Origin of the sequence: Sphingomonas sp. So64.6b (assembly GCF_014171475.1) — a bacterium.
Taxonomy (GTDB): domain Bacteria; phylum Pseudomonadota; class Alphaproteobacteria; order Sphingomonadales; family Sphingomonadaceae; genus Sphingomonas; species Sphingomonas alpina_A.
The window spans coordinates 1-56,607 of sequence record NZ_CP048817.1; the positions used below are offsets into that span (position 1 = coordinate 1).

Genomic DNA, 56,607 nt, shown 5'->3' on the forward strand with positions numbered 1-56,607 from the left:
ATGTCGTCCCGCCAGCATAACCACGACGAACGCGCGCAGCTCGATCTGTTCCGGGCGCTCCCCGGCGATCTCGCGCCGCGCGATGCGCAGGACCTCATGGCGTATCCGTTCTTCTCGCTCGCCAAGTCGAAGCGCCTGGCGCCGATCGACTTCAAGTCGGGCTCGGTCAAGATTCGCGTCGAAGCCGTGCCCGAACATGGCATGGCGACCATCTGGGACGCGGACATCCTGATCTGGGCTGCCTCACAGATCGTCGAAGCGCGCGACGTCGGCCTGCGCCCGTCACGCCTCATGGCGACCACGCCCTATGAGATCCTGAACTTCATTGGACGCGGCGTCTCGCTGCGCGATTACGACCGGCTGAAGGCTGCGCTCGACCGACTTCAATCGACAACCATCGCAACCTCGATCCGCCAGCCGACCGAGCGGCGGATGCATCGGTTCTCCTGGATCAACGAGTGGAAGGAGCGCGCCGATCACCGCGGCCGGCCGCTCGGGCTCGAACTGATCGTGCCGGACTGGTTCTACGGCGCCGTCCTCGACGATGCTCTGGTCCTCACCATCGACCGCAACTATTTCGGCCTGACCGGCGGGCTGGAGCGCTGGCTCTACCGCCTCGTCCGCAAGCATGGTGGTCATCAGGAGCACGGCTGGAGCTTCGACTTTCCGCATCTCCACGCCAAGTCTGGCAGCCTCTCGCCGCTCAAACATTTCGCCTACGACCTGCGCGACATCGTCCGCCGACAGCCGCTGCCTGGCTACCGCCTGACCATCGAGCAATGCGTCGGCGGTCCCGAAATCCTGTCCTTCGTACCAACCGATCCCGACGCGCTCGGCATCCCGCGCCGCCGTCGCCGCGCGACAACTCGCCCTGGGGATAAGCTGTGAATCATCTCGTGCTATCAGGGACCGACACTATCGTGCCATCGGGGACCGGACTCTCGTGCTATCGGGGACCGAAATCGCCGATTCATCGTGCTGAATCAGCAACTTGCGAGCCCCGTAACTTATCTAACCAGAATTACTACGTAATTCTTCTAACGCAGACCGCGATTTTCGCCGCTGTGGACGAGTCCCCGATCGCCGGGAGACCGTCATGATCGTCGCGCTCCTCAACCAGAAGGGCGGCGTCGGGAAGACGACGCTCGCCCTGCATCTCGCCGGTGAATGTGGGCGCAATGGCAGGCGCGTGACCCTGATCGACGCCGATCCACAGGGCTCGGCGCTCGACTGGTCGCAGCAGCGCAGCCGGGAGGGGTTGGAGCGGCTGTTCGGTGTCGTCGGCCTGGCGCGCGACACACTCCACCGCGAAGCGCCGGAGCTGGCACGCGACGTCGATCACATCGTCATCGACGGACCGCCTCGCGTCGCGGGGCTGATGCGCTCAGCACTGCTCGCCGCCGACCTCGTGCTGATCCCGGTGCAGCCATCGCCGCTCGACGGCTGGGCGTCGGCCGAGATGCTCACGCTGCTCGGCGAAGCGCGGATCTACCGCCCGGACCTGAAGGCCCGGTTCGTGCTGAACCGCTGCGCTGCGCGCACCGTGCTGGCGCGCGAGACCGCCGAGACGCTCGCCGATCATGATCCGCCGCCGCTCTTGACCACCATCGGCCAGCGCATCGCTTTCGCCGAAGTCGTGCAGACCGGCCGGATCGCCGCCGAGCAGGACGATACATCGCCCGCGGCGCGGGAGATCGCCGCGCTCGCCGCCGAAGTCACGAGGATCGGGACATGAGCGAGCGGTCCCCGAAACGCACCTTCGCCGCTCGTCCGGCCGATCCGGAAAGCTGGATCAAGGCGCCAGTCCGTTCCTCGCCGCGCGCGGAAGCTACCGCCGACTTCACCGCCAGGCTGACGATCGACGTCACCGCCGACATGCGCGGCCGGATCAAGATCGCAGCCTTCCAGCGCGGACAGACCGTCGCCGACATGCTGCGCACCCTGTTCGAGCGCGAATTCCCAACCAGCGAAGGAGAGCCACGATGACCGGCGTCGCCGATGCATCGGTGCGCAGCGGTATGCCGCGTGCGCTCGCCGCTGATGTCCCGACCCATGTCGAACTGACGTGGATCGAGAAGAAGATCGAATCCTGGATCAGGTTTGGGCGCGAAGCCACCGAACAGATCCTCGACCGCCGCCGTCGGGTCGTGTCGTTCGCGCCGAACAGCGTCTTCGCCTTCGTTCGCTGGACCTCCAACGATTACGGCACCGCGCTGTCGCGCCTCGACATCGTGCGCGCCGTGCATGCCGATGAGCGCTGTCAGACGCTGCCGTTCGTGCAGCCCGGCGGCGACATCCTGCTGCGCGCCGATGGCTGGCCGAAGGTCGAGCATGTGCTCCAGCTCATCGACGCGATCGAGGCGCGCGGCATCAATCCGATCGCAGTTTCTCCCGACCACTGGCGTCATGTCCATAATCGGCTGACTGCCGGCGAAGCGCCGCGCGCCTACGACGCGCAGCAGCACCGCGCCTTCCTGCTGCGCCGGGAGATTGGCGCATGACGCGGCTTGCCTACGCCTTCGTCACGACGGCAGCCGTGTCGGTGCTCGGCATCGCGTCGTTCGTCTCGTTCGCACCAAAGCTGATCTGGAATGCGTCGGCCAGCACGCCGATCGGGCTCTATGCGATCGGAGCACCTGGCCGGCTCGATGTGACGGATCTGGTCGCAGTGCGCCCGCCCGAGCCGCTCGCGACCTTCCTCTCGGACGGCGGATATCTGCCGCGCGGCGTGCCGCTGCTGAAGCACGTCGCCGCACTTCCTGGGCAGCGCGTATGCCGAGCCGGGCTCGCCATCACTGTCGACGCCGTGCCGCTGGGCGACGCGCTGGACCGTGATCGCCGCGGTCGCCCGCTGCCGGTCTGGCAGGGCTGCCGCATGGTCGCGGACGGCGACCTGTTCCTCATGAACTGGGAAGTCCGCGACAGCCTCGACGGTCGCTACTTCGGCCCGCTCCCCGCCAGCTCGGTCATCGGCCGGGCCATCCCTGTTTACACCGACGAGGACGGCGATGGCCGCTTCGTCTGGCGCGCGCCGACGCGGTGACGGCACGCCCATGACCTTGTCCACCGCACAACCATGGAGAAAACCATGTCTCTAATCGGTCAATTCACGCCCGACGATTCCGGCTTCATCGGCCATTTGCAAACGCTCTTGTTGCAGCAGGACATCATCATCATTCCGGCCGAGGCCTCCGATGCCGAGAATGCGCCGGATTTCCGCGTTCATGTCTTCGACGGTATGAACAACGAACCCGGCGCTGAGATCGGTGCGGGTTGGAAGCGCACCGGCGAGAAGGCTGGCGACTACGTCTCGCTGCAGCTCGACGACCCGACATTCAGCCAGCCGGTCCGCGCCAATCTCTTTCAGTCGGGCGACGATAAGTCCACCTGGGGCCTGCATTGGAATCGGCCGCCGAAGCGCGGCGAGCGGGACTGAGCGATGCCCGTCATTCGCTCGCAGCCTGTCGTTGGAGGGAGGAACGCCCTCCGACGCACGGCCTTCCTTCTCCTTTCCGGCCTGCTGTTCGCTGTGCCGGTTTCAAGCCCAGTGATTGCCCAGCAGATGCCGGCCGATCGGCCGTCGCGCAATGATCAGTATAGCGCTTTCATTGCCGAAGCGGCGCAGCGTTTCGGCATCCCCGAGGCGTGGATTCGCGCCGTCATGCGCGTCGAAAGCCGTGGCGATGTGCGCGCTATCTCGTCTGCCGGCGCGATGGGTCTGATGCAAATCATGCCGGCCACCTGGGCCAGCCTTCGCGTCCGTTACGGCCTCGGCGCGAACCCCTACGATCCCCGCGACAACATTCTGGCGGGCGCGGCGTATCTTCGCGAGATGCACGACCGCTACGGTTCGCCGGGCTTCCTCGCGGCCTACAATGCCGGGCCCGGGCGCTACGAAGAGTCTCTCGCCGGGCGTCCATTGCCCGCCGAAACGCGCGCCTATGTCGCCATGCTCGCACCGCTCGTCGGCGGCGGCGAGATCACTGCCCCCGTCATGGTGGCTGCCGCCGATCCGCTCGCCTGGACCCGTGCGCCGCTCTTCGTCGTGCAGCCGGCGAGCAGCGCGACAGTCGGTCGGGCGCAGCGTGAAAGCGCGCCCGACGACGCAGCAGCGCCAGCCCCGGCGCGCGATCCAAACGCGATTGCGCCACGCACTGATGGGCTGTTCGTTGCTCGCAATGCATCCGGCACCCCCCGATGACGGCGTTCGCACCTCCTCGGGGAATGGCGTGCTCTGGCGGACAAATGGTGGTCCGGAGAGGAGAAGCAGGCAACACAACCGCACGATGGCGAGATAAAAGCGCGCGATGTGCGGCTTGGTGCGGTCGTGTGTTTTCAGAGGCTTATGGCGCATCCGCGCGAGGTGCGCCTGATTGGCGCGGCCTGCACTATCGCGATTTTCGCAGGGATTTCCTCGGCTTTGCGCGATGTGCGGGGTCGCGGCCATGAGCGGCGAGGACGATTTCCGCATCCGGCCAGGCCGCATCCGCTCGACCCGCGCGCAAGCTGCGCGGCCCTTCATCGCCCAGGCGCTGGCGGCCGCCCAGCGCGCCGGCGGCAGCGTCTCGCGCTCCGGCAAGATCAGCTCGGGCAACCGATCACGGTTCGGGCGCGGCCAGCGAGCGACGGTGCAGGCCAACCGGCTGCTCACCAGCCGATCGCGCAACACGGTCATAAAGACCCGCGTTGTCCGCCATACCGCTCGGGCCGCACCGCTCTCCGCCCATCTCAGTTATCTGCGACGCGATGGCGTCACCCGGGATGGGGAGAAGGCCAAGCTGTTCGGTCCGGAGACCGAGGACGCCGATCCCAAAGCCTTCGCCGAGCGCACCCAGGACGACCGCCATCATTTTCGGTTCATCGTCTCGCCCGAGGACGCGACCGAGATGTCCGACCTCAAGACCTTCGCCCGCGACCTCATGGGCCAGATGGAAAAGGACCTGGCTACCCGCCTCGACTGGGTCGGCGTCGATCACTGGAACACCGTCAACCCGCACGTCCACATCATCCTGCGCGGTCGCACCGATGACGGCCAGGACCTCGTCATCTCCCGCGACTATATCAAGGAAGGCATGCGCGCCCGCGCACAGGATCTCGTCACGCAGGAGCTGGGGCCGCGCACCGATCACGAGATCCGCCGCAATCTCGAACGGCAGATCGGAGCGGAGCGCTGGACCAATCTCGACCGGCAACTTTCCCGCGACAGTTTTCGCACCGGCGTCGTCGATCTCGCACCGCACCCCGACCGCCAGCCCGACGAATTCCATGCGATGAAAGTCGGCCGGCTGCGGAAGCTGGAGACGCTCGGCCTCGCCGATCAGGTCGGCCCCGGCCAGTGGGTCGTGGCCGAGAATGCCGAGGCGACGCTGCGCGAGCTGGGCGAGCGTGGCGATATCATCAAGCGCATTCATCGCGGCCTGACCGAGCGCGGAATCGAGCGCGGCGCCGCCAGCTACGTGCTCGCCGGGGAAAGCCTCGACGATCCCGTCATCGGCCGGCTGGTCGATCGCGGTCTCGACGATGAGCTGAAGGGCACGGCCTACGCCGTGGTCGATGGCACCGACGGGCGAACCCATCATATCAAGCTGCCCGACCTCGATGCTGCCGGCGACAGCGCGCCGGGCTCTATCGTCGAGCTGCGCAAGTTCGATGACGCGCAAGGCCGCCGCCGCGTCGCGCTCGCCATACGCTCCGATCTCGACATCGAACGGCAGGTCAGTGCCACCGGCGCCACCTGGCTCGACCGACAGGCGATCGCCCGCGATCCTGTCGCGCTCGGCGGCGGCGGCTTCGGCGCCGAGGTGCGCCAGGCGATAGACCGGCGGGCCGACCATCTCGTCGGCCAAGGCCTTGCCGAGCGGCAAACCCGCGGCGTCAGCTTCTCGCCGGGGCTGATCGACAAGCTGCGCCAGCGCGAGGTGGAAGCATTGGGCGAGAAGCTTGCGGCCGAGACCGGCCGCCAGTTCTCGAAGGCCGGAACGGGTGAGTATGTGGCGGGCGCCTATCGCCAGCGCTTCGCGCTCGCCTCCGGCCGCTTCGCCATGATCGACGACGGTCTCGGCTTCCAGCTCGTGCCCTGGTCGCCGTCCCTCGAACGGCATCTCGGTCAGCATGTCTCCGGCGTCTCTCGCGGCGCCGGTGGCATCGACTGGAGTTTCGGCCGCAACCGCGGCCTCGGCATGTAGCCGGAATCAAGAAAGGAGTGCCCGCCATGTCGGCGACCAAAATTCTCTGGGGCCAAATCCTCACCGTCGGCTTGATCGTGCTGATGACAACCTGGGGTGCGACGCAATGGACCGCCTACCGTCTCGGCTTCCAGCCGCAGCTTGGGCATCCCTGGTTCGAACTCGCTGGTTGGCCGATCTACTATCCGCCGTCCTTCTTTTGGTGGTGGTATGCCTTCGACGCTTATGCCCCGCCGATCTTCATCGAAGGCGCCTATATCGCAGCGTCCGGCGGCTTCATCTCCATTGCCGTCGCGATCGGCATGTCCGTCTGGCGGGCGCGTGAAGCCAAGAATGCCGAGACCTTCGGCTCCGCCCGGTGGGCCGATGCCGGCGAGGTCCGCGCCGCCGGCCTGCTGGGCGTGGATGGCGTCGTCCTCGGCAAGTTCGATCGCGACTATCTTCGCCATGACGGTCCCGAGCATGTGCTGTGCTTCGCGCCGACGCGATCGGGCAAGGGCGTCGGCCTTGTCGTGCCGTCGCTATTGACCTGGCCGGGCTCCGCCATCGTCCACGACATCAAGGGGGAGAACTGGACGCTCACCGCCGGCTATCGCGCCCGTCATGGTCGCGTGCTGCTGTTCGATCCGACCAATAAGAAATCGGCGGCCTACAATCCGCTGCTCGAGGTGCGCCGCGGCGAATGGGAGGTCCGCGACGTCCAGAATATCGCCGATATTCTGGTCGATCCGGAAGGCTCGCTGGAGAAGCGGAACCACTGGGAGAAAACCAGCCATGCGCTGCTGGTCGGCGCGATCCTGCACGTCCTCTACGCCGAGGCCGACAAGACCCTGGCGGGCGTCGCCGCCTTCCTCTCCGATCCAAAGCGGCCCATCGAGTCGACGCTCGCCGCCATGATGAAGACAGCCCATCTCGGCGAGGCAGGCCCGCATCCGGTGATCGCCAGCGCCGCGCGCGAGCTGCTGAACAAATCCGACAACGAGCGGTCGGGCGTGCTGTCGACCGCGATGTCGTTCCTCGGGCTCTATCGTGATCCCGTCGTTGCGGAGGTCACGCGCCGCTGCGATTGGCGCATCGCCGATATAGTCGGCGGCAAGCATCCGACCACGCTTTACCTCGTCGTGCCGCCCTCGGACATCAACCGGACCAAGCCGCTGATCCGCCTCATCCTCAATCAGGTCGGTCGACGGTTGACCGAGGATCTGCAGGCGAAGGGAAACCGGCATCGGCTGCTCCTGATGCTCGACGAGTTTCCGGCGCTCGGCCGCCTCGACTTCTTCGAGAGCGCGCTCGCCTTCATGGCCGGCTACGGCCTCAAAGCCTTCCTCATCGCACAGTCGCTGAACCAGATCGAGAAGGCCTACGGGCCGAACAACTCGATCCTCGACAACTGCCATGTGCGCGTCAGCTTCGCGACCAATGACGAACGGACCGCCAAGCGGGTCTCGGACGCGCTCGGCACCGCGACCGAGATGCGCGCCATGAAGAATTATGCTGGCCATCGCTTGTCGCCCTGGCTTGGCCACATGATGGTGTCTCGCTCCGAAACGGCCCGGCAACTGATGACGCCTGGCGAGATCATGCAGCTCCCGCCGGCCGACGAAATCGTCATGGTGGCGGGCACCCCGCCGATCCGCGCGAAGAAGGCCCGGTATTATGAGGATCGCCGGTTTCAGGAGCGCATTCTGCCGCCACCGACGTTGGTGAAATCGACAACCGCCCGACCGGATGATTGGAGCAAGCTGCCCCTTCCAGCGACGCCGGCCTTATCGCTGGCGACCGGCGGCGAGCCCGGGTCGGACGAGGATACGACCGATTCCGAGCGTCGGCATCAGCCGGAGCTGAGCCGCGCGAAGCTGGTCGAGCCGAATAAGCCGATCGAGAACGAGTTCGAGATCGATCCCCGCGACGATGCCGACGAGGACGCCGCACGCCTCTCGCGCATGAACCAGACCATGCGCCAGGTGGCGCGGCAGGCGTCGCTCGACCCCGGCGATGGCATCGATCTTTAGGAGGCAACCATGGTGAAGCCTCCCAAAAAGCAGCGGCTGTCGGTGTATCTCGAACCGGATGTTATGAAGGCTCTTGCCGCACACGCCGCGCGCCGCGATCAATCCCTCTCGCTGATCGCGGAAGCCGGTATCGCCTCTTTCCTGTCGCCTGACGCCGCCGAACGACAGGAGGCGGCCACGACCAAACGGCTCGACCAGCTCGACCGGCGCATGGCGCGGATGGAGCGCGACCTTGGCATAGCCGTCGAAACGCTGGCCGTGTTCGTTCGCTTCTGGCTGACGACCAACCCGCCGCTGCCCGAGCCCGCGCAGGCTGCGGCGCGAGCAAAAGCCGGCGAGCGGTATGAGGCATTCGTGACCGCGCTCGGCCGGCGACTCGCGCAGGGGCCGAAGCTCAGGCAGGAGATTTCCGAGGACGTTGTGCCTACCGAGGAGGCGGAGTGAATCTACCTTTCTCAAACCTGAATCGATCGCGAGCCAACCGTCAGCTGGCGGAACGTGACGCTGCTAATCGCAACGGCGAAGTTGGGTGGAAGTTTTCGGTCCGCTTCGGGAGTCGATAGGCTGAAAGCGGACCCTCATTCGAGCACGTGTGGTGACAGAGCTTGGCATGCGGCCTTGAAAGCCTGATCAAACATTGTGGTCTGAACGCAGTGTCCGGGTCGACTCTCACCGTTCCGCCACGGCGATGAGTGCCGTCGAGGGGATCGGTAGGGCCGGTCGATCACCGGTCATTCGCCTCACCTCGGCAATCACCGCCACCTTGTCCGAGTCGCTCAGGCTGGTCCAGTCAGGCGACATACCGAACAGCGTGTCGGGCTCCTCGAGAGCCGCGACATCGAGCGTATAGTCATGGATCACGCTCTCGATCTGCGGATCGCGAAAGCCCGCCGCGACCAGTTCGCGGGCGAAATCCTCAGGATCGCTCATCGCTCGCACCGCCTCGGGCATTGCCATTCCCGCGCGCTCGGGGAACAGTTTTTGCCGAATCTGGCCAAGGAGCAGGAAAGTCGCTGCACCCCGGTCTTGCCAAGTCGCGACTATGCCGTATCCGCCAGGCCGCGTAACCCGCCGCATCTCGGCCAAGCCCTTGCGCCAATCGGGAAACATGATCACGCCAAAGATCGAGAAGACGGCGTCGAAACTCTCATCGGGCAGGTCGAGCGCCTGTCCGTTCATCACCCGCGTCTCGACATTGTTCAGCCCTGCAGCGGCCACGCGCGCCACCATACCGGGTGAAAAGTCGGTTGCCAGTACCTTCGCCCCGCTCCGCGCTGCCGCCAGTGCAAGCGCGCCTGTCCCGGTTGCCACGTCGAGCACATGACTTTCGGGCGTTAGCGCGACGCGCGCGAGCGCCGCCTCGGCAAAGCGGGCGGTGAAAGGATGCGCGGTTTGCTCGTAGTGGCTGGCCGCTGTGTCCCAGTGGTCTGGGTTTTCGAACTCTCGCATTCTATCGACTCCACGAATCATGTAACTTTATGAGTATCATGATCGTATGGGCTTGCCCATCGCTGGAGGGATGTGAAGGATCGAAAGATGCAAAACGACAGCCGTCTTTCCCGGATGCTGCACGTGCTGCTCCATATGGCGCGGCATGAAGGGCATATGACGTCGAATGCGATCGGCGCGATGCTCAGGACCAATCCGGTCGTGGTGCGTCGCACGATGGCCGGGCTGCGCGACGCGGGCTATGTTCACTCAGACAAGGGTCATGGCGGTGGCTGGATTATCGCGTGTGATCTCGATCGCGTGTCGCTGCTCGACGTCCACCGAGCGGTCGGTGGCCCGAGAATATTCGCGATCGGCAACGAAAATTCCAACCCGGAATGCGCGGTCGAGCAGCTCGTCAACGAAGCGGTGGGAGATGCCTTGCGCGACGCCGAGGCACTGCTGGTCGAGCGGCTGGGCGCGGTCAGCCTCGGCGAACTCAGCCGGGGCTTTGACACACGCTGTGCTGCGGCTCTTAACGCGCCAGCTTCCCGGCATAGGTGAAGCGATACTAAGCGCCGGACATTGGTGGCTGCGGTGCGTCCGCTCTTGGCACGAAACCTTTCTCGACACTACCTAGTTCTCGATGACTCGCAGCACCTCGGGCGGCGCACACACCAGATCGATGGCCAAAATCTCGTTCGGTGACGTGCAAATAGTCAAGCGTTCCGCCGTTTCCTTGTATTACTACGCCACAGTACGACGACCACATGATGGTTGTTGTCAGATCATAATTTCTACCTCTTCTACTCGTCCCCGATCCAGGGCCGCATTTCGCGGACCCACAAGAGAACGGGGACGACGTGGCGGCCACTCATCAGAAATCGGAGGCGATCCTTCGCGGTGCGCGCATGCTGCGCACCGCGCTCGGCCCCGCAATCGCCCGGTTTCTGGAAGACCCAGCGATCGTCGAGGTGATGCTCAACCCCGATGGGCGGCTCTGGGTCGACCGACTTTCCGAAGGGCTTTCCGATACGGGTGAGCTGCTGTCGCCGTCGGACGGCGAGCGGATCATCCGCCTGGTAGCCCACCATGTCGGCGCCGAGGTTCATCCCGGCGCCCCGCGTGTCTCGGCCGAGCTGCCGGAGACGGGGGAGCGGTTCGAGGGGCTTCTGCCGCCCGTCGTTTCCGCGCCGGCCTTCGCGATCCGCAAGCCCGCCGTCGCCGTATTCACGCTAGAGGACTACGTCGCCGCCGGGATCATGGTCGCCGATCAGGCCGAGACCTTGCGCAAGGCCGTCACTGAGCGGCGTAACATCCTCGTCGCCGGCGGCACCTCGACCGGCAAGACCACCCTCACCAATGCGCTGCTGGCCGAAGTCGCGAAGACCTCGGATCGTGTCGTCCTGATCGAGGACACCCGCGAGCTGCAATGCGCCGCGCCCAATCTCGTCGCCATGCGCACCAAGGACGGCGTCGCCTCGCTCTCCGATCTCGTCCGCTCCTCGCTCCGACTGCGCCCCGATCGCATCCCGATCGGCGAGGTGCGCGGAGCGGAGGCGCTCGACCTGCTGAAGGCCTGGGGCACCGGCCATCCCGGCGGCGTCGGAACGATCCACGCCGGCACCGCGATCGGCGCCCTGCGTCGCATGGAACAGCTCATCCAGGAAGCCGTCGTCACCGTCCCGCGCGCACTGATCGCCGAGACCATTGATCTCGTCGCCGTGCTGTCCGGCCGAGGCGCGTCGCGCAGCCTCACCGAACTAGCCCGCATCGAGGGTCTCGGCCCCGACGGCGACTACCGCGTCACCCCCGCAAGCCAGCCCATCACAGGAGACCTGTCATGATCAAGCATGCCCTGCGCATCCGCCGACACATCGCCACCACGGTATCCGTTACCTTTCTCACGCTGGCGCTCGCCCCCGCTGCCTATGCCACCGGATCCTCAATGCCGTGGGAAGCGCCACTGCAGAAGATTCTCGAATCGATCGAGGGGCCGGTCGCCAAGATCATCGCCGTAATGATCATCATCATCACCGGCCTGACCCTCGCCTTCGGCGACACGTCGGGGGGCGCCCGCAAGCTGATCCAGATCGTCTTCGGCCTGTCGATCGCCTTCGCCGCGTCGAGCTTCTTCCTGTCGTTCTTCTCGTTCGGCGGCGGGGCGCTCGTCTGATGGCCGACGGCGCGGATCATGGCGGCGAGTTGCCGGGCTTTTCGGTGCCGGTCCACCGGGCGCTGACCGAGCACATCCTGCTCGGCGGCGCCCCGCGCTCGCTCGCCATCCTTAACGGAACGCTGGCGGCCGCGCTCGGCCTCGGCCTGCGTCTCTGGCTGGTCGGCCTCGGTCTCTGGGCCGTGGGGCATTTCGCGGCCGTCTGGGCGGCCAAGCGCGATCCGCAGTTCGTCGACGTCGTGCGCAAGCATTTGCGCATCCCCGGTCACCTGTCGGTCTGAGGAGCGACCCCGATGATGAACCTCGCCGAATATCGCAACCGCAACACCCGCCTTGCCGACTTCCTCCCCTGGGTCGCGCTGGTCGGCGAAGGCATCGTGCTGAACAAGGACGGCAGCCTGCAGCGCACCGCGCGCTTCCGCGGTCCCGATCTCGACAGCGCCGTTCCGGCCGAACTGGTCGCCGTCGCCGGCCGGCTCAACAATGCCTTCCGTCGCCTCGGCTCCGGCTGGGCGATCTTCGTCGAGGCGCAACGCCATGGCGCCGCGACCTATCCCGCCAGCATGTTCGCTGACAGCGCGTCCGCGCTGGTCGACACCGAACGCAAGGCCGACTTCGAGGAAGCCGGCGCACATTTCGAATCCAGCTACTTTCTGACCTTCCTCTATCTGCCGCCGGCCGAAGATGCGGCACGGGCCGAAACCTGGCTTTACGAGGGCCGCGATCATGCCGGCGTCGACGCGCATGAGATCCTGCGCGGCTTCGCCGACCGCACCGATCGCATCCTCCAGCTCATCGACGCCTTCATGCCGGAATGCGCCTGGCTCGATGACGGCGAGACGCTGACCTACCTGCACTCGACCGTCTCGACGAAGCGGCATCGCGTCCGTGTCCCAGAGACGCCGATGTATCTCGACGCGCTACTGGCTGATCAGCCCTTGACCGGCGGCCTGGAACCCAGGCTTGGCGATGCGCATCTGCGCATCCTCACCATCGTCGGCTTCCCGACTGCAACGACGCCCGGCATCCTCGACGAACTGAACCGGCTCGCCTTTCCCTATCGCTGGTCGACGCGCGCAGTGCTGCTCGACAAGACCGACGCCACCAAGTTGCTGACCAAGATCAGGCGGCAGTGGTTCGCCAAGCGCAAGTCGATCGCCGCCATCCTCAAGGAGGTAATGACCAACGAAGCCTCGGCGTTGGTCGACACCGATGCGGCCAACAAGGCCGCCGATGCTGACATGGCGTTGCAGGAGCTGGGCGCCGACTATGCCGGTCAGGCCTATGTGACGGCGACGATCACCGTCTGGGACGATGACCCCCGCATCGCCGCCGAAAAGCTGCGGATGGTCGAGAAGGTCATCCAAGGCCGCGACTTCACCGCGATGCCCGAGACCATCAACGCCGTGGATGCCTGGCTCGGCTCGCTGCCCGGTCATGTCTACGCCAACGTCCGGCAACCGCCGATCAACACATTGAATCTCGCCCATATGATCCCGCTGTCGGCGGTGTGGGCGGGCGAGGTGCGGGACGAGCATTTTGCGGCGCCCCCGCTGCTGTTCGGCAAGACCGAAGGCTCGACCCCGTTCCGGCTTTCCATCCATGTCGGCGACGTCGGCCATACGCTGATCGTCGGTCCGACCGGCGCTGGCAAGTCCGTGCTGCTGGCGTTGATGGCGCTCCAGTTCCGGCGTTATCCGCAAAGCCAGGTCTTTGCCTTCGACTTCGGCGGATCGATCCGTGCCGCGGCCCTCGCCATGCGCGGCGACTGGCACGACCTCGGCGGCGGGCTCACCGAAGGGTCGGATGACAGCGTGGCGCTTCAGCCGCTGGCACGCATCGACGATGTCGCGGAACGAGCATGGGCTTCCGACTGGCTGGTCGCGATCCTGGCTCGCGAGAGCGTGCCGGTCACACCCGAGGTCAAGGAGCACCTCTGGTCGGCGTTGTCTTCGCTGGCATCCGCCCCGATCAACGAGCGTACGTTGACGGGTCTGTCCGTGCTGCTTCAGTCCAACGATCTGAAACAGGCGCTGCGGCCCTATTGCGTCGGCGGCCCCTATGGCCGGCTGCTCGATGCCGAGGCCGAGCATCTGGGTGAAGCCAATGTTCAGGTCTTCGAGACCGAAGGGCTGATCGGCACCGGCGCCGCTGCCGCCGTGCTTGCCTATCTCTTTCACCGCATCGAGGATCGCCTCGACGGTCGCCCGACGCTGTTGATCGTCGACGAGGGTTGGCTCGCTCTCGACGACGAGGGTTTCGCCGGCCAGCTCCGCGAATGGTTGAAGACGCTGCGCAAGAAGAACGCCAGCGTCATCTTCGCAACGCAGTCGCTTTCCGACATTGACGGCTCGGCAATCGCGCCCGCCATCATCGAAAGCTGCCTGACCCGTATCCTGCTCCCGAACGAGCGCGCGATCGAGCCGCAGATCACCGCCATCTATCGCCGCTTCGGCCTCAACGATCGGCAAATCGAGATCCTCGCGCGGGCGATGCCCAAGCGTGACTATTACTGCCAGTCCCGCCGCGGCAACCGCCTGTTCGAGCTAGGCCTGTCCGACGTTGCGCTGGCACTCTGCGCCGCGTCCTCGAAGCAGCACCAGGCGCTGATCGCCGCGGTCCACGCGCGCAGCGGCACGGACGGGTTCCTTGCCGAATGGCTTGCCGAGAACCGTCTCGCCTGGGCCGCCGACCTCATCGCCGACCTTACCAACGTCACCCCCCAAGCCGATCAGGAGGCACACCCATGACCCGTTCCGTTCGTTCCCACTCGCGCGCGCTGCGCATGACAGCCGCGCTGCTCACCGCGTCCGTTTCCACGATCCCTTTTCTGTCGGCACCCGCGCACGCGCAGTTCGGAGGGATCGTCTACGATCCGACGAACTACGCCCAGAATCTGCTTACCGCCACGCGGGCGCTTCAGCAGATCAACAATCAAATCACCTCGCTCCAGAACGAAGCTACCGGTCTGATCAATCAGGCGCGTAATCTTACAAGCCTTCCATTCTCGTCTCTCCAGCAGCTTCAGCAGTCCGTCCAGCGCACTCAGCAGCTTCTCGGCGAGGCGCAGCGCATCGCCTACAATGTCCAGAATATCGACCAGGCGTTCCGCACGACCTACGGCAATGCGTCGATGTCGGCCTCGGATCAGCAGCTTGTCGCCGGCGCGCGCGACCGCTGGCAGAACACCATCGGCGGCCTGCAAGACGCCATGCGTGTCCAGGCCGGTGTTGTCGGCAACATCGACACGAACCGGACTCAGATGTCGGCGCTGGTCGGTCAGAGCCAGGGCGCGACAGGCGCGCTGCAAGCCACACAGGCCGGCAATCAGCTCCTCGCCCTGCAGGCGCAGCAGCTCGCCGATCTCACCGCCGTCGTCGCCGCCAATGGTCGGGCACAGAACCTTTCCGAAGCGGAACGCGCCGCCGCGGCCGAACAGGGCCGTGAACAGCGCCGCCGCTTCCTGACGCCGGGCACAGGCTATCAGCCCGGCAATGCCCGCATGTTCCCGAACGGCAATTGAGAGCATGGCAATGGACGGCAAGATGCTCGCCCGGCTTGGCGCCGTCGTGTTCGTGGCGGTCGCGATCACCGCGACCGCGATCGAGATGAACCGGAAAGAGGAAGCGCCCGAGGCGTGGCCTTCCGGCCGGATCACCCAGGCGCAGGCTGATCCGCTGCGCGATGAGTTGATCCGCTGCCAGTTCCTCGGCGAAGCCGGTCCGCGCGATCCGGCCTGCCTGCGCGCCTGGGCGGAGAACCGCAACCGCTTCCTCGCACCCGGCGCGCGACCTGCCGAGCGCCTACCGGACATGCCACCAGCGCCGCGGGACAATGCCACCGCCCAACCGAACCGCACCGATCAGCCGGCCGTCGAGCCCGCCACGCCGATCGCGCCACCGCAGATCGACGAAGCGAGATAACATCATGGGCGGCACCGGCGTCATCGACCATTTCCTCGAGGTCTTCACCCGTTACATCGATAGCGGCTTCGGCCTGCTCAGCGGCGAAGTCGCGTTCATCGCCACCACGCTGATCGTCATCGATGTGACGCTGGCGGCGCTGTTCTGGTCATGGGGCGCCGACGATGACATTCTGGCCCGCCTGGTCAAGAAGACGCTGTTCGTAGGCGTTTTCGCCTACATCATCGGCAACTGGAACAACCTCGCCCGCATCATCTTCGAAAGTTTCGCCGGCCTCGGCCTGAAGGCCAGCGGCACCAGCTTCACGACGGCTGATCTTCTGCGCCCAGGCAAGGTCGCGCAGACCGGATTAGACGCCGGCCGCCCACTGCTGGACTCGATCTCCGGGCTGATGGGCTATTGGTCGTTCTTCGAGAACTTCATCCAGATCGCCTGCATGTTCCTCGCCTGGGGGTTGGTGCTGCTCGCCTTCTTCATCCTCGCCATCCAGCTCTTCGTCACGCTCATCGAATTCAAACTGACGACACTCGCTGGCTTCGTGCTGATCCCCTTCGGCCTTTTCGGCAAATCGGCCTTCATGGCCGAGCGCGTGCTGGGCAACGTCATCTCCTCCGGCATCAAGGTGCTGGTTCTGGCCGTGATCATCGGCATCGGCTCGACGCTTTTCTCCGAATTCACGTCCGGCTTCGGCGGCGCAACGCCGACGATCGACGAAGCGATGGCGATCGTGCTCGCCGCCCTGTCGCTGCTCGGCCTCGGCATCTTCGGTCCCGGCATTGCCAGCGGCATCGTCTCTGGCGGCCCGCAGCTCAGCGCTGGCGCCGCGGTCGGCACCGGCCTCGCCGCAGGCGGCATGGTCGCGCTCGGCGCTGGCGCCGTCGGCGTCGCCGCCTCCGGTGGCGCGGCCCTGGCCGGAGGTGCTGCCGCCGCCGCTCGTGGCGGCGCGGCAATCGCTGGCGGCGCGTCCACCGCCTACAGCCTTGGCGCAGCCGGCCAATCCGGCGCCGCCGGCGTCGCATCCGGGCTCGGTGGTGTTGCCCGCGCTGGTGGGAGCGCGGCCGTCTCACCACTTCGGAGAGCCGCATCCCGCGCCGCCGAAAGCATGAAATCCAGCTTCAACGCTGGCGGCAAGGCCGCGTTCGAGGCGACCGGCGGCTCTTCCACCATGGGCTCGATCGGCGGTGACACCGCCGGTGACGGCCCCGCTTCCGCCGGTTCCCCGAACGCTGGCGACCCGCCCGCCTGGGCGCAGCGCATGCGCCGCTCGCAGAGCATGACCCATGCCGTGCAGGCCACGGCCCACGCCGTCCGCTCCGGCGACGCCCATGGCGGCGGCTCTTCCGTCAATCTTTCCGAAGGTGATCGCTGATGTTCAAACGACCCTCCACACATTACGGCAAAGCCGCCGAGCCCGAGACGCCGTACCAGCGCGCCGCCCAGGTCTGGGACGAGCGCATCGGGGCTTCACGCGTTCAGGCGAAGAACTGGCGGATGATGGCCTTCGGCTCGCTGATCCTGTCGGCCGGGTTTGCCACCGCGCTCGTCGTGCAGTCGGCACGGGGCACGATCGTGCCATGGGTCGTGCAGGTGGATCGGCTTGGCCAGGCTCAGGCGGTCGCGCCCGCCGTTGCCGACTACCGGCCGACCGATCCCCAGATCGCTTTCCACCTCGCGCGCTTCATCGAGCAGGTCCGCTCGATCCCGTCAGACGCGATTATCGTCCGCCAGAACTGGCTGCGCGCCTATGACTTCACGACCGATCGCGGGGCGATGGCGCTGAATGACTATGCACGTTCGAACGACCCCTTCACCAAGGTCGGCCGCCAGCAGGTCGCCATCGACGTCTCCAGCGTCATCCGCGCTTCGCCCGACAGCTTCCGCGTCGCCTGGGTCGAGCGCCGCTATGAGAACGGGCAGATCGCCGAAACCACGCGCTGGACCGCGATCCTGACGATCGTGGTGCAGATCCCGCGCAACGCCGACCGGCTCAGGGCGAATCCGCTCGGCATCTATGTCAACGCCATCAACTGGTCACGGGAGCTTGGGCAATGAAGCCGTCTTTCCGCAAAGTCGGCAATCCGGCTTCACACATCATCGTATTCCCGGCTCTGCGCAAATCCGCACTGCCGTTCGTGCTGCTGGCGACGACGGCGCTCGCCGGATGCGCCACTACCACACCGCCGCCGGAGATATCCTACGACAACGCAGCGCCCGCGGTTCAGACCGTCGATCCGCCCGCGCCCGTCACCGTTGTCGAACTGCCGCGCCCGCTGCCGCTACCCGGCCAGTTGCAGCGGGTCGAGCCATCCCGGCGCACGCCCGAACCCACTGATCCGACCGCGAGGGTGAACCAGGCCAATGCCGCCGCACGCATCCAGCCCGTGCGGGATGGCTTCATCAATTCGATGCAGGTCTATCCGTTCACGCAGGGCGCGCTCTATCAGGTCTATACCGCCGTGGGACAGATCACCGACATCGCACTGCAGCCCGGCGAACAGCTCGTCGGCTCAGGCCCCGTCGCCGCCGGCGACACCGTGCGCTGGATCATCGGCGATACCGAGAGCGGTTCGGGCGCGACGCGCCAGATCCATATTCTGGTCAAGCCGAGCCGCGCCGATCTGATGACCAACCTCATCATCAACACCAACCTCCGCACCTATCATATGGAACTTCGCTCGACCGAGCGGACCTATATGGCGTCGGTGTCCTGGCAATATCCGCAGGACCAGCTTATCGCGCTGCGCCGCCAGAACCAGCAGGCCGAGGCCGCCCAGCCGGTCGCGAGCGGCGTCGACCTCGCCAACGTCAACTTCCGCTACGCGATCGACGGCGATAGAGCGCCATGGCGGCCGCTACGGGCCTTCGACGACGGCCGCCAGGTCTTCATCGAATTCCCACGCGGGATCGGTCAGGGCGAGATGCCCCCGCTGTTCGTCGTCGGCCCGGAGGGAAACACCTCCGAACTGGTGAATTACCGCGTCCGTGGAAACTACATGATCGTCGATCGCCTCTTCGCCGCCGCCGAGTTACGCTTCGGTTCCAGCGATCGCCAGAAGCGCATCCGCATCACGCGCACCGACGGGAGGCCGGCCTCGTGAGTGACAACGAGCCCCGGAACGAGGAAACCCCGAGCGATGGCGGTCGATCCTTGACCGGCGAGCCGGTCAGTGCCGCGCCAATGCGGCTGCGCGCCGAGCCACCCCGTGTGACCCGGCTGTCGCGCAAGGTCCTAGCGGGCATCGGCCTGGTCGCCAGTGTCGGACTGGGCGGCGCTCTCATTTATGCGTTGCAGACCCGAGACGGCGGCCGGCCTAACGAGGAACTCTATTCGACGGAGAACCGCTCGACCGCCGATGGCCTCGCCGGATTGCCGCGCGATTATAGTGGCGTGCCTCGGCTGGGACCGCCACTGCCCGGAGATCTCGGTCGCCCCATCGTCGGCGCGCAGGAACGCGGTCAGTCCGTGCCGGTGCCCGGAATCGCTTCGCCCAATCCTGGCATCAGCCCAGAGGAACAGCGCAGGCTGCAGGAGATCGAGACGGCGAGAACCAGCCGGCTGTTCTCCGGAACCGAGACACGCGCTGGAGCCGCATCTGCGACTCCCGCCATCGCTCCGCAGCCCGCGCCCGACCTGGCTGGTCTCGGTCTTGCGCCTCAGCCGGCAACACCATCTGCGCAGGATCGCCAAAATGCGTTCCTGAATGCCGCAGCAGATCGCCGCACGATCGCCGCCGACCGAGTCGCGGCACCGGCGTCGCCGAACATCCTACAGGCGGGCGCCGTCATCGCGGCCGCGCTGATCACTGGCATCAGGTCTGACTTGCCGGGTCAGATCACAGCGCAGGTCACCGAGAACATCTACGACAGCCCGACCGGCCGCATCCTCCTCGTGCCGCAGGGCACGCGCGTCGTCGGCCAGTACGACAACAACGTGCAGTTCGGTCAGAGCCGCGTGCTTCTGGTCTGGAACCGGCTGATATTCCCGAATGGCCGCTCAATCGTCCTCGAACGCCAACCTGGAGCGGACGCAGAGGGCTATGCCGGACTTGAGGATGGCGTCGATTACCATTGGTGGGATCTGCTGAAGGCCGCAGGGCTCTCGACTCTCCTCAGCGTCGGCGCGGAGCTGGCGACCAACGATGACGATCGGCTGATCAGCGCGATCCGCAGTGGCGGCCAGGACACTGTCAATGATGCCGGTCAGCAGATCGTGCGTCGTCAGCTCAACATCGCGCCGACGTTGACGATCCGTCCTGGATTCCCCGTCCGAGTGATCGTCACGCGCGACCTTGTGCTTGAACCTTACAGAGCTCGATGATGACCAAATTGAAGCTCGGCCCGATAGTCGAAGACAAACCCATCAAGGTTGCGATTGAACTCCCGGTCTCCCTCCACCGCGATCTCGTTCGCTATGCCGAGATCCTGGGCCGGGAACAGGGCCAGACCATCCAGGATCCGGTAAGACTGATCGTACCAATGCTCGAGCGTTTCATCGCAACGGATCGAGGATTCACCAAAGCTCGGCGATCCGTGGCGATCTGACGATGGCGGAACTGTCGGTCAAGCTTCGAACGATGCCGACCTGGACAAGCCCGCACGGAAATCTGGCAGTTGGTTGCGGAGCGGGACTATTTAGCCTTGGCCTTGGGCCGATGAGCGTGGGCCGGAGGCGATCGATGATCGAGCCAGCTCACGACCGATTATCGATCTCGACGCAGTGCCGGCTGCTAACGATCAGCCGGTCATCCTGTTACTACGCGCCGGTCCCGGAGACCGAGGACACGCTGGCGCTGGTGCGGGTGATCGATGCCGCGTTCCTCGACATGCCCTGGTAGGGCAGCCGCCAGATGGTCCGACATCTGCGCCAAATCGGCCACGATGCCGGCCGTCGGCGCGATCGGCGGCTGGTGGCGAAATCCGGATCAACATGATGCTCGTGCATCCCATCATGTTGGACGTCGTTAAACGGTGCGAGGCTGGGCCGATCCATGCTGCGATCTGCAAATCGCATCTTTGAAATGCGCCATGGTGAAGCGCTTCCAACATGCACGAATTGTCAAAATACAATTCCCCCTGCGCCCACAACGTAAAGAGCAAGGCATACTCCGAAGGCTGCCATTGGAATAATAAAGAAGTACTTCTTTGCTACTAAAACAAGCCCACAAAGATATAATCCACCAGCCCACAGCATGAATTGAGATTCGTACAAAAGCGTGATTCGAAAAATAGAAAGATACCCATAGATCGTTCCGAACAATAGCAATCCAAGGCTCTGGCTTGCGTTAAAGCCGACCCAGGCATCCCAGATCAGAAGCTTATCAGTAAACATAACCGACGTGTTTTTCATGCTTGCAGCAAGATCTGGATCTCGAGGGTCAAGCTTGGAGCTAAAGAGCGTGGCGCGCAGATGCAGCGCGCCTATGATGAAGCTCAATACGGCACTTGACGCTATAAGAATTTGAGGCATTTCAATAACTCCGTATGTAAACTAACGCTTGAGATGAAAATTTGACCGGCTTGCCGCGTGCGTCGTCCTGCGATCCATTTGTCTCCCAAGATGCAGCAAGTGTTTCAAAGCTGGGTTTGGGTTACCAGTTGACCAAATAGCGCTCGACGGAACTATGTCCGAGTTGCCGGCCATTGGTCTAAACACGACCCCTGCAAACGCAGTTCCGAGCGTGGAGTCAGTTGTAAGAGTTAGGCCAAACCCTTTGGCGACCATGTTGATCAAATTCTCACGTCCGACACGGTGCGCGTCTATGACTGGGCGAAAACCGGGACTTGAAAGCCGCTTCACAAGATAGTCCTCAATTTCTGGACCCGGTCCCCCAACGCCAACGATGAAGGGTTCGTCGCGAACGTCCTGCCAGGAGATCTCAGTAGCCGAAGCCAAGCGATGCGTTTCAGGAAGAGCCAAGTAAATGCGCTCATCCCACAAATGAAGTGAAGAGCATTCACTGATAATCGGCTTGCCGGCCAGAAATGCCACATCTAGGCGACCGTTCATTACGCCAGCCAGATTTGCCTGCGGAGTTTCCTCGAATAACTCAATCCTAATTCTGGGGAATGCAGCGCGATACGCTCCAATCAGGTCACTAAGAAATCCCCGCGCAAATGATGCGACCAACCCAATCCTCAGTTCACCTTGGTTGCCTCGCCGCGCAAGTATCAATTCCTGTGCCGCACGGTGAAGACGGCTCGCGCTGATAATTGCCTCTTTAAGAAAGCGGTCACCAGCTGGAGTCGGCCTAACTCCCGTTCGCTTCCGCTCGAATAGCGAAGCGCCTAAGCTCGCTTCAAGAAGTTGGATTCTGCGACTTACCGTCGACTGCGGAAGGCCCAGAGCCGTAGCAGCCCGGCGGAAACTGCCGTGTTCGGCTGCGGCCAACGCGTAGCGTAAGTATCTAAGATCAAGCGCGAGATCAGGCACAGTAAAACCCATCCATAGCTCGGCTCAATCCGCAGGGTGGCCCTGGCCGGATTTGTCCGGCTCGCCAAAGCGGTCTCAACCTTGGTTGCATCCTTCAGGCCTCCAGCAGCGCATCGACAAAGCCGGGCTCGACCAGTCTGACGCTGTCATCGGGCAGGCCAAGGATGCGGTCGACAACGATCGCCTGCATCCTCATCGTCCGCTCCAACTGCTCATTGGCGGATTGGGCGTCCGCGGTTCCGCGCGCCGTGATGGCGCCGGCGACGGCTTCGCGGCTCAGGGCGCCAAGCCTTAGAATGATGTCCGCCGCGATCGCGGCATCGGGAACGTTGAAGGCGCCTTCATCCATGCCTTTTTCGATGATGGTGGTGAGCAGGGGCGCGACAACGGCGCTCGTTGCCCTGTTCAGCCGGTCGTAGAGAATGAGGTTTTCGGTAGTAAACGCGGCTTCAAACGCCTTGACGATCTTGGGCCCGTCTCCTGCCTTGAACTGGCGCATACGTTCGAAAGCCAGGTTCAGCCGATCGAGCGGCGATAGCCCGGGATGGTCGAGTACGTCACCTATTCGTTCGACGGCCTGCCCCGCCATGCGGCGGCTCAACGCCTCCAGCACCTGATCCTTTGAGGCGAAGTGGTGGTAGAAGCCGCCTTTCGACACCCCCGCCAACGTCATGATGTCATTGATTGTTGTCGCGTCGTAACCACGGGCAAAGAAAAGCGACTGGGCACAATCGAGCAATTGCTCCCGGCGATCTTCCGGCTTGAGATTCTTGCGTCCCGTCACCGCCATTGCTCCCCTCCAAGCCTTTCCACTTGCAAGACCGACCGTCGGTTTGTATCATGACATTCATCCGTGCGAACTGCAAGGCGCCTCAACTGCGCACTAGCCCGTGGAAACAACGCCAAGGTCACCGAATGCCAAGCGCCCTCACCAATCCGGCCATCGTCGTCGACAACCTGCGCTACACCTATGCGGGACAGACAAACGCGGCCCTTGACGGCATCAGCTTCTCTGTCGGGACGGGGGAGATTTTCGGCCTACTGGGACCGTCTGGGGCCGGCAAGAGCACGACGCAGAAAATCCTCACCCGCCAGCAGCGGACCTTTGGGGGCTCCGTATCGGTGCTGGGCAAACCCCTTAATAAGTGGGGCCAAGACTTCTTCGAGGCCATTGGCGTCGGGTTCGAACTGCCCAACCACTATTTGAAATTCACTGCCGTCGAGAACCTGAAGTTCTTCGCCTCGCTCTACCGGCGTGCGAGCCGCGACCCGATCGAACTCATGGCGATGGTGGGACTCGACAAGTTTGCCAATAAGAGGGTCGAGACCTTTTCCAAAGGCATGCGCATGCGCCTTAACTTCGTGCGCGCCATTCAGCACGATCCTGACTTGATTTTCCTCGATGAACCGACCGCCGGGCTGGATCCGGTCAATGCCGGCATCGTGAAATCGATCGTTTCTGACCTGCGCAAGGCCGGCAAAACGATCGTCCTGACGACCCACAACATGAGCGATGTGGATCAGCTGTGCGATCGTGTTTCCTTCATGGTGGACGGCCGCTTCGCGGCGCTCAATACGCCGGAGGCGCTGAAGGCGCTGCATGGTCGCCGGACGGTGCGTGTCACCCACGGGGCGGTCGAGGAGAGCCAGGCGGAGTTTCCGCTCGACGGGCTCGGCGACAACGCACGCTTCCTCGATTTGCTGAGGGCCGGAGCCGTCCGGCGCATCCACAGTCAGGAGGCGACGCTCGACAAGGTGTTCAACGACGTGACGGGCCACAGCCTCGATCAGGCCGAGCCGGAGACAGCCCGATGAGCGTTACGCTTCGCCGCCTCATCGCCTGGGATCTCCGTCTGCAGGCCCGCGAAAATGTCTATGTCTTCACGGTGCTGACAACGGCCGCATTCGGTGTTTTCATCGCGCTCTTGCCCACTGGCACGCCCGATGCCGTGATCACCGCAATCCTGTTCCTCGACCCGGCTATCGTCGGCAGCAGTTTCGTCGGCTCGATCGTGCTGATGGAACGGGGTCAGAATACGTTGGCGGCGCTATCGGTCTCGCCCGCGGCGCCGGGCGAGTATGTAGTGTCCAAGGTCATCACACTGACGCTTCTCACCATCTTAAGTGGCCTCGCCCTCGTCCTCGTTGCCTATTGGCCGGTCGACCCGGTGCGGCTTCTGCGATTTGTGGTGGCACTGACCTTTACAGGTACGCTCGGAGTCGTCGGCGGTTTGATCCTCGTGGCTCGGGCCAACTCCATGAACCACCTGATCGCGCGGGCATTTCCGGTGACGATCCTGCTCTTCTTGCCGCTTTTCGCACACTTCGGTGTCGTCACCGGAGTCTGGCAATGGCTGCTGTTCGCGATCAACCCAGGCCATGCCATGCTGCGCGCGCTGCTTTGGGCAGCCGATCCGTCAGCAGTGACGATGCCCGACGTTATCTACGCATTCACCTATTTGGCGGTGCTGAGCGCGATCCTGTTTCGTTGGTCGTTGACCGTTTACGGCGCGGATCTCGGCCGAACCGAAGACTGAGGAGAAGGTTCATGCCCGCATTGGCGAGTCTGGTCCGCCGCGACCTCGTCGACATCACCCGCGACAGAGTCATGCTCAACATCGTCGGCATGATGGTGGTGCTGGTGATCGTCGCCACCGGGGTTCGACACATGGGGTATTTCCCGGATTGGTGGACGAATATCCTCATCGTCCTGCTGCTCGGCTACATGCCCGGCATGGGCTATCTGTTTGGCATGCTGATCGTCGATGAGATCGACAGCGGAGTGAACCAGGCGTTGCTGGTTTCGCCGGTTTCGGCCATCGGCGTGGTGGGCGCACGGACCCTGCTCGCGACAAGCTTCGTGCTCCTCTATGCCTTTGCCCTGATCTACGCGAGCCGGATGATCGAACTTCCATTCCAGCAGTGGGTTCTGCCGATCCTGACGCTGGCAGTGGCGGTGCCCTGGGTGACGCTCCTAGTGCCCGCGCTTTCGCGCGACAAGGTGCAGGCGATGGGCCTCTTCAAGACGTTGAATCTCTACATCCAGGTGGCGGCGATCAGCCTCTTCATTCCGCAAGGCGCCTGGTACGGCTATCCGCTGCTGCTGACGCCCGCGACCTGGGCCGTGAAAGGCATACTGGCTTTCACCGAAGGGCGGGAGACCGCAGGCTACCTCTGGTCAGTAGGAGGACTTGTTTTCTTCCTCGCACTATTGGCGTGGGCGGTGCGTGCCTACTGGTGCCGTCAGTATGTCCAAGCTCGTTAGCTTAGTTTCTTAGTTTCGAAGAAAAAGTGTGGGAGCTGAGGTAGAACAGACACTCGTTTCGGAACTGGATTGTGAAGGAAGCCTTCTCTACTTCCAACGCATGGTAGCTCGTACCAGGATGAGGATAACGCTCCTCGACCGCGCCATTAACGCCACTATATCGCGTTCCATCGACTCGTCCGATCAGTGGAATGCACCCGGAAGTCGTCCGCCTTTACCGCGCCGGCACGAGTGACGGCAGCAAAGGCCAGGAGATCGCCTGGCCTGGCGCAACGCGGGCGCGACCGCCTCCGTAGGGCCTGATGCGTTTTTCGGTCTGAAACATCCTTTGGACGTTGAATGAATCAAGGAGCCGAAATGACAGCATCCGCACCCCGAAAAACCGCTCCGCGAAAAAATGCATCTCGAGAGCACGGGGTGATCCGTGTCGTCGGCAGTCGCGAGCACAATCTCAAAAACATCAGTATCGAGATTCCGAAGAAGCTCATCACCGTGTTCACAGGTGTGTCGGGCTCCGGGAAGTCATCGTTGGTTTTTGACACCATCGCCGCGGAATCTCAGCGGCAACTCAATGAAACCTTCAGTTCATTCGTCCGCCATCGCCTGCCGCACTACGGCCAGCCTGATGTCGACTCCATCGAAAACCTCGCCGTGGCGATCGTCGTCGATCAAAAGCGCCTAGGCGGAAATGCGCGGTCGACTGTTGGAACTGCCACTGACATCCAAGCCTTGTTGCGCCTGTTGTTCTCTCGAGTGGGGAAACCCTTTGTAGGGGAATCGAGCGTCTTCTCATTCAATCATCCGGAGGGGATGTGCACGCGCTGCGAGGGTATTGGCGCGACGAATACAGTAGAAATCGAAGCGCTTCTCGACAAATCGAAGTCGCTCAACGAGGGCGCCATTCGCTTTCCTCCCTTGGCCGTGGGCAGTGCGCGCTGGAAGCGATACGTCTTGTCAGGATACTTCGATAACGACAAGAAGCTGGACGCATACAGTCACGAGGAATGGGACCTGCTGCTGAACGCCGAGCCAAGGAAGCCTCCCCACCCGAGAAAGGGGTGGTGGGCTAGCTCAATGTATGAGGGTCTCATACCACGCTTTCATCGCAGTTTTCTGGGGAAGTCGGGCGAGCGCTCCACTTATGCCGAAGCATTGGACCGTGTGGTGACAAGCGGACCTTGTCCGGAGTGCCATGGCGCGCGGCTGAAGCCGGACGTGTTGCGTTCCAGGATTAATGGAAACAACATCGCCGATCTCGCAGCCATGCCGACGATCGACCTGGTCTCAGTCGTTTCGGCCATCAGTGGGTCGGTGGCGGCGCCGATAGTTGCCGCCATTGCCGGGCGGCTTGAACATCTCATCGGCATCGGTCTCGGATACCTAAGCATGGACCGGCAGACGTCGACGCTGTCGGGCGGAGAGTCCCAGCGCGTCAAGATGCTGCGGCATCTCGGCAGCAGCCTTACCGACCTGACCTATATATTCGACGAGCCGAGCGTCGGATTGCATCCGCGCGACGTGAATCAATTGATCGCGTTGTTGCGCGAGCTTCGCGACAAAGGCAACACGGTGCTTGTCGTCGAGCACGATCCGCAGGTCATCGCCGTGGCCGACCACGTAATCGACATGGGCCCCGGAGCCGGGGATAAGGGCGGCCGCGTCGTTTTCCAGGGCAAGGTCGACGATCTTGAACGGTCTGACACTTTGACCGGCCGTTTCATGAAGGCGCGACCGCGCCCAAAAGCCCTGGTCCGTGAGCCGACCGGGGTAATGCCACTACGCGACGTCACGTTGCACAATCTGAAGAACCTCAGCGTCGACATACCGCAGGGCGTGTTGACGGCGATAGTGGGCGTGGCGGGTTCGGGCAAGAGTTCGCTGATCAATGGCGCGTTCGCGCGGCGCTATCCCGACGCTATCTGCATCGACCAAGCCGCCTTGGGCGGTTCCAGCAGGTCTAACACAGCGACTTATACGGAGGTGCTCGATCCGATCCGCCGGCTGTTCGCGCAGGCCAATGACGTGAGTGCTTCTCTGTTCAGCGCTAACTCCATTGGCGCTTGCCCTGCATGCAAAGGCCTTGGCATAACGCAAATTGATATGGCGTTCATGGATACCATCGTCAGCACTTGCGAGGTCTGCCATGGACGTCGCTTCACCGACGAAGTGTTGGCGTATGAGTTTAGAGGTAAAAATATCGACGACGTGTTGCGCATGAGCGTGGCGGATGCCAGTCAGTTCTTCGATAGTCCAGACATCAGCCCAGCTCTGGATCGGGTGGCGGAAGTAGGCCTCGACTACATGACGCTTGGCCAACCGTTGAGCAGCTTATCTGGCGGTGAACGGCAGAGGATCAAGCTCGCTACAGAACTCCAGAACGCCGGGCGAATCTTTATCCTCGATGAGCCCACCGCGGGTCTGCATATGTCGGACGTCGCGCGGTTGATTGGTTTATTGAACCGCCTTGTCGATAACGGCGCCACCCTACTTGTGGTCGAACACAACCTCGATGTGATTTCCCAGGCGGATTGGATCGTAGAGATGGGCCCCGGGGCCGGAGGAGACGGGGGAAGGGTCATCTTCCAGGGCAGGCCCGAGGACATGATCGTTTCGCGTACTTCGCTGACGGGGCAGTACCTGATTTGACGGAAGATTGTCCTGAAGCTCCGGAAATCTCATCACTCCAAATCAGAATTGCCCTGCGGCAGAGCGGCACTCTGTACTCAAGATCGAGTACATGTTAGATGTCCGTCATGACCCTCAGAAAACCGCCGCTGAGCCGGCGCGACGAACTGATCACGCAAGCGCAAGTTCTGTTCTTCACCCAGGGCTATGATGGGACAACGGTCAGCGACATCGTCCAGGCTGCCAATGTCTCAAATGGCGCCTTCTTTCATCATTTCGCGACGAAGGAAGCGTTGCTCGAAGCCATGTCGGAGACCCTCGCGTATCAAAGCGCGAAAGAGTTGGAGAAAAGCATTCAGGATCGGCGACTGGGTGCAGTCGAACGTCTGAACATCCTTCTCGCGCATGCTCGCGGCCAGAAGAAAGCGGCAGCTTCAACCCATCAAGCCGTTTTCGAGGCCGTTTTCTGGAAGAACAACGCCGTACTTTATGATCGCATCGCGACGGCCGCGATTGCGGTTTTTGCCCCCGTGCTGGCCAAACTGCTTGCGGACGGCGTGGCAGAGGGGAGCTTCCACGTCTCCGACCCCGATATAACTGCCGAAATGATTCTTCAGCTCGCGTTCGTGACGCGCGGCGCCTTTACGCAGATTGCCAGGGAGGACACTAGGGAAGGTCAACAACGTGCGGCGGAGCAATTGGCCATCAGGTTGCAACATTTTGGCGTGGTCGTTGACCGAATACTCGGCCTTCCCGATGGAACACTTCGCCTAACGCACGATGGTTATGCCCTCGATCTTGCACAATCACGAAAAGGCCGTGCGCGAAGACGACGCGCAGAACACTATCTTGGCGGAAAATCCAAGTGACTCATCGCAGTGATCGCGGTGGAAACAATGACTAAGCGGTGATCGTGGCTATCTGTCGTTCGGGATAAAATCTTTGCGCTCACCTCCTCGCCCGCTAGCGCCCTGACCTTTCCACAGGTTGGCTGAAGCGATCAAGCCGATCGCTTTTGTCTCTACCGGTTGGCCACATATGGAGCCATGGCCTCCTTGATGAGCGGGACCGCTGAACCTCTGACAAGCGCGTCGTGAAGTGGATGCGGTTGTCGGTCAGCACGGAACAGAGGGCATAATCGCCGAATGGGCCGAGCTGCCGGGTGATGTAAGCTACCTGCAGGCAATCATCCAAGATCAAGATTTTGTGCCGCCACGAACCTGGGCGAATAGCGCATTCAAATCGGATTGGGGGATTTGCTGTTCGGCAAAGCCGATTGTTCCATGATCGCGCAACTCCTCGGCACAGCGGCGAACGAAACCGAGCGCAGCGCGTGCGATGCTCCCACCGAGGCTGATCCGCTGCACGCCGGCCGCAAGCAGCGCGTGCGCATTTCCGCTGGCTGTCCCAAGTCCCATCACAACGTTTATTGGCCCTGCGATCTCGCGTGTCAGGACGGCGACGAGATCGATATCGGCGGCGCCAGGTAGGTAAAGACAGTCCGCACCAGCTTCACGATACCGATTTGATCGGCGGATACCGGCTGCGATACCGGACTTTCCGGATTGGAGAATGGTGTCGCTGCGCGCCGTCAGCATGAAGTCGCTGCCGCAGGCGTCAATGGCCGATCGGGCGGCGGCTATGCGCTCGATCGCAAGCGCTTCATCATAGAGTTCTGGTCGGCCCGGGATCTTGTCCTCGATATTGCCGCCGGCAAGCCCCGCCTCGATCGCCATGATGATGGTCTCGGCGACCGCCCGCGGACTGTCGCCATAGCCGGCCTCGAGATCTGCATTCACCGGGATCTTTGCCACCTGAACGATCTCGCGGATATGTGCGAACATCTCTTCGCGTGACACTGTCTGCACCGCAGATGTTACGCCGTAGTCCGCCTTGGCGAGAGCGAAGGCGATTCCGGCGCTGGTCGTGGCGATGGCCGGGAACCCCGTCGCCGCGAGTATGGCTGCGCTGCCAGCGTCCCAGGCATTGGGCATGATGAACCCGCCCGGCGCCATGTGCAGTGATTTGAAGGTACATGCGGCCTCCTCGCGGCGGTTCGGCATGACGATCTCCTCTCAGCCTTTGAACAGGGGCGTCCGGACATGGCCCGACACGGTATAGGTCAACGAAGCTTCGAGGCGCTCCAGTGGCGCCCTCTTCGTCAGGAGATGATCGACTGCGATCTCGACGAGCAGGGACGCGGCCTTGTCTGCCGGACAGGCGTGGACGCCGACGCCGAATTCGAATGATTTTCGATCCTTCCGCGCGATGTCGAGCCGATCAGGGTCGAGATTGAGGGCGGGATCGCGGTTCGCCGCAGCCAGCAATACGATGATCATCTCCCCCTTACGCAGCGGACGGCCGGCGATCTCGGCATCGCAGGCCATGAAGCGGAAGGTGCTGCTGGTGACGGTGTCGTGCCGCGCCACCTCCTGAACAAGTGGGCGCAAGAGGGCCCTGTTGGCATCGACCTTTTCGCGCAACGCAGGACGTCGCGCGAGCGCCAGGAGCGTCAGTCCGATCAGAGACGCGGTCCCGACATAGCCCTGAACCATGTAACCAATGGCGTTGGCGACGACGTCCCTGTCATCATCGCACCCGACGCGCGCTGCCTCGCGCGCTAGCGCATCAAGCAGCGGCCCCCGCCGACCGGGATCTTTCCCAAGCCCGCCGACCAGATCCAAGAGCGCCCGCGCGCCGCGATGCCCGCGTGCGATCAGCTCAGGCGTCGCCGCCGGAATTCCGGTTCCGGCGGCGGCCGCAGCCGCGCCATAGTCGCCGAGCCAGGTCATGGTGTCGCCGAACCGCTCCCTGGGGATTCCGAGCAGACCCGCGATGACCTGCACCGGCAGCGCGAACATAAATTGCGTAATCCAGGCCTCGTCGCATGCCGAGCCAAGCTCGGTGTCCAGTTCCGCTGCGCGCCTTCGAGCACGGTCCCCGATCTGCCCAAGGTCGATGCTGGCCAAGGCACCCGCCACTGCGTCCTTCAGCCTGCCGCGCACTTCATCATCGCGCAGGCGCACCAGCCGACCGAAAATATCCGCTGCAGCACCTGTGCGCAGCACCTCGGGGATTGGCTCGCTCAGGGGGCGGGTGAGGCAGTTCGCGCTGTTCAAGACCTCCGCGACGGCAGTGGCGCTAGCGGCGACCCACCAGCCATTCGCATCGTCCCGGAAGAACGGCTGCTGACGCGCGAGACGAGCATAGTACGGATAGGGATTGCGATGAGATGGCGCAGCGCGAACATGGTCAGGTTCTCCGGCTATCGAGGTCTTCTGGTGCATGTCGCATACCGTCCCGTTTGCGCCCGAGCGCCTTGGCCATTGCCTCTTCATCCTACTTGCGCCCCCATCTGTCGAAGTTATAATATTGCTAATGGCCATCAGCTTTTTGCATGATCATGGATAGCGAAGCACTTCTCACCTTCATCACGATTCACCACGCCAACGGCTTTTCCAGCGCCGCCGAGATCCTGGGCCGCTCTCAGCCCGCGATCAGCCGTCGCATCGCTTTGCTCGAAGATGAGCTCGGCGTGCCGGTGTTCGAGCGTGCAGCGAGTGGAGTGGTGCTCAGTGAGGCGGGGCGCGTGCTGCTGCCCCACGCAGAACGGGTTCTGGCCGCGCTGCACGATGCACGGAGCGCGATTGAAGCGATGCGGATGGGCGTTGCCGGTCGGGTCGCGCTCGTCGCAGTCGGCACGCTCGCCGGATCGAACCTCACCCCAGTGCTAAAACGCTTCACTGCCGAACATCCGAGAGTCGATCTGACGATTAGCACTGCCACAAGCGCCGAAGTCAGCGAGTTGGTGAGGCGCGGCGAAGCCATGATCGGGCTGCGTTATCTTCTCGATGTTACGCCCGACCTCGTCTGCGAGCACATCGCGTCGGAAACCATGGTCGTCGTCTGTGCCGCCGAACATCCTTTCGCGGGCAAGCGACTGACATCGATCGCGGCATTGCGCGACGAGCGCTGGTTCGCATTCCGCAGTGCCTACGATCAGCGCGAGAGTTTCGCAGACAACATCTTCGCGCAGTTTCAGGCACGCGGCATCGGAGCGATCTATTGGGCGCCAATCGATAGCCTAAACGCAATGAAGCGACTGGTCGAGGCGGGCCTAGGACTCGCACTGTTGCCGGAAAGCGCAATAGAAGAGGAGCGGCGCGTCGGCTCGCTGGCGACCATCATGATCGCTGATCTGAAAGTGGCAAATCCAGTGTATGCCGTAGTTCGCCGAGGCGGCTATCTCAGTCCCGCCACCCTCAATCTGCTGTCGTTGCTGCGGACGGAACCTAACCTGGTCGACAGGCCGGAACTAGGACAGGCATAGGTGGCCTCGCGCCGGAATCTAGTCGTCTGACCGCGACGAGTGGGTCCCGCGGTACGACCGGAAGCCCCAGATCTCTGCGGGTTCTGCCGGAACCATCTGGCTGAACAATCCAGAGGGTCAGGGAACTGCGTTCCGCCGGCTACTGTTCTTCGAGAGAACGTGAGTTCGTCACTCGATGTAGCGTCTTGCGAGCAACACCTCGGCGCGCAAGGCATCGGCCCGATCCGGTCGTTCGAGGCGGGTCATTTCCTCTGCCGCACGCTCACGCTCCTGGATTTCCGCCATCAGAACCGCGCGCATCTGCGTCGGATTCAGTAAAAGGTGTTCGACTTCAGCCGATCCGTTGCGGAATTGTCCCTGATCCACCAGTGTCTCACCGGCCTGGAGCGGGGGCGCTTCGGCATTGTCGATCGCGGCGATAAGCACTCGGGTAAGATTTGCCTCACTAATGCGCCCCTCCTTCATGGCGGCGCGCAGATCGGTCCGAATTCGGGTTTTCATATCTTGTGCTGCATCGCCCGCCATCCTTCAAATCCTCTCATAATTCCGTATTGTGCAGGCGTTCGTAAACTTGCCGTGTTAACGATTGCAGCGTCAAATAGGCAGTTTATCGATGAGATTTCATTCACAGCCTCAAGTTAAAAACTGTAACGCAACACACGTCCACTATCTCGACTGAGTTTCCTATTTAATGCAATGAGCGCAAACAGCAGCCTGAAACGCAGTGGCAGTGATGATTTCAAGATAGATTTCACCAGCGGAATTTCTTCCACGAGCTGAAGGTTGAGACCCCATCGTTCAGGTGTGTGCGGATCGTCAAAACCTGGATAGGCTGTCGCTATCCCGAGATACTGCATCACCGGATTTCTGGGTAACAATCTGGCTGCAAGCTTGGAAATAACGTAGAGAACAATTTCGCCCGAACGGAAGTGCCCGGTCAATCGCCGAAACAGACTTTGAAAGTCCGAATCGGAAATGAATGGTTGGACGCCATCCATGATGATTATAGTGGGCCTGTCTCGCGGAACCGGATCCAGCCAGTCGTCCGCCGTTAAATCCGCGCCGATCATATGGTGCCCTACGCGTTCCGAAAAGAATGGTCGCCGGATGGCGATGATGTCTGGATAATCGACGTCGTACCAATCGATACCGGGCGCCGGATCAACTCGCGTGATCCGCGGATCAAGGCCGCTCGCTAAATCCAGCACGACTGCGTTTGGATACCGGACGACAAAATTGTGGGTCCAAATATCCATGTGTCTTGCGCGCATCGCGGCGTTGATCTGCACGCCTCTGCTTACCTTGAGCCGTGTCCAATCGGCCTGCAGCCGACCTGCGATATCAAATGACGTATCGTCAGCCAGGATCGTCGAAGGGGATTGGCTCTCTAATGCACGCGCATATAGCGATACAAGCAACGTCGCGCGAGGACCCCTCAGATAGTCAAGATTGGCCACGGACATTTCGCCTCCCCAGGACAGAGCAATACTCTGTAACAGAGTGGCGCTCCGTTTGCAAGATTGCTACCAGGCCAATGGCAGTATTCCGGCGAATTAGAACGAGAAACCTATCACATCGGGTTCATCTTACCGGAGCCTAGCGACATGGATCGCCTGCGCGCTACGCCGCGGCGAGGGCCGCTCTAGACGGCGAACCGCGCGCCATGCGCTGGGCCTTGCTCCGCACGGCCGCTTGCCCAGGATCCGATTGTAGCGGCGATCGAACGTGACGCGCTCGATCGCCCAGCCTGAGTTGCGGGCATCGAGCATCACCGTCTCCACGGCATTCCGACCAAGCGTTCGGTGGTCTAGCGCTGAGCGACCACGTCATCGAGAACCGGCTCGATGGGTAAGCGGGCGAGCCCTAACGGAACGCTTCGACCGTCGCATCGTCGGTCGGCAGCAAGGTCTCAAGCGCGAGTTCCGATAAAGTCACGTCGCGCGGCGTGCCGAGCACGGTCGTCGTACTGATGAAGCTCAGGATTCCGGTCTTTGTCCGGATGCGCACCGGGACAGCCACCCCGCTCAGGTCGTCGATGTTAGCTTCACCGGGATCGTCGACGGGATAGGCCGAAATCTCGGCCTCGAGCGCCATCAGGACCGGATCCGCAGTCACCTCGATCTGGGCGTGCAGTTGTGCAGCAAATGAGCGCGCCACTGGGCTATGCACAGCGCTTCCCACAAGAACGCGCTTCGGCATCGCGAAGGGCATCACTCGGGAGCGCCGCCAGCGGACAACCTCCTCATAGCTAGGGCTGGAGCAGCGGCAAAAATACACCATCGACGATGCCGGCAATGTCTTCGCCTTCGAGAGGTCGACGGGTGACGAACATCTCGTAGCGGGCGAGTTCGAGCGGCAGCCGGACAATGCGTGGTGGGATCGCCCGCGTCGCGATCTCCCCCCGTTCCGCCGCCCGCTGCAGGGCGGCCTCGATCCAATCCAGCGACGTCTGCGAGACCTCGCCCTCGGCGTCGGGCAATTCCACCATCAGTCCACGGACGACATCCGGGAATTCGCGGTAGCGATCAGAAAGCCATTGGAGGATGGCTATGACATCGCTTCGTAGAGCACCGGTATCGGAGGTGACCTGGGTCGCTGGTGCATGCCGGCGAAGCGACGCGAGCACCAGTTCCGCGCGCGTCGCCCATCGGCGATACAGCACGGCCTTACTGGTATTCGCGCGTGAGGCGACCGTTTCCATACGCAGGGCGCCATACCCCCCCTCGATGAGCTCAGCCCAGGCCGCAGCGAGGATCGCGTCCTCCAGCAGCGTTCCCCGGCGGCGCCTGCTCGGTTCTGTAGTTCGGGCGCTGGCCAAAAGATGATCTCCTTCGCCGAAAGGGCAAGGCAGCAAACTCCACCGGTGGCCCTACGCTAGAGGCTTCACAACCTCCCGGCAATAAGATACCATAGTTTCCTATTTGATCGGTTGCGGCCGGCGCGTGGTGTGGAGGCGGCATTGGCGAAAGTCTTGATATCAGGGGCGAGCATCGCGGGGCCGACCTTGGCTTACTGGCTGAGTCGCAACGGCCACGATGTCACCATCGCCGAGCGTGCGCCGGCGCCGCGTCCTGGCGGCCAGGCCATCGATGTCCGTGGCGTCGGCGTGACGGTCCTGTCGAGGATGGACCTGCTGGAAGCAGCACGCACCCGGCGCACCACCCTCAACGGCGTGTCGGTGGTGGACATCAACGGCAACGAACTGTGGCGATCCACGGAGGAAACGCTCAGCGGCGGCCGCTTCGATACGGACGACATTGAGATCCTGCGGGACGATCTGGCCGGGATCCTGCTCGATCAAATCCAACCTCAGGTCCGAATGCTCTATGGCGAAACGATCAAGGCCATGGCCGAACATGACGCGGGCGTCGACGTCCGCTTTGAACACCATCCGATGGAAACCTTCGACCTCGTCGTCGGCGCCGATGGTCTCTACTCCAATGTGCGGCGGCTGATGTTCGACGAGTCCGGATCAGTCCATTCGCTGGGTGTTGGTCTTGCAGTGTTCACCACGCCCAATTTCATGGAGTTGAACAACTGGCAGATCGCTCATCGCGAAGGCCAGGGCGGCTTCCTGATCTACACCGCGCGCCAGAGCACTGAGGTCCGGGTTGCGCTGGGTTTCGAGTTTAATGAATGCGAAGACGCGCGCTTAAGTCTCGACGCGCAGAAGAAGCTCGTGGCCAAGCGGTGCGCGCACTTCACTTGGGAGGTTCCCCGGCTTATCGAAGCGATGTGGACCGCCTCTGACTTCTATTTCGGAGCGGTCGCTCAGGTGAAGCAGGAATCCTGGGCCAGGGGGCGGATCGCCTTGGTCGGCGACGCGGCCTACTGTCCCTCTCCGTTCTCAGGCCAGGGCACGAGCCTGGCCTTGGTCGGAGCCTATGTGCTGGCGGACGAACTCGGGCGTGATCTGGAGGGCCGCGACCAGGCCTTCTCCCGCTACCGCGAGCGCATGCGCGAATTCGTTGCTCTGAACCAGGCGCTCGCTACTAGCGATGGTGCCCCCTCCGACAAAGATCAGGCTCTGGCCCACGCCAAATGCGCCATCAGCCTGTAGAAAAGGCATTGGATACATTGAGAAAATCGACGCGTCCGCCAACATGCGGCGGCCTTTCTCGACAACAGCCCTGGCTGCGGCAGGCGGATTGTAACTGGTCAGGTAGTTGGCCGTGAGTTTGTCATGTCGGGTCAACGGGCCGACATTGCTTGATCTTATTGACGAACCGTTCGATCAAGTTGCGCGCATGATACAGTTACGGGCTAAAGCAGGTCGGGGTCTTTGCGATTGCATTTCGGCGAAATGTTCGCCCATGCTCCTTGCTGGCGGGCAAGCTCCCTGATCCAATCTGCCTCGTATCCACGGTCTGCGAGCAGCACCGCTTGTGGAAGCAAGGCGCTGAGGAGAAACGAAAACAGCCGATTGTCATGCGCTTCACCCGACCCGTTCGCGAACGACCACAAGCGGTCTTTATAGCGCCGTACGGGCGAGCCAACTTGCATGCGCGGCTTAGATCTGTAGGCTGTATGACGCGAGGAAGCATCGTGGAACTTGAAACAATTAGATATGACGTTCGCGAGGGCGTCGCGCATATTCGTTTTGCGCGACCCGAGGAAGCAAACGCGGTCAACCCGATCTTTTCGCGAGATTTCCGCGCCGTGATGCTCGCCGTTGAGTTCGACAACGCGGTAAAGGCAGTCTCCGTCACAGCAGAAGGTCCAGTGTTTTGCGCAGGTGGAGACCTCAAAGCTTTTCATGCTGCCGGCGAAGATCTGCCAAAGCTGGCGTCTGACATGCTGATCGATTTCCACGGCGCGATCTATAAGATGAACCGGACGCCGAAGCCGTTCGTAGCGGGGGTTAGCAGGGCGATGAAAAAGGCGCTTCCCAGGGGGAGCTTGGCGTGATTCCGTCGTCTTGAGGAATGACGGAGTGGTTCGATGCGCGGTTCGGCCGAGAAGTCGGGGACGCTGTTCAGCTATGTGGACCTGGAGAGCCGGATCCCGGCGAAGCACCCGCTGCGAACGATCCGGGCGATTGTAAACGAGGCGCTCGCTGCGCTCGACGGTGACTTTGGCCAGCTTTATTCCGAGATTGGTCGCCCTTCGATCCCGCCCGAGCATCTCCTTCGGGCGATGCTGCTGCAGATCTTCTACGCGCTGCGATCCGAGCGGCTCCTGGTGGAGCGGTTGGATTTCGACCTGTCGTTCCGCTGGTTCGTCGGCCTGGGCATCGACGATCGCGTCTGGGACGCCTCGACTTTCTCGAAGAACCGCGACCGCCTGCTCGATGGTGACGTTGCGATGCGCTTCCTCGCCGCCATCCTCGACCGGCCGAAGGTGAAGCGTCTGGTCTCCACCGAGCACTTCTCCGTCGATGGCACGCTGATCGAAGCCTGGGCTTCGATGAAGAGCTTCCGTCGCCGTGCCGAAGAGGGCTCGCGAGAGCCTCCCGCCGACGTCGGTTCCACCGGCAAGCAGCCCGACGGCCGCAACGGCGAGGTCGATTTTCACGGTGAAAAGCGCTCGAACGCGACGCACGCCTCGACCACCGATCCCGACGCCATGCTCTATCGCAAGAGCCCCGGCGCCGGCGCGATGCTCTGCTACATGGGTCATGTCCTGATGGAGAACCGCAACGGCCTCGTCGTCGATGTCGAAGCCACCCGGGTCTCTGGCCACGCCGAGCGGATGGCGGCGGTCGAGATGGTCAAGGGCGTCACCTCAGCGTCGGGCACGCGGCGCGTGACGGTCGGGGCCGATCGAGGCTTCGACGCGCGCGACTTCGTCGAAGACATGCGCGAACTCGGCGCCACGCCGCACGTCGCGCAGAACACGTCGGGGCGGCGATCGTCGATCGACGGGCGCACGACACGCCATCCCGGATACGCGATCAGCATCCGGGTTCGAAAACGCATCGAGGAGGTCTTCGGCTGGGTCAAGGCCGCGGCGGGGCAGAGAAAGACCAAATTCCGAGGGCTCCCGAAGGTGCGCTTCGCCTTCACCTTCGCGGTGGCCGCCTACAACCTCATCCGATTGCCCAAGCTCCTCGCAGAATGAACCAGGGAAACAAGGAAAGGCGCAAAAGCCCTCGGTTCGGACAGCACAAACCAGCCACATACCCGACCGGCCCTGCGACACAAGCCGCCGATCCAGAAGCCACCCCGTCAAACGGGGGCGTATTTCATCACCCTGTTAGAGGGGCAGCTGGCGGTGCGGGATTGTCGATGGTTAGTGCTTTTGATCTCGTCGTCTGCGGTGAATCAGCCAAGTTTACTATGGCCTACACGCGCGCAGGCGTCACGCCGGACGGCACGTCCAGCTACTTTCTGGCTCGCCATATTGGCTTGCGGCGAATGCTGGACTTGACGTTGACCAATCGCGTGCTGTCTGCACAGGAAGCAGAGCAATGGGGCTTGGTAAACAGGGTCGTGGCAGACGATCAGGTGGACCAAGTAACAGCAGATTTGGCAACCCAGCTGGCCAGAGGACCGTCTTGGGCGCTCGGGCATGCCAAGCGTATCATCTATTCCGGATGTGATACGCCTTTGGAGCAGGCTGCGGAACTTGAGGGAGTCACGATCACCACCGCCATGAGCCGCCGCGATGGACGTGAGGGCATTGCCGCGTTTGTCGAGAAACGTTTGCCCAAGTTCGATGGCGGATAGCCGGTGCATGTTGCCGCATTTGCAATTATCTCCTCCTGGCACATCGCGTCAGTTGGCTGAACTACGGAATTCGGTCGGTATTGGCATAGCGGACTCGGGTAAACAGTCCGCCCGGCAGATTTATGGGTTCACAGCCTAGGTAAAGACATAGCTTGCCGCGTACCGGAATCTAGCGAGAGCGTAACGGAGCCGCGCTCCGTCGAGACTACGTATCCAGGATCGAGCATGGGGTGGATATCTTGCCGATGATCGTCGCTCCCATCCTCTGATAGAAGGCGATTACTGGAGGATGGGAAACGATTTTGATGGCGGGAATACCGCGCAGCTTCGCTTCGGCATTCATTTGCTAGTCGCTCTGCAGTCGCTCAGCTTGAGCCTTCGGTTTGCTGGCCAGACTCGGTTGGGAACAAGATTGTACTCAACAGGTGTCGGGTACGCGCGGGAGATGGCGCATTCGAGGCCCGCGCACGTATAGCGAAGACGACATCCCCTATGAATGCATGCTTCTCCTCGTCGCTGAGCCACAGCGCGAATTGCCGGTAGGATACCGAGTCAGCCAACGGGTTCGCGTCGTCTCGATCGAGGTAGGCATTGAACTCGCCCACAAGTGCGGCGATCGCCGCAGCAAAGCCGCGGCGGTGATCATCCTTGGTCATCGCGGATATTGCTTCGGGCGCCATGAAGTTCTTGGCTGGTTGCAGTCGGTAGAATCTCTCGACCGCTCCCCTAACACTTTTCTCGCTATCCATTTCCAATAAGCCGCCATCAACCAGAAGAGCAACCTGTCGATATAGGGTGGCCGTCGATACGTCCGGCAGGCGCTCGCAAAGCTGCGATGTCGAAAAAGGCGCACCGTCCAGCACCGCATGCAGGATGCGCAATCGGACTGGGTGCAGCAAGAGTTGGGTTATTTCCATTGACATACTTTTGCATAACCGATTACCATTCTCAACCATGAGAACGATCGAACTCCCTCCTGTTGGTCACCTGGTCGAAGTAAGCGGCATTCGCCTGTGGACGCATAAATCGGGCGTCGGACGACATCCCGTAGTGTTTGTTCCTGGAGCTGGCGGGGTCGGCTTGGACTTCTTTCTCGCCCACGAGCGGGTCGCTAAATTTACGACCGCGGTCGTCTACGATCGAGCCGGCACCGGTTGGAGTGCTGACATCGCGTTACCGCGATCGACGACCGAAGTTACTGACGAGCTTCGCACTTTCCTGAGCGTGATAGGGGTGCAATCACCCGTGGTGCTGGTCGGGCATTCGCTTGGAGGCGCCTATGTGCAGCGCTATGCGCAGCGCTTCCCAGATGAGGTCGCCGCCATGTTGTTAATCGAGCCGATCCATGAGGATTGGAACGACTATATGCCTGACGATTTGAAGATCGAGGCAAACTCCGGAGCGGACGACAGCATTCTTGAGATAACGGAAGACCTGTTGGCTCACTTTCGGAACTCGTTCACCGAAACCTTCAGCGCATTTCCGCATCCGTTGCGCGAAATCTTGATCGACAAGCATTTGAGTCCAGAGCGGCTGCTAACTGGATTTCACGAGGGGGCCAACGTGCTTGCCATTTTTGATGAGTTGCGTTTAGGCGGGGCGCGCCCAGACGTGCCGCTGATCGTTCTCAGCGGAACAGAAATCGACGCTGCTCAGAAGGTGTTCGCATCAGAAGATCAGTTGCGCCAGCAGATCACAGCGAGCGAACAACTTTTCGAATCTATCGCAGCCAACGCCCCTCACGGCGAGCACCGGATACTGCCCGGAGCCACACACGTGAATATTCCCATGAGCCGACCGGACGCCGTTGCCGCAGCAGTTTGCGAACTGGCCGCGCGCGTCTAGGTTGGGGATCAATATCACCCACTAGCAAGTGTTGCGATGAGATCGGTAGCTGCAAAGTAGTTTGTAGCCAGTGCGATGCGGCCCAATTCATCAGACGGCAGGCGAGCCACCCGAATACGCTCCCGCTCTGTTAACCGCGACTGCAAACCGAGTGCGTCTTATGGCGTAGTGCGGTTGAGGTAATGGCTTTCATGGTCGTTCTGTGAGCCAGCCAGCGCCTTCAGCCTTGAAGTCGATGCGGTAGGCGTTGTGAACGAGACGGTCGAGGATTGCGTCGGCAATGGTTGGATTGCCGATGAGCTCGTACCAGCGATCGACGGGCAACTGGCTTGCCACGATGATCGAGCGCGCCTCGTATCGGTCCTCGGCGATTTCGAGAAGGCTGCGGCGCTGCTCGGCATCGAGAGGCTCGAGCCGCCAATCGTCGAGGATGAGCAGATCGAGGCGGGCGATCGCACTCAGCATTTTGGTGTAGCCTCCCGTCGCCACGTGACAGCGCCAGGGCTGCAAAGAGACGCGGCACTCAGTGATAGGCGACGGAGAAGTTTCCCGGCAGGCCTTGTGGCCAAGCGCGCAGGAGAGCCAGCTCTTGCCGACGCCGCAGGGGCCGGTGATCAGGAGATTGTGCCGGGATCGGATCCAGTCGCCGGCGGCGAGCTCTCTACTCGATGGAAGTCATGAAACGTCGAATTTCTTGTTCAAGTCTATGAGGCTGGTCGAGCTGTATCCAATGCCCGCTACCTGCGACGACAGCATGTGGTAGCGTGGGTCGTAGCACGTGTAGTGCATTTGGATTGTCGTTGGGGACGCTGACTAACAAGAAAATTGGGCCCTTCCATGCGTCGAGCGCGGACTCTGGGTTCCAATTTGCAAGTGCAGTCGCAAATCCAAGTCGTGCTGCTGCATCAACCGACGCGCAGTCCTCCAGCACTCTGGCTTTGGTCTGTGCATTGTTGCCGGCAATCGAAGCAAAGAACGCCTTTTGCGCGTCAAGGCTTGCTGGTCCTTTCAATGCCTGCAGGAAACTTGCCCGAACGTCGGTCGGAATGGCCCGTGGATCAGTTGCGGGATCAAGCAGGAATATCCCTGCGACTTGATCGACGTGTTTCGCGGCATATTCGAGCGCTACGGCTCCACTTCCGCTATGTGCCACGATGACGAACCGTTCTAGCTCCAACGTAGCAACTAGATCGCTAATGTCCTCAGCGCGCCCCTCATATGAGTAATCACTATTTATAGCAGGGGAACTGTCCCCACTGCCCCGTGAATCAAGCGCATACACTCTTCTATCTTGCCCGATCCCTTCCAGTACTTCTGCCCATTGGCTCGCCCGCCCGGAATCCGCATGTAGAAATACGATGGGCAGATCGCTGCCATGTCCGGCTTCTAGCACCGCGAGGTTGCCTTGCGTTCCGGGGATCATGATTTGTTTCACAGCAATCTCCTGTTTTCGATCTGCAGCTTCAGCCGAATTAGTGGCTTGCCTGCCGGCGTAGCGCGCCACGTTGGATAGAACGGATAACTATGTGTCGCACCGCCTACCATGCTAGGTCCCAGGGCGCTATTTCAGCGGCAAAAACAGTTCCGCGACCGCCTCATGCTCCGGCACCTCCAGGAAGAAGCCCAGCCGCTGGCAATAAATCGGGGAGTCGCGTGCTTCCTCGCCGCTGGCCGGAAACCAGTCGCGATAAAGGTAGAGCGCGGCGGGCGCCAGACTGTCGGTGTTGCCGACGACGCGCAGCACCGCGCGGCGTCCGCCAGGGATCTCGCCGGCTATGATCTGCTCGCCGTTCGCCACGATAGGTTGGTCGGTCCCGACACAAAGGTCCACGCTATAATCGGCAGGTGACGCAGGACGCCGCTCGGAACGCCAGACATTGAAGGTCGGACTTGTCTTGGGGTGCAGGCCAGTGGCCGCGCGCCACGGGATGAACCGCTGGATGGTCAAGCAAGTCTATTCTAACCGCATATCCAGGTATGAGCGCCCATCTGAAATCTCGAAGCTCAGTAGGCACCTTGAGACCTCAGTGCCCACGAAGATTTAGTCGGACTTGGATGCCATCGAGAATTATATCCAGGCCTGCGGAAAAGCCTTCGCTCTGACGGTGCTCGGACTCGGTTTTTTCAAGCTCGCCGCACAAGGCCGCGGAAAGGGGATAATTCCCGGACCTCCTGAGCGATTCAGCATATTCGGCCTGATCGGAATCCCATTGCTCGTCGTCGAGGCCGGACTGGGCGCGGGCGGCAATGTCGGCGACTTCGGAAGCGACGAAGCCGCGCACATACGACGTAACCGTATCGATCAGCACCAACCGTTCGCTCAGACTCAGTTTTGTGACCTCAAGTTGAGACAGCGATTGTTCAAGCGCCAACATCCTATTAGGCCCGAGGGTCGGCTTGCCTGCGAGCGCCGAACAAAGCCACGGATGGTCTTTGAATCGCGCCCGTAATCCCTGCGCGACTTCGCGTATATCTGCTCCCCAATCACCGGACGACGGAAATTCGCCGCCGGCAAGTGCACCATCCACCATGAGGTTCAGCAGATCGTCCTTGCGCGCGAAATAGCGATAGAGCGAGCTCGTACCAGTGCCGATCTCGGCTGCGATGCGGCGCATCGAGACGGCTGCCACGCCCTCGCGGTCGGCGATGGCGATGGCCGTTCTGGCGATTGCGTCGCGGTCACGCGAGGGCTGCGGGCCTCGGCTGCCGCGCGTTGGGCGCATCCAGATAACCGATGGAACGGCAGTTTCGGCCAATGCATTTCTCCTATTGCGTACAATGTGCGCAGTTCTATATATATGATACTGCGAACACCGTATCAAGGTTTTTGAATGGACGAATTTGACGTGGCAATGGCTGGAGGTGGGCCGGTCGGCTTGGCTCTGGAGCCGGCGCGAAGGTGGTTGTGCTCGAGGCGAGGCCGGACCGCAACGATCCGGCAAGCCGGGCGCTTCGCCACGTGGTTGCCGGGCTGCTCGATAGTCCCGCGTCCACCACCTATGTCCTTCGCCGGATCGGCGGTGAGCTTGGAGAAACGCCATGATCGACTGGACCATGGATCACGCTGTCTCGCGCGATGGCACGATCATCGGCTACCGGCAGGTCGGCGCTGGCCCCGGTCTCGTGCTGCTGGCAGGCGGCATGCAGAGCAGCCGCAACTTCACCCAGCTGGGGGAGCTGCTGGCCGATCGCTTCACACTGCATTTGCCTGACCGGCGCGGGCGTGGCCTCAGCGGCCCTCCGGGGCCGGACTACGGAAGCGACACCGAGGTCGACGACCTGTCGGCGGTGCTGGCGCAAACGGGCGCACGTGACGTATTCGCGCTGAGCTCGGGCGCCATCGCCACGCTGTGGACGGCGCTGCGCCGGCCGCAGGCGCTCGATAGAATTGCGCTCTACGAACCGCCGGTGCTGGTCGGCACGCGGTCATCGTTGGACTTTGTGCCGCGCTACGAGCGCGAGCTTGCCGCCGGCAATTTGCCGGCCGCCATGGTCACGGTGATGAAGGGGACGGGCGACCGACGCGACTGGTTCACCGACCTGCCCCGGCTGCTGCTGACCCCGATGATGGGCATGGCGCTGCGCGGCGACGGCGAGGAGGCGGCAGCCATCCGCGAGCTGGTGCCCACCGTCCACTACGATCTACAACTTGTCGCCGCCACGGCCGGGCAGATTCAGCGCTTCGGCGCCATCCGCATGCCGGTCCTGCTCATGGGCGGCGACAATTCCAATCCCTATCTGTCGAAGGCGCTCGACGCGTTGCAGCACGAGTTGCCGCAGGCGGAGCGGGTCGAGCTCAAGGGCATCGGCCACATGGCGTCCGACAATGTCGGCAAGCCAAGGTTAGTCGCCAGCGAGCTGCGGCGGTTCTTCGCTAGCCCGCCGAGAGTCTGACTTGCTGCCCACAGCCGCCGCTCGACCGCTCGCAGCCTTGTTCTGATTGGTTTTGGCGCACCCGACAGGATTCGAACCTGTGACCTACGGCTTCGGAGGCCGTCACTCTATCCAGCTGAGCTACGGGTGCAGCTCTATGTTGGCCTAGCCCGACCGACCTCTGAAGGTCAACGGATTCGGCCGTCTTCAACCTACCTCACCATCGGACTGAACTGCACCCGCCTAAGCGCGCCGTTCCTATCCATTTCCCGCCGTTCTCCAGAGACAAGCTGCTTACGCGGTGCTTACGTGGAGAATTCCGACATCCCGGACGAGAATAGTAAGGCCTCTAACTTCCTGTTTTTAATCACTCTTTCCAACACGCATCCGACCCGTACCCCCTTGACGCCAGCCTTCGGAGGGCAGCGCTCTATCCAGCTGAGCTACGGGTGCCTGGAGTGTGGACGCGACTAGCAAAGCGCGTCGCGCTGCGCCAGCCGTTTCGATTCATTGATCGTCTGGATCAGGGTGTCGGGGGAATCACGGGCGGTGGCGCCACCGACCACATCACTTCATCGCCGGGCTTCAACCCTGCGAGAATTTCGGCGCCGGTTGGCGAGACAAGGCCGAGCCGAACCATTCTCGGGGCCGGTTTCCCCGTTTTGGGATCCCGCACATTGACCGTCGCGGCCGGCGCGGCGCCCTGTACCGCTTCGGGGGGAACGACGATTGCGTTCGGGTTGCTGTACGCGATCACGATGACCATCGCCGTCATCCCGATTTTGACTCGCGCCGCCTGTTCCGGGGTCAGCGCATTGAGCCGAGCCGTCGCGGTGAAGCTCGCTTTCCCGGTACCGGACGCCGAATCCTTGCCGGCTTCTCCGGCCACGCTGGAAATCTGCCCGCTTAGCGAGAGCTCGCCGAAACCGGGGCCGGTCACCATCACCGGCATACCGGTCCTGATCCGGTTGATATCGGCTTCGTCGAGTCGAAAGGTCACGCCGAGTCCACCGGCCCGGGCGATCGTGCCGATCAATTGCCCCTTGGACAGCCGCGATCCGACATGCAGCGCTTCGGTGGCGGCGCCGGCGCTGCCGGCGTCGACCGGCGGGCGCACGATGATGCCGTCTTCCGGCGCGCGCAGGATTGCGCCGTCGAATTGCGCCACCAGTTTCGCAAGGCGCAGCTGCGCATTTTTCAGGTCGAGTTCGGCCAGCCGTCGGTTTGGTCCCTGGCCGCGGCGCAATGCTATTTCCAGATCCTCCTGCGCGGCGACAAGTGAAGTCTTCTGGGATCGCTGTTGTTGGATCATGCCGTCATATTCGGATCGCGGGACCAGACCGCGGTCGAGCAACGCCTTGGTCTCGCGCATCTTGTTTTCGGTGTCGCTGAGCTCGTACATCGCCGACGTCGCGGCGCGCCGGGCGCGGGACACCTCGGGACCGCTGGTCCAGGACGTCATGTCGTTGGACGCTTGCGCTGCCTTCAAATAGGCGCTTTCCGCTTCGTTACGGCTCTGTTCCAGGCCGGAAAGATCGAGCTCGGCCAGCGTCTGGCCCTGATTGACCAGATCGCCATAGGCGAAACGGATCGACTTGATCGTACCATCGAACGGCGCGGTAATATCCAGGCCGTTACCGGGGGCGATCGTGCCCATCACATTGATCGTCGAATTGAACGGTTCGCGTTTCACCACCAGGCTTTTCTCGATCATCGCCGTCGCGGACGCCGTCTTCGCGCCCGGCCACCACCACCAGATCGCCAGCACGCCACACAGGAGCGCGAGCGCCGCGGCAATCCTGCCATGGTGCGTCTTCGGCATGATCCGCTTCAGTCGTTGAGATCGATCTTCCATGTATCGAGCGTACTTCCGATTTGCTGGTCGAGTGAGGTCAATTGATTGAGATAGTTGATCTTGGAGGATAATTCCTGCGCGTCGGCGGCGCGCAGATCGGCTTCGAACGACAGCACCTCGAAATTGGAGGCGCGTCCGAATTTGAGTTTCTCGCGCTGGAGATCCAGAGCGCGGGCGGCCAGCGACCGGGCGCGGCGCGCCGCCTCGAGCTGGAGCCAGCTCGCTTCGACGCTTTGGACCGCATCGCGGATCTGCGATTCGGCGGATTGGCTGGTATCCTGATAGTTGAGTTCGGCCTGGCGCAGTGCGACCGTCGCGTTGATCTCCCCCTGGCGCGGGGCGTAGTCGCCGATCGGAATATTCAGCGTCAGGCCGACCCGGTTATCGGTGTTGCCGTCCAGCGGCGCCTGCAGCGCATCGCTGCCCCGGAAGCGCGATACGCTACCGGTCGCCGAGAGGTCCCACAGGCGATTATTCTTCGCTTCGCGCAGTGAGATCTGGCTCTGCTCCACCGCCAGTTCAGAAGACAGCACATCCATTCGTGCCGAGCGCCCGAGATCGAGCGCCTTGTCGAGGTCGATCGTGACATGATCGGTGTCGATCCCGTCGCCCGCGACGATATTGGTGCGTGGATCGAGCGCCAGCAGCTGGAGCAGCGAAAGTTGGGCCGATGTCTTCGTTTGTCCGGCCTGCAACAGGGCGACTTCCTGATTTGCGACGCCGGATTCGGTTTGCACGATGTCGGCGGCCGCCATGCGTCCGGCTGCGATCAGCGCGCGGTTGGTTTCGAGCAAGTCCTTGGTGCGTTGCAAAGCGAGCTCGGCCAGGCGGATTTGCTCCTGCGCCTGGATGAGGTCGCGATAGGCGAAGACGATGCTGCTCACGACGTTGGAGACGGTGTTCTTCAGGCCGAGCCGATTAATCCGTTCCTGCAGCCGTGCGCGCCGGATCGGGGCAAGGTTGACGTCCGGTCCCGCGCCACGCAGCAACGGCTGACTGACCGAAAAGGCGCTGACTTCGCCGCTGAAGCGTCGGCCGTCCTGGAAACGATCGTTGCGCGCCCAGGAAAAACCCGCGCTCGCCCCCGTCGGAAGAAGCATGCCCACTTGCGGGGTAAGGCTCGACTGCGTGCTCGATATCCCGCCGGACCGGGCGCGAAAGACATCGGCGGCGATATTGATGCGCGGCCGGAACCGGGTGCTGACGACGAACAGGTCGAATTTCTGCGCGATACGCGAAAGATAAGCCGACTTGATCGTGCGATTGTCGCGTAGGCCGAGCGCGACCGCCTCGGTCAGGCCGATCGCGACCGGGGCTCCGTTCGGTACCGGTCGAGCGGGTGGCGGGGGTACTGGCGAGGAAGAGGGGGCGAGGAAGAGGGGGCGAGGGAAGAGGTTCGACCAATTGCGCGCCGGCTGCGACGGGGTTACCCAAGGCGAGGATGCAACCTGTCACGACAACGCGGTTGAGGAGGCGATGGACATGATGAAAACCGGCTTGGCCTTCGCAGCGCTCCTGATGCTGCTCGCCGGGTGCGCGACGCCGGAGGAGGTCAAGCGCCCCGTGGCGCAGCCGACCCTGGCGCAGCCGGTTCCATTGCCCGACCTCGCACCCTATCAGGCGCCCACTCCGCTCAGCTCTATTCCGCACGGAGCGCCTCGATCGGATCGACCCGCGACGCCATAATCGCTGGATACATGCCGAATATCATTCCGACGATGCCGGCCATGCCGGTGCCGAGCGGCAACACATAGAGCGCGACAGCGAAGCTCCAGCCGACCGCCTTGGCCATGAACCAGGATGCCCCGACGCCCAGGGTCACACCCGCGAGACCCCCGACCAACGCGAGCAAGGCGGCCTCGATCAGGAACATGAGCTGCAGGTCGCGCGGCGTCGCGCCGATCGCTGCGCGCAGGCCGATCTCGCGCCGGCGCTCCATGACGCTCATCAGCATCACGTTCATCACGCCGATCCCGCCGACCAGCAGCGACACGCCGCCGATCGCCGCGAGCAGGCGAGTATAGACTCCCATCTGCGCCTTCATCGCCTTCACGAGCGCACGGGCATCGACCACGGTCAAGGTCGATGAGGCATTGGCGAGGCGCGCCTTCACCCGCTCGCCCACCGCCGCCGAATCGCTGTCGGGTTTGAGCCGAATCAACGCCGTATTGGGGGCGGCGCCGGCCATGATGCGGCGGCTGCATCCGAACGGTACGAACACCGCGTCATTATAGTCGGCCGGGTTCATCGATTCGTTTGCCGTCGGCGCCAATATGCCGATGACCGTATAGGCATAGGCGCCGATCGCGATCTTTGCGCCGGGCATGAGTTCGGCGCCGGGCGCCGACAATTTTTTCGCTGCCCCGTCTCCGGCAACGATCACCAGCCCGCAGTCATCGGCATCGCCAATCAGCCGTCCGGTGCGGAGCGGCAGTCGGGTGAGTGTCGCGAATGCGGGCGACATGGCAACGATTGCCACGTCCGTCGCTATTCCTCCTGCTGCGACCTGTTCGCGGCTGACCGACAAGGGAATCGCCGTTATGATGTCCGGATCGTCAGTTGGAAGCGTATCGACCAGGCGGCGATCGAAACCGGCCGCGCCGCTGCCCACCGGCGCGGCGCGAATCTGCAGCATGTCGATGCCCATATTCTTGAAACTCTTGAGCGATTCGAGCTGCGCCATATTGCCGATGCTCAGCATGGCGATGATCGAAGCCGTGCCGATGGTGATGCCCAGCAACGCCAGCACCGATCGAACGCCCTGACTGTACAGATTGGCAAAGGCCTCGGCGAAGATCTCTCCGGGCGGTGCGCCCGAAGCGATGGTGGCCGATATGGCACCTGACGGCGTGGGCGTGGCGGTCATCATGCCGTCATCGGCCGTTTCGCCGCGGGTGACAGGCTGTCGGATACGATCCGGCCGTCGAGAAACTCGATCTGACGATCGCATTGCGCGGCCAGGTCGCGATCGTGCGTGACCATCAGGATCGTGACCTCCAGGCTGCGGTTCAGGTGCCGCAACAATTCCATCACTTCGACCGCGGTCACGCTATCGAGGCTGCCGGTCGGTTCGTCGGCCAGGATCAGGCTCGGCTCTCCGATCAGCGCCCGCGCCAGCGCCACGCGCTGCCGCTGGCCGCCGGACAGCTCGGTCGGGTGGTGATGGCTGCGATCGGCAAGCCCGACACGGTCCAGCATGGTCAGCGCCGCAGCCTTGCGCCGCTCGCGCGGAATGCCGCGATAGAGGAGGGGCAGCGCGACATTCTGCCAGGCGGACAGGCGGGGAAGCAACTGGAACGACTGGAAGACGAAACCGAGCATGGCGTTGCGCAGCCGCGCCGCGTCCCGCGCCGACGAATAATCCACCACTATGTCGTCAAGCATGAGCTGTCCGGTATCGGGCTTGTCGAGCAGGCCGACGATATTGAGTAACGTGCTCTTGCCCGAACCCGAGGGCCCAAGAACAGCACAAAACGCGCCGCGCGGAATCGAAAACGACACGTCCTTCAGCACCGGGATCGGCTGTGTCGGCGGTCCATAGGCTTTTCCGACATTGGTCAGTCGCAGCATTTGTTCTTCCCACGCACCGGGAAAGGAAGCCGTCCCCAATTTCCGCGATGGCCATTAAGGGCGCGGCGCGGTCGGCGCATGTCTGGATCGAGGCCTCTGGGGAGCGACACTGAATGATCCGTCCTCTCCAATTCAGACTATCCGCACCAACGAAAAAACCTACCCGGAAATCCGGAGATTTCCAGGTAGGGAGGGGGGGAGGTAGGTCTTTACCGGCTATCCCGCCCGGATAGGGGAAGGCGGTTTTGCCGGCTAATCGGTATTAGTGAATATCCAGCGTTGCCGGAGCCGTCAGGGTGCCGTTGACGGTGCAAGGAGCCGACCCGCCACCGCCGGGCAAGCTCGCGCTGACGACCAGTTTCTTGGTGGTGTTGTTCCACGCACCGCTGATCGTACCGCTGCACCCGCCAGGAGTGATCGTGTTGACCACGACTCCAGACAGCGTCAGCGTGCCGGTGGTGGCGGTCGCCGGGGTATAGCTGGTGGCATAAGGCGTGGCGCTGAACGTCACGGTCGGGCACAGAATATTGCCGGCCTGGAGCACTGGCGTGGTGCTTGCCGAGGTCGATGGCGTTGACGGCACGACAACCGTGAGCTTGAGCGTGCAGTTGAGGGTAAGACCCTTGACCACGGTAACCGGGCCGGTGACCACATAGGTGCCCGCAGGCGTGAATGTCTGTGCGATGGCGGGCTGCGCGCCAAGCATCATTGCGCCGGCGCATAGTGCAACAAGTTTATTCATCGTCGCTCTCCTGTAGAAATTATGGTTTTCCTCCATGATTCTATGGAGGCGACCTATTACTGCGACTCGATTCGCTTTCAGTCAAGAATTAATTCTACAAACTTACTCCATTATAGTTATACATATCTTCAGTATGAATCAAAGTAACTACAGAATCATAAATTCTGCTATCAGGTTATCTTGCATCAATTCAAATATACAACAAATTGTCTTAAAATGCTCAATCCGGGACATGAAAGGCGCAAATTGGGGCGTCGATCGGGCGCCGGGATTATCGCTCCCTGAGCACGAAACATTGTCGTCCGGCGCTATCGCTTCCCGTTCGTCGATCCTTCCATGTTAGAAACGCTTACTGACGCTGAAACCGATGATGCGCGGATCCAGCGTGAACACGTTGGTGGAGAGTCCGGTATCATCGCTGTTGGTGAAGAAGTCGGAGATCGGCGTGTTGTTGAACACGTTCTTGATGTAGAACTGAAAGGCGAGGTCCGACTCTGGCCGCGCAAAAGTGATGGCCAAATTCGTGTTGTCCCAAGGCTTCAGGCGGTCATAAGCTGTGTTATAGACGCGACCCCAGCTCGCTGATTGGCGATAATAGTCCCCGCGGAATGTCAGGTTCCAATCGTCGATGAAGAACGTGTATTGTGCACCGACATTGAAAGTCAGACGTGGAGCATTGGGCAGTTCGTTGCCCTCCAGATCGGCATAGAAGCCGCGACCGCCATTGGGCGCGTCGGTCAGCGGATTATAGGTAAAGCCGAGGAATTGATCATAGTGCAAACCGGTCTCGACATTGGGATCGAAGCTCCCGAAGCCGCGGGATCCACCGCATAATGCGCCGAGCATGAGAACGTCGAGCCCACTGCCGACAAAGGGTGAATTGAGAATGGCTTCGACATGTTCGCGCGGTGCGATGCAATTGGACGGCACCTGGATCCACGGCCGCAACACGACCCAGTCCGAATTGCCCTGAGTGCGATTCATCACGTCGATCGACCGCGCACCTTTTTTGAGCCGTGTCCTGAGATAGCCGAGATTGGTATCGATCCGGAATGCGCGCGAGGGGCGCCATGCCGCTTCGAATTCGAGCCCCCAGCTCTGCGCGTCGAAATTTTCGTTTAACGAAATACGATCGACGATCTGGGAAACCTGATAATCCTTATAGTCATAGAAGAAGGCCGTGGCGTTGAGGCTCAGCTTGCCATCCGCAAAACTGTTCTTGGTGCCGATTTCGAACGCGTTGACATATTCGGGTTTGAAGGTCGTCGCGAGCGGCTGATACTGGACGACGCGAGGATTGATATCGGCACGAGGCGGATTGGCGCCTCCGCCCTTGTAGCCGTGCGAGGCCGACGCATAGATCAGCGTATCGTCAGTGAACGACAGATTGGGCTTCCAGTCGACCACCAGCCGTCCCGTCGGACGGCCCCATTTCTGCTCGATGTTGGGAAGCGCGGGGTAACCGCTGTTTGTGTAACCGCCGCTATTGCCCAGATCGGGCGCGCCACCCAGCAAGAGTTGGCTGGGGACTGGTGTGGCTGTCTTGTTATCCTTGGTAAAGCGCAAACCGGCGGTAATCTTGATGTTATCCGCGACGTTCCAATAGGCCTCGCCGAACACCGCCCATGACTCGGTCTTTACGATATTGCGGCTCAGGAAATAGTTATGGCCCTGGTCATTTACCGAGCCAATCGGATTCGGGTCGATATAAATGCAGTCTCTGTCGGATGTTCCGGCCGGGCACGGGGCGTTGAAAGTATCTCCGACACGATTGTAAAAATTCTGCGCGGCATAGGTAAAAAGGTTGTTGAAGACGTAATAATCGTCCTGCGATTTAAAATGGAGATAGTTGGCTCCGAAGCTGAAGTTAAACGGTCCATTGAAAGATGATTGTAGCCGAATCTCCTGCGTCCATTGGTCGTTGCGCGAGCGGCTTAAGTCGGCGGACAGAATCCGATTTGAGGTGCCGAGCTGCGGGTCGGTAAAAAAACCGCCGGGCGTCGGCCCTGCGCCGATCGGATTGCCGAAGATATCGACCAGTCCCCGAGTATCGGAAAACACCGGACTGGAAACGAAGCGGTTATAGTCCTGAGAGGAATAATAGCGATCTCGAGCATAGGCGGTTTGCGAGATGAGCTTTAGTGAATCGCTGAACTTGAATTCAAGGTTGAGCTGGAAAACGTCGTTCTTCGCCCGGAAAACCGGATCATAGCTGGTCGCGATCTCCCGTAGATTGCGCGATTGCACGACGTTCCCATAGGGATCCCCCGGCACAATGCCCTTGACCGTCTCGAAGGTGTTCGGGTCATAGGCCACGTCGATCAGCAGTGACGGAAGGACGACGTAGCCCAGGATATTGCCGTTGGGTGCGCCGAAAGACCTGTCGTCATACAGCGAGACGGCCATACATCCCTGGCTGATGCGCGGACGGAGCGCTTCCGGTACCACGGTGCTGCCGACCATCTCGGGGCCCTCGTCGCGCGCGCAAAGCTGCTTGCCGGTGCGCGAGCGATGGTCCTCCTCCTCGAAATGCTGCCAGATGGCATTGGCCTTGAACCGGTCGCTCGGTTCCCATTGCACTGAGCCGCGGGTCGACCAGAGATCGCGATCGTTGACGCGTTTTTGGGTGAAGGTGTTGAAATCGAAGCCGTCGCGTTTGGTCATCGCGCCGGCGACGCGGACGGCAAGCGTGTCGCCGAGCGGCACGTTGAGCATGCCGCTCAATCGGGTCGTGTCGTAGCTGCCGACCTCGGCCTTGGCCTCGCCTTCGAGCGTGTCGCTGGGCAGCGCCGGAATGATGTTGACCACGCCGCCGGTCGCGTTGCGGCCATAGAGCGTGCCCTGCGGCCCGCGCAGCACCTCGACGCGCTGCAGATCGAAGAATTCGGATTCGAACAGGCGGTTGCGGATCAGCGGGGTGTTGTTGAAGCTGACCGCCACCGCCGGGTCGCTCGACGCCGAAATCGCCTTGGTTCCGATCCCGCGGATCGAGAAATTATACATGCTGAAATTGCCCTTCGAGAAATTGACGTTGGGCACGGCGCGCAGCAATTCGGAGCCACTTTCGATCTTGTGGTCGTCGAGCGATTGTTTGGAAAAGGCGGTGATCGCGATTGGTACGTCCTTCAGCGATTCTTCCTTCTTCTGCGCGGTCACGATGATGTCGCTATTGTCATCGAGCTCGGCGGCGGGCGTGGTTGGCGCGTTTCCCGCGACTGGCCGGCTCTGCACCGGCTCCGGCGTGGCGGCCGTCGGCCGGACGATCAGCACGCCCGACTTGCCGGTCGTCACGCCCAGTCCCGTATTGGCGAGCAGGCGCGAGAGCGCCTCGTCCTTGCTGTAGCTGCCGACCAGCGCCGGGCTTTTCTTGCCGTTGACCGCGGTGGCGTCGAAGATGATCTGCTGCCGCGACGTTTCGCCGAATGCCTTCAGCGCGTTACCCAGGGCCTGTGACGGGATATTGAAGCGATAAACTTGGGCTCGCGCCGCGGCAGCCGAAGGCTGCGCAAGGACCGCGATGACCGCCGTCGCCGAGAAAAGATAACCACGCAAGGAATCCCGCATTTCGTAACACCTCCCCTGTTTGCCGTCGTTCATTTCGGACGATCGGTCAGGGGGGTAATACGCACACCCGCACGTTTCACTCACTTGGGTGGCAGGATTTTTTCAATCCGTTTTGGTCGATACGCGCGGTTCAACTGGCGCGATAGCTGAGCACGATCTTCCCTTGTTCATGCGTCGCCTGCACCGGGTGCAGCGCGCAAATGCCTTCGACAAAGGCCGCGGCGTCGGCACCCAGGAAAACGCCATTGACGGTGTAGGACGCGATCCGCGGATCGGCGATGACCAGCTTTTCGCGGCTGTCGCGATTCATCCGGTCGACCGCCAGCGCGAGCGATTCACCGTCAAAGGTGAGCTGGCCGCTTTCCCATGACAATGAGCGCGAGACATCGGTCGGCGCGATGCGCGTCGCGGCGCCGCTGGTCGAGGCGATCAGCTGATTGCCCGGTACGAGCGTCGGACCGGCCTGCCCGGCCGCGGGCAGGATGTTGCGCCGCGTGCCGTCCGCGGCCTGCGCCATCACCTCGACACGGCCTTCGTAGAGCACGACGCGCATCTGTTCCTTGAACAGTTCGACGCTGAACGACGTACCCGTGGCGAGCGTCAGCCGGTTGCGCGCGAGTACGCTGAGCGGGCGCAACGCGTCATGCGCGACATCGAACTTGGCGCGGCCCGAGACGAGTTCGAGGCGCCGGCTGTTGCGGTCCATCCGCACATTGACCTGAGTCGCGGCGTCCAGGGTGAGCTTCGTCCCGTCCTCGAGTTGGACGATGCGGCGCTCGCCGATGCCGGTCGAATAGGAAGTCATCGGATCGTGAAACAGATACACCATGGCGATGAGCAGCACCGCCGCGCAGGCCGCGGCAGCGCTGGCCCATCCGCCCGTCGTCCATCCCCAGCGCGTACCGCGCGCCCAGCGGCTGGCATTGGCGCGGCGCAGCGCCTCGACCGCTTCGCCGCGATAACGGATCATCTCCGGCATGTCGGCGACATCGTCGATGCCGTGCCAGATCGCGACCGCCTCTTCGAACGCAACGACATGCGCCTCGTCCGACGCCATCCATTCATCGAAGGCGCGGCGTTGCTCGGCGTCGAGCCGCCCTTCGCCGAGCCGGAGGCACCACAAGGCCGCCTGTTCGTCGGTATCGACCGGATCCTGATATGCTGCTGAATTCATTTTGAAACTTCCCGGGCGCGCGTCATCAGATGGACCGTGGCGCGCGCCACATGTTTTTCGACCGCGCTCGGGGAAATGCCGAAGCTTTCCCCGATCACGCGCTTGTCGATGTTTTCGATGCGATAAAGGACGAAGATGGTGCGGGTGCGTTCGGGCAAGTCGCGCAGCGAGCGCATGACTTGCGCGACGGCGCTGCGGCCGACCGCGATCTTCTCCGGATCGAGCCAGTCGACGCCCTGGCCGTAGAGCATGCGCACCGTGTCATATTGTTCGGTGCGCACGCGCGACCGGCGCGACCGGTCGCGCAGCAGGTTGGCGGCAATCTGAAAGATATAACCGGCGTGCAGGCCGGCCTCCGCGCCGGAACCGCCGAACACCCGCGCAAACGTCTCCTGAGTCAGGTCCTCCGCCTCGGCGTGATTGTGCACGCGCTTGAGGAAAAACGACATCAACGCCGGCCGCCAGTGGCGGATATGGGCGGCCATGTCGGGTTGGCGGTCGTTCAACAGCGTGGCGGTTCCTCGGATTCCGGGTTCATCTACCCCCTAATACGCGCCACATCATAAACCGCTCACATGAGTCGTCACATAAGTTGCCGTAGCGTCAAGCGCGCTCAGCGTTTCACCTTTTTCGCGAGCGTCACCGGCTGGAACTGACCCAGGCCGCAGCTCGGCCCCTGGATCGTCGGCGGTGAGCGCAGCACGGTGATGATGTCGACCGAACAAAGCTGGTTGAGCGAGGTCTTGTAGCTGAAGCTTTCCTCGAACCCGAGGCCGGGGCAGCTTTGCGGCAGGGTGTTGCGATAGATCTTGCCGCCCTGCATCTCGAAATCGATCACGCTGTCGCTGCGCACATGGCTCTGGCGGATGCGGTTGAGCGAGATGCAGCTTTCCGCCTTGCCTGCGGGCGTTGCCTCCGGGACCTTGTTGCGGTCGCGCGCCG

The 56,607-nt window shown here is 62.3% G+C and carries 58 protein-coding genes, 1 tRNA gene and 1 pseudogene (1 of these 60 only partly in view); 35 read left to right on the plus strand and 25 right to left on the minus strand.

Annotation, left to right across the window (positions count from 1 at the left end; translation table 11 throughout):
* From G4G27_RS00005 to G4G27_RS00050, 10 genes are all read left to right on the plus strand, one after another.
* Nucleotides 1-888 carry a replication initiator protein A gene (locus tag G4G27_RS00005; protein WP_183111006.1) on the plus strand — a complete coding sequence of 296 codons (888 nt, stop codon included), beginning with the start codon at nt 1-3 and terminating at the stop codon, nt 886-888.
* A gap of 208 nt (nt 889-1,096) precedes the next feature.
* Nucleotides 1,097-1,735: a ParA family partition ATPase gene (parA, locus tag G4G27_RS00010; protein ID WP_183111008.1), complete on the plus strand. Its 639-nt coding sequence runs from the start codon at nt 1,097-1,099 to the stop codon at nt 1,733-1,735.
* Complete coding sequence (locus G4G27_RS00015; RefSeq protein WP_183111010.1) at nt 1,732-1,986, plus strand: hypothetical protein; 255 nt, start codon at nt 1,732-1,734, stop codon at nt 1,984-1,986. Before parA ends, G4G27_RS00015 begins: the two co-directional genes overlap by 4 nt.
* Nucleotides 1,983-2,501 (plus strand): DUF2840 domain-containing protein, encoded by a 519-nt coding sequence (locus G4G27_RS00020; RefSeq protein ID WP_183111012.1) that lies wholly within the window; start codon nt 1,983-1,985, stop codon nt 2,499-2,501. The genes G4G27_RS00015 and G4G27_RS00020 overlap by 4 nt, the downstream gene beginning before the upstream one ends.
* On the plus strand, nt 2,498-3,043 hold the full coding sequence (locus tag G4G27_RS00025; protein ID WP_183111013.1) for a S26 family signal peptidase: 546 nt from the start codon (nt 2,498-2,500) through the stop codon (nt 3,041-3,043). Before G4G27_RS00020 ends, G4G27_RS00025 begins: the two co-directional genes overlap by 4 nt.
* Before the next feature lie 45 nt (nt 3,044-3,088).
* Complete coding sequence (locus G4G27_RS00030) at nt 3,089-3,436, plus strand: DUF736 domain-containing protein (protein ID WP_183113517.1); 348 nt, start codon at nt 3,089-3,091, stop codon at nt 3,434-3,436.
* A gap of 126 nt (nt 3,437-3,562) precedes the next feature.
* Nucleotides 3,563-4,201 carry a lytic transglycosylase domain-containing protein gene (locus tag G4G27_RS00035; RefSeq protein ID WP_345940663.1) on the plus strand — a complete coding sequence of 213 codons (639 nt, stop codon included), beginning with the start codon at nt 3,563-3,565 and terminating at the stop codon, nt 4,199-4,201.
* Between the two features lie 244 nt (nt 4,202-4,445).
* Complete coding sequence (locus G4G27_RS00040) at nt 4,446-6,185, plus strand: VirD2 family relaxase/mobilization nuclease (RefSeq protein ID WP_183111017.1); 1,740 nt, start codon at nt 4,446-4,448, stop codon at nt 6,183-6,185.
* 26 nt (nt 6,186-6,211) lie between these two features.
* Nucleotides 6,212-8,197 (plus strand): conjugal transfer protein TraG, encoded by a 1,986-nt coding sequence (locus tag G4G27_RS00045; protein WP_183113518.1) that lies wholly within the window; start codon nt 6,212-6,214, stop codon nt 8,195-8,197.
* Between the two features lie 9 nt (nt 8,198-8,206).
* The gene (locus tag G4G27_RS00050; RefSeq protein ID WP_183111019.1) at nt 8,207-8,641 is read left to right on the plus strand and encodes a CopG family transcriptional regulator; all 435 of its coding nucleotides are present in this window, start codon (nt 8,207-8,209) and stop codon (nt 8,639-8,641) included.
* Between the two features lie 225 nt (nt 8,642-8,866).
* On the opposite strand, the gene G4G27_RS00055 is transcribed toward G4G27_RS00050, so the two are convergent.
* A complete protein-coding gene (locus tag G4G27_RS00055; protein ID WP_183111021.1) occupies nt 8,867-9,646 on the minus strand; it encodes a class I SAM-dependent methyltransferase in 780 nt (259 codons plus the stop codon).
* Between the two features lie 87 nt (nt 9,647-9,733).
* Here G4G27_RS00055 and G4G27_RS00060 point away from each other — a divergent pair, with 87 nt between their 5' ends.
* The 13 genes and pseudogenes from G4G27_RS00060 to G4G27_RS24050 form a co-directional block, all read left to right on the plus strand.
* Nucleotides 9,734-10,189: an Rrf2 family transcriptional regulator gene (locus tag G4G27_RS00060; protein ID WP_183111022.1), complete on the plus strand. Its 456-nt coding sequence runs from the start codon at nt 9,734-9,736 to the stop codon at nt 10,187-10,189.
* A gap of 299 nt (nt 10,190-10,488) precedes the next feature.
* Nucleotides 10,489-11,472 carry a P-type conjugative transfer ATPase TrbB gene (gene trbB, locus G4G27_RS00065; protein WP_183111024.1) on the plus strand — a complete coding sequence of 328 codons (984 nt, stop codon included), beginning with the start codon at nt 10,489-10,491 and terminating at the stop codon, nt 11,470-11,472.
* Nucleotides 11,469-11,801 carry a TrbC/VirB2 family protein gene (locus tag G4G27_RS00070; RefSeq protein ID WP_183111026.1) on the plus strand — a complete coding sequence of 111 codons (333 nt, stop codon included), beginning with the start codon at nt 11,469-11,471 and terminating at the stop codon, nt 11,799-11,801. The genes trbB and G4G27_RS00070 overlap by 4 nt, the downstream gene beginning before the upstream one ends.
* Complete coding sequence (locus G4G27_RS00075) at nt 11,801-12,082, plus strand: VirB3 family type IV secretion system protein (protein WP_008827607.1); 282 nt, start codon at nt 11,801-11,803, stop codon at nt 12,080-12,082. The genes G4G27_RS00070 and G4G27_RS00075 overlap by 1 nt, the downstream gene beginning before the upstream one ends.
* A gap of 12 nt (nt 12,083-12,094) precedes the next feature.
* Nucleotides 12,095-14,551: a conjugal transfer protein TrbE gene (trbE, locus tag G4G27_RS00080; RefSeq protein ID WP_183111028.1), complete on the plus strand. Its 2,457-nt coding sequence runs from the start codon at nt 12,095-12,097 to the stop codon at nt 14,549-14,551.
* Nucleotides 14,548-15,324 carry a P-type conjugative transfer protein TrbJ gene (gene trbJ / locus G4G27_RS00085; protein ID WP_183111030.1) on the plus strand — a complete coding sequence of 259 codons (777 nt, stop codon included), beginning with the start codon at nt 14,548-14,550 and terminating at the stop codon, nt 15,322-15,324. Before trbE ends, trbJ begins: the two co-directional genes overlap by 4 nt.
* A 10-nt stretch (nt 15,325-15,334) precedes the next feature.
* Complete coding sequence (gene trbK-alt / locus G4G27_RS00090; protein WP_183111032.1) at nt 15,335-15,724, plus strand: putative entry exclusion protein TrbK-alt; 390 nt, start codon at nt 15,335-15,337, stop codon at nt 15,722-15,724.
* A 4-nt stretch (nt 15,725-15,728) separates the two neighbouring features.
* Complete coding sequence (gene trbL / locus G4G27_RS00095; RefSeq protein WP_183111035.1) at nt 15,729-17,093, plus strand: P-type conjugative transfer protein TrbL; 1,365 nt, start codon at nt 15,729-15,731, stop codon at nt 17,091-17,093.
* Complete coding sequence (gene trbF / locus G4G27_RS00100; protein ID WP_183111037.1) at nt 17,093-17,776, plus strand: conjugal transfer protein TrbF; 684 nt, start codon at nt 17,093-17,095, stop codon at nt 17,774-17,776. The genes trbL and trbF overlap by 1 nt, the downstream gene beginning before the upstream one ends.
* Nucleotides 17,773-18,822, plus strand: a complete 1,050-nt coding sequence (gene trbG / locus G4G27_RS00105; RefSeq protein WP_183111039.1) for a P-type conjugative transfer protein TrbG — start codon at nt 17,773-17,775, stop codon at nt 18,820-18,822. Before trbF ends, trbG begins: the two co-directional genes overlap by 4 nt.
* A complete protein-coding gene (locus G4G27_RS00110) occupies nt 18,819-20,042 on the plus strand; it encodes a TrbI/VirB10 family protein (protein ID WP_183111041.1) in 1,224 nt (407 codons plus the stop codon). The genes trbG and G4G27_RS00110 overlap by 4 nt, the downstream gene beginning before the upstream one ends.
* Nucleotides 20,042-20,266, plus strand: a complete 225-nt coding sequence (locus tag G4G27_RS00115; RefSeq protein ID WP_183111043.1) for a DUF2274 domain-containing protein — start codon at nt 20,042-20,044, stop codon at nt 20,264-20,266. The genes G4G27_RS00110 and G4G27_RS00115 overlap by 1 nt, the downstream gene beginning before the upstream one ends.
* A gap of 98 nt (nt 20,267-20,364) precedes the next feature.
* Nucleotides 20,365-20,646 (plus strand): annotated as a pseudogene (locus G4G27_RS24050) (IS3 family transposase); the annotation flags it as partial.
* Between the two features lie 134 nt (nt 20,647-20,780).
* Here G4G27_RS24050 and G4G27_RS00125 read toward each other — a convergent pair.
* The 3 genes from G4G27_RS00125 to G4G27_RS00135 form a co-directional block, all read right to left on the minus strand.
* The gene (locus tag G4G27_RS00125) at nt 20,781-21,191 is read right to left on the minus strand and encodes a hypothetical protein (RefSeq protein WP_183111047.1); all 411 of its coding nucleotides are present in this window, start codon (nt 21,189-21,191) and stop codon (nt 20,781-20,783) included.
* Nucleotides 21,192-21,212: 21 nt separating this feature from the next.
* Complete coding sequence (locus G4G27_RS00130) at nt 21,213-22,166, minus strand: LysR family transcriptional regulator (RefSeq protein ID WP_244624487.1); 954 nt, start codon at nt 22,164-22,166, stop codon at nt 21,213-21,215.
* 82 nt (nt 22,167-22,248) lie between these two features.
* Nucleotides 22,249-22,944: a TetR/AcrR family transcriptional regulator gene (locus G4G27_RS00135; RefSeq protein ID WP_183111049.1), complete on the minus strand. Its 696-nt coding sequence runs from the start codon at nt 22,942-22,944 to the stop codon at nt 22,249-22,251.
* 125 nt (nt 22,945-23,069) lie between these two features.
* On the opposite strand from G4G27_RS00135, the gene G4G27_RS00140 reads away from it, so the two are divergent.
* The 5 genes from G4G27_RS00140 (at nt 23,070) to G4G27_RS00160 (ending at nt 28,913) form a co-directional block, all read left to right on the plus strand.
* Nucleotides 23,070-23,969, plus strand: coding sequence for an ABC transporter ATP-binding protein (locus tag G4G27_RS00140; protein ID WP_183111051.1), 900 nt, complete (start codon nt 23,070-23,072; stop codon nt 23,967-23,969).
* Nucleotides 23,966-24,691, plus strand: coding sequence for an ABC transporter permease (locus G4G27_RS00145; protein ID WP_183111053.1), 726 nt, complete (start codon nt 23,966-23,968; stop codon nt 24,689-24,691). The genes G4G27_RS00140 and G4G27_RS00145 overlap by 4 nt, the downstream gene beginning before the upstream one ends.
* 11 nt (nt 24,692-24,702) lie before the next feature.
* Nucleotides 24,703-25,419, plus strand: a complete 717-nt coding sequence (locus G4G27_RS00150) for a hypothetical protein (RefSeq protein ID WP_183111055.1) — start codon at nt 24,703-24,705, stop codon at nt 25,417-25,419.
* A 417-nt stretch (nt 25,420-25,836) separates the two neighbouring features.
* Complete coding sequence (locus tag G4G27_RS00155; protein WP_244624488.1) at nt 25,837-28,065, plus strand: excinuclease ABC subunit UvrA; 2,229 nt, start codon at nt 25,837-25,839, stop codon at nt 28,063-28,065.
* A 98-nt stretch (nt 28,066-28,163) separates the two neighbouring features.
* Nucleotides 28,164-28,913 (plus strand): TetR/AcrR family transcriptional regulator, encoded by a 750-nt coding sequence (locus tag G4G27_RS00160; protein ID WP_202049635.1) that lies wholly within the window; start codon nt 28,164-28,166, stop codon nt 28,911-28,913.
* 327 nt (nt 28,914-29,240) lie between these two features.
* On the opposite strand, the gene G4G27_RS00165 is transcribed toward G4G27_RS00160, so the two are convergent.
* Nucleotides 29,241-30,107 (minus strand): isocitrate lyase/phosphoenolpyruvate mutase family protein, encoded by an 867-nt coding sequence (locus G4G27_RS00165; protein ID WP_183111060.1) that lies wholly within the window; start codon nt 30,105-30,107, stop codon nt 29,241-29,243.
* Nucleotides 30,108-30,119: 12 nt separating this feature from the next.
* Nucleotides 30,120-31,331, minus strand: a complete 1,212-nt coding sequence (locus G4G27_RS00170) for a cytochrome P450 (protein ID WP_183111062.1) — start codon at nt 31,329-31,331, stop codon at nt 30,120-30,122.
* A 110-nt stretch (nt 31,332-31,441) separates the two neighbouring features.
* On the opposite strand from G4G27_RS00170, the gene G4G27_RS00175 reads away from it, so the two are divergent.
* Complete coding sequence (locus G4G27_RS00175) at nt 31,442-32,374, plus strand: LysR family transcriptional regulator (protein ID WP_202049636.1); 933 nt, start codon at nt 31,442-31,444, stop codon at nt 32,372-32,374.
* 168 nt (nt 32,375-32,542) lie between these two features.
* Here G4G27_RS00175 and G4G27_RS00180 read toward each other — a convergent pair whose 3' ends face one another.
* The 4 genes from G4G27_RS00180 to G4G27_RS00195 all read right to left on the minus strand — a co-directional run bounded on the left by G4G27_RS00180 (nt 32,543) and on the right by G4G27_RS00195 (nt 35,192).
* Nucleotides 32,543-32,899, minus strand: coding sequence for a hypothetical protein (locus tag G4G27_RS00180; RefSeq protein WP_183111064.1), 357 nt, complete (start codon nt 32,897-32,899; stop codon nt 32,543-32,545).
* Between the two features lie 113 nt (nt 32,900-33,012).
* The gene (locus G4G27_RS00185; protein WP_210275212.1) at nt 33,013-33,831 is read right to left on the minus strand and encodes a class I SAM-dependent methyltransferase; all 819 of its coding nucleotides are present in this window, start codon (nt 33,829-33,831) and stop codon (nt 33,013-33,015) included.
* A 406-nt stretch (nt 33,832-34,237) separates the two neighbouring features.
* A complete protein-coding gene (locus G4G27_RS00190; protein ID WP_202049637.1) occupies nt 34,238-34,531 on the minus strand; it encodes a hypothetical protein in 294 nt (97 codons plus the stop codon).
* Nucleotides 34,532-34,622: 91 nt separating this feature from the next.
* Complete coding sequence (locus G4G27_RS00195) at nt 34,623-35,192, minus strand: TetR/AcrR family transcriptional regulator (RefSeq protein ID WP_183111068.1); 570 nt, start codon at nt 35,190-35,192, stop codon at nt 34,623-34,625.
* Between the two features lie 141 nt (nt 35,193-35,333).
* Here G4G27_RS00195 and G4G27_RS00200 point away from each other — a divergent pair, with 141 nt between their 5' ends.
* From G4G27_RS00200 to G4G27_RS00215, 4 genes are all read left to right on the plus strand, one after another.
* Nucleotides 35,334-36,434: an FAD-dependent monooxygenase gene (locus tag G4G27_RS00200; RefSeq protein WP_183111069.1), complete on the plus strand. Its 1,101-nt coding sequence runs from the start codon at nt 35,334-35,336 to the stop codon at nt 36,432-36,434.
* Nucleotides 36,435-36,919: 485 nt separating this feature from the next.
* The gene (locus G4G27_RS00205; RefSeq protein WP_183111070.1) at nt 36,920-37,282 is read left to right on the plus strand and encodes an enoyl-CoA hydratase/isomerase family protein; all 363 of its coding nucleotides are present in this window, start codon (nt 36,920-36,922) and stop codon (nt 37,280-37,282) included.
* Between the two features lie 33 nt (nt 37,283-37,315).
* Nucleotides 37,316-38,434, plus strand: coding sequence for an IS5 family transposase (locus G4G27_RS00210; RefSeq protein WP_183111071.1), 1,119 nt, complete (start codon nt 37,316-37,318; stop codon nt 38,432-38,434).
* On the plus strand, nt 38,431-39,042 hold the full coding sequence (locus tag G4G27_RS00215; protein WP_267134680.1) for an enoyl-CoA hydratase-related protein: 612 nt from the start codon (nt 38,431-38,433) through the stop codon (nt 39,040-39,042). Before G4G27_RS00210 ends, G4G27_RS00215 begins: the two co-directional genes overlap by 4 nt.
* 365 nt (nt 39,043-39,407) lie before the next feature.
* On the opposite strand, the gene G4G27_RS00220 is transcribed toward G4G27_RS00215, so the two are convergent.
* Complete coding sequence (locus tag G4G27_RS00220; RefSeq protein WP_183111073.1) at nt 39,408-39,959, minus strand: helix-turn-helix domain-containing protein; 552 nt, start codon at nt 39,957-39,959, stop codon at nt 39,408-39,410.
* 37 nt (nt 39,960-39,996) lie between these two features.
* On the opposite strand from G4G27_RS00220, the gene G4G27_RS00225 reads away from it, so the two are divergent.
* Nucleotides 39,997-40,887, plus strand: coding sequence for an alpha/beta hydrolase (locus tag G4G27_RS00225; RefSeq protein ID WP_183111074.1), 891 nt, complete (start codon nt 39,997-39,999; stop codon nt 40,885-40,887).
* Nucleotides 40,888-41,076: 189 nt separating this feature from the next.
* On the opposite strand, the gene G4G27_RS00230 is transcribed toward G4G27_RS00225, so the two are convergent.
* The 4 genes from G4G27_RS00230 to G4G27_RS00245 form a co-directional block, all read right to left on the minus strand.
* Nucleotides 41,077-41,526, minus strand: a complete 450-nt coding sequence (locus tag G4G27_RS00230; RefSeq protein WP_183113522.1) for an ATP-binding protein — start codon at nt 41,524-41,526, stop codon at nt 41,077-41,079.
* Nucleotides 41,527-41,548: 22 nt separating this feature from the next.
* The gene (locus G4G27_RS00235; protein ID WP_183111075.1) at nt 41,549-42,322 is read right to left on the minus strand and encodes an alpha/beta hydrolase; all 774 of its coding nucleotides are present in this window, start codon (nt 42,320-42,322) and stop codon (nt 41,549-41,551) included.
* 126 nt (nt 42,323-42,448) lie between these two features.
* Nucleotides 42,449-42,835: a GyrI-like domain-containing protein gene (locus tag G4G27_RS00240; RefSeq protein WP_202049638.1), complete on the minus strand. Its 387-nt coding sequence runs from the start codon at nt 42,833-42,835 to the stop codon at nt 42,449-42,451.
* A gap of 76 nt (nt 42,836-42,911) precedes the next feature.
* A complete protein-coding gene (locus G4G27_RS00245; RefSeq protein ID WP_183111076.1) occupies nt 42,912-43,643 on the minus strand; it encodes a TetR/AcrR family transcriptional regulator in 732 nt (243 codons plus the stop codon).
* Nucleotides 43,644-43,926: 283 nt separating this feature from the next.
* Here G4G27_RS00245 and G4G27_RS00250 point away from each other — a divergent pair, with 283 nt between their 5' ends.
* Entirely contained in the window at nt 43,927-44,781 is an 855-nt protein-coding gene (locus tag G4G27_RS00250) for an alpha/beta hydrolase (protein WP_202049639.1), read from the plus strand.
* Nucleotides 44,782-44,834: 53 nt separating this feature from the next.
* On the opposite strand, the gene G4G27_RS00255 is transcribed toward G4G27_RS00250, so the two are convergent.
* The 10 genes from G4G27_RS00255 to G4G27_RS00300 form a co-directional block, all read right to left on the minus strand.
* Nucleotides 44,835-44,911 (minus strand) — tRNA-Arg (locus G4G27_RS00255).
* Nucleotides 44,912-45,283: 372 nt separating this feature from the next.
* On the minus strand, nt 45,284-46,582 hold the full coding sequence (locus G4G27_RS00260; protein WP_183111077.1) for an HlyD family efflux transporter periplasmic adaptor subunit: 1,299 nt from the start codon (nt 46,580-46,582) through the stop codon (nt 45,284-45,286).
* Nucleotides 46,583-46,590: 8 nt separating this feature from the next.
* Nucleotides 46,591-47,919 carry a TolC family protein gene (locus tag G4G27_RS00265; RefSeq protein ID WP_183113524.1) on the minus strand — a complete coding sequence of 443 codons (1,329 nt, stop codon included), beginning with the start codon at nt 47,917-47,919 and terminating at the stop codon, nt 46,591-46,593.
* A 335-nt stretch (nt 47,920-48,254) separates the two neighbouring features.
* On the minus strand, nt 48,255-49,481 hold the full coding sequence (locus G4G27_RS00270) for an ABC transporter permease (RefSeq protein ID WP_183111079.1): 1,227 nt from the start codon (nt 49,479-49,481) through the stop codon (nt 48,255-48,257).
* Nucleotides 49,481-50,185 carry an ABC transporter ATP-binding protein gene (locus G4G27_RS00275; RefSeq protein WP_183111081.1) on the minus strand — a complete coding sequence of 235 codons (705 nt, stop codon included), beginning with the start codon at nt 50,183-50,185 and terminating at the stop codon, nt 49,481-49,483. Before G4G27_RS00275 ends, G4G27_RS00270 begins: the two co-directional genes overlap by 1 nt.
* Nucleotides 50,186-50,447: 262 nt before the next feature.
* Complete coding sequence (locus G4G27_RS00280) at nt 50,448-50,927, minus strand: hypothetical protein (protein ID WP_183111083.1); 480 nt, start codon at nt 50,925-50,927, stop codon at nt 50,448-50,450.
* Nucleotides 50,928-51,266: 339 nt separating this feature from the next.
* Nucleotides 51,267-54,491, minus strand: a complete 3,225-nt coding sequence (locus G4G27_RS00285) for a TonB-dependent receptor (protein ID WP_183111085.1) — start codon at nt 54,489-54,491, stop codon at nt 51,267-51,269.
* Between the two features lie 130 nt (nt 54,492-54,621).
* Nucleotides 54,622-55,665, minus strand: coding sequence for a FecR domain-containing protein (locus G4G27_RS00290; protein WP_183111087.1), 1,044 nt, complete (start codon nt 55,663-55,665; stop codon nt 54,622-54,624).
* Nucleotides 55,662-56,171, minus strand: a complete 510-nt coding sequence (locus G4G27_RS00295; RefSeq protein ID WP_244624489.1) for a sigma-70 family RNA polymerase sigma factor — start codon at nt 56,169-56,171, stop codon at nt 55,662-55,664. The genes G4G27_RS00290 and G4G27_RS00295 overlap by 4 nt, the downstream gene beginning before the upstream one ends.
* 107 nt (nt 56,172-56,278) lie before the next feature.
* Nucleotides 56,279-56,607, minus strand: the 3' portion of a protein-coding gene (locus G4G27_RS00300) for a hypothetical protein (RefSeq protein WP_183111089.1). Its footprint extends 64 nt past the window's final position; 329 of the gene's 393 nt are visible here — the last part of the coding sequence; its start codon lies off the right edge, out of view; the stop codon is at nt 56,279-56,281.

Coding starts and splice junctions, on each gene's coding strand:
- G4G27_RS00005 (WP_183111006.1), top strand. CDS start 1: ATGTCGTCCCGCCAGCATAACCACGACGAACGCGCGCAGCTCGATCTG.
- parA (WP_183111008.1), top strand. CDS start 1,097: ATGATCGTCGCGCTCCTCAACCAGAAGGGCGGCGTCGGGAAGACGACG.
- G4G27_RS00015 (WP_183111010.1), top strand. CDS start 1,732: ATGAGCGAGCGGTCCCCGAAACGCACCTTCGCCGCTCGTCCGGCCGAT.
- G4G27_RS00020 (WP_183111012.1), top strand. CDS start 1,983: ATGACCGGCGTCGCCGATGCATCGGTGCGCAGCGGTATGCCGCGTGCG.
- G4G27_RS00025 (WP_183111013.1), top strand. CDS start 2,498: ATGACGCGGCTTGCCTACGCCTTCGTCACGACGGCAGCCGTGTCGGTG.
- G4G27_RS00030 (WP_183113517.1), top strand. CDS start 3,089: ATGTCTCTAATCGGTCAATTCACGCCCGACGATTCCGGCTTCATCGGC.
- G4G27_RS00035 (WP_345940663.1), top strand. CDS start 3,563: ATGCCGGCCGATCGGCCGTCGCGCAATGATCAGTATAGCGCTTTCATT.
- G4G27_RS00040 (WP_183111017.1), top strand. CDS start 4,446: ATGAGCGGCGAGGACGATTTCCGCATCCGGCCAGGCCGCATCCGCTCG.
- G4G27_RS00045 (WP_183113518.1), top strand. CDS start 6,212: ATGTCGGCGACCAAAATTCTCTGGGGCCAAATCCTCACCGTCGGCTTG.
- G4G27_RS00050 (WP_183111019.1), top strand. CDS start 8,207: ATGGTGAAGCCTCCCAAAAAGCAGCGGCTGTCGGTGTATCTCGAACCG.
- G4G27_RS00055 (WP_183111021.1), bottom strand. CDS start 9,646: ATGCGAGAGTTCGAAAACCCAGACCACTGGGACACAGCGGCCAGCCAC.
- G4G27_RS00060 (WP_183111022.1), top strand. CDS start 9,734: ATGCAAAACGACAGCCGTCTTTCCCGGATGCTGCACGTGCTGCTCCAT.
- G4G27_RS00070 (WP_183111026.1), top strand. CDS start 11,469: ATGATCAAGCATGCCCTGCGCATCCGCCGACACATCGCCACCACGGTA.
- G4G27_RS00075 (WP_008827607.1), top strand. CDS start 11,801: ATGGCCGACGGCGCGGATCATGGCGGCGAGTTGCCGGGCTTTTCGGTG.
- trbE (WP_183111028.1), top strand. CDS start 12,095: ATGATGAACCTCGCCGAATATCGCAACCGCAACACCCGCCTTGCCGAC.
- trbJ (WP_183111030.1), top strand. CDS start 14,548: ATGACCCGTTCCGTTCGTTCCCACTCGCGCGCGCTGCGCATGACAGCC.
- trbK-alt (WP_183111032.1), top strand. CDS start 15,335: ATGGACGGCAAGATGCTCGCCCGGCTTGGCGCCGTCGTGTTCGTGGCG.
- trbL (WP_183111035.1), top strand. CDS start 15,729: ATGGGCGGCACCGGCGTCATCGACCATTTCCTCGAGGTCTTCACCCGT.
- trbF (WP_183111037.1), top strand. CDS start 17,093: ATGTTCAAACGACCCTCCACACATTACGGCAAAGCCGCCGAGCCCGAG.
- trbG (WP_183111039.1), top strand. CDS start 17,773: ATGAAGCCGTCTTTCCGCAAAGTCGGCAATCCGGCTTCACACATCATC.
- G4G27_RS00115 (WP_183111043.1), top strand. CDS start 20,042: ATGACCAAATTGAAGCTCGGCCCGATAGTCGAAGACAAACCCATCAAG.
- G4G27_RS00125 (WP_183111047.1), bottom strand. CDS start 21,191: ATGCCTCAAATTCTTATAGCGTCAAGTGCCGTATTGAGCTTCATCATA.
- G4G27_RS00130 (WP_244624487.1), bottom strand. CDS start 22,166: ATGGGTTTTACTGTGCCTGATCTCGCGCTTGATCTTAGATACTTACGC.
- G4G27_RS00135 (WP_183111049.1), bottom strand. CDS start 22,944: ATGGCGGTGACGGGACGCAAGAATCTCAAGCCGGAAGATCGCCGGGAG.
- G4G27_RS00140 (WP_183111051.1), top strand. CDS start 23,070: ATGCCAAGCGCCCTCACCAATCCGGCCATCGTCGTCGACAACCTGCGC.
- G4G27_RS00145 (WP_183111053.1), top strand. CDS start 23,966: ATGAGCGTTACGCTTCGCCGCCTCATCGCCTGGGATCTCCGTCTGCAG.
- G4G27_RS00150 (WP_183111055.1), top strand. CDS start 24,703: ATGCCCGCATTGGCGAGTCTGGTCCGCCGCGACCTCGTCGACATCACC.
- G4G27_RS00160 (WP_202049635.1), top strand. CDS start 28,164: ATGTCCGTCATGACCCTCAGAAAACCGCCGCTGAGCCGGCGCGACGAA.
- G4G27_RS00165 (WP_183111060.1), bottom strand. CDS start 30,107: ATGCCGAACCGCCGCGAGGAGGCCGCATGTACCTTCAAATCACTGCAC.
- G4G27_RS00170 (WP_183111062.1), bottom strand. CDS start 31,331: ATGCACCAGAAGACCTCGATAGCCGGAGAACCTGACCATGTTCGCGCT.
- G4G27_RS00175 (WP_202049636.1), top strand. CDS start 31,442: ATGATCATGGATAGCGAAGCACTTCTCACCTTCATCACGATTCACCAC.
- G4G27_RS00180 (WP_183111064.1), bottom strand. CDS start 32,899: ATGGCGGGCGATGCAGCACAAGATATGAAAACCCGAATTCGGACCGAT.
- G4G27_RS00210 (WP_183111071.1), top strand. CDS start 37,316: ATGCGCGGTTCGGCCGAGAAGTCGGGGACGCTGTTCAGCTATGTGGAC.
- G4G27_RS00215 (WP_267134680.1), top strand. CDS start 38,431: ATGAACCAGGGAAACAAGGAAAGGCGCAAAAGCCCTCGGTTCGGACAG.
- G4G27_RS00220 (WP_183111073.1), bottom strand. CDS start 39,959: ATGGAAATAACCCAACTCTTGCTGCACCCAGTCCGATTGCGCATCCTG.
- G4G27_RS00225 (WP_183111074.1), top strand. CDS start 39,997: ATGAGAACGATCGAACTCCCTCCTGTTGGTCACCTGGTCGAAGTAAGC.
- G4G27_RS00250 (WP_202049639.1), top strand. CDS start 43,927: ATGATCGACTGGACCATGGATCACGCTGTCTCGCGCGATGGCACGATC.
- G4G27_RS00260 (WP_183111077.1), bottom strand. CDS start 46,582: ATGCCGAAGACGCACCATGGCAGGATTGCCGCGGCGCTCGCGCTCCTG.
- G4G27_RS00270 (WP_183111079.1), bottom strand. CDS start 49,481: ATGACCGCCACGCCCACGCCGTCAGGTGCCATATCGGCCACCATCGCT.
- G4G27_RS00275 (WP_183111081.1), bottom strand. CDS start 50,185: ATGCTGCGACTGACCAATGTCGGAAAAGCCTATGGACCGCCGACACAG.
- G4G27_RS00280 (WP_183111083.1), bottom strand. CDS start 50,927: ATGAATAAACTTGTTGCACTATGCGCCGGCGCAATGATGCTTGGCGCG.
- G4G27_RS00285 (WP_183111085.1), bottom strand. CDS start 54,491: ATGCGGGATTCCTTGCGTGGTTATCTTTTCTCGGCGACGGCGGTCATC.
- G4G27_RS00290 (WP_183111087.1), bottom strand. CDS start 55,665: ATGAATTCAGCAGCATATCAGGATCCGGTCGATACCGACGAACAGGCG.